The sequence below is a fragment of the Funiculus sociatus GB2-C1 genome, assembly GCF_039962115.1.
GTDB lineage: Bacteria > Cyanobacteriota > Cyanobacteriia > Cyanobacteriales > FACHB-T130 > Funiculus > Funiculus sociatus.
This window is the reverse complement of the sequence record NZ_JAMPKJ010000009.1, coordinates 1-57,671: the sequence shown is the minus strand read 5'-3', so window position 1 is coordinate 57,671 and position 57,671 is coordinate 1. Positions and strand designations below refer to the sequence as shown.

Sequence of the window (57,671 nt, the reverse complement as noted above, 5' to 3'; positions counted from 1 at the left end):
TAATGCTTGGCTGATTGGTCATTCGTTGGGCGGTAGCATTGCCCTTTGGACAGCAGATCAGCACCCCGATCGTGTCAAGGGCGTTGTCTGCATCAATGCTGGCGGTGGGATTTATCTTAAGGAAGCATTTGATCGGTTTCGGGCTGCTGGTCAGCAGTTGTTGAAAGTGCGCCCGCGTTGGCTGTGCTATGTGCCGGGGATTGATTTGCCCTTTACGCGGGCGCAGGTGGCGCGTCCGATTGCTAGGGTTTGGGGACGGCAGCGGCTGATTGATTTCCTCACGGCTGACCAGGAAGCGGCGCTCTTGACTTTGCTGGATTCGACGACGGAAGCAGAAGTGAACCGCTTACCGCAAGTGGTTTCGCGCCTATTGCAGCCTGTTTATTTCATTGCTGGTGCTAAGGATACGGTGATGGAACCCCAGTATGTGCGCCATCTGGCAAGCTTTCATCCGCTGTTTCAGGCTTGCGGTTATAACGTTATGGAAATTCCTGATTGCGGACATTTGTCGATGGTGGAGCAACCAGAGACAGTTGCTACCCAAATTCGCAATATTCTGGCGGCTCATTCTTCGTAGAAAGAATAAACCATCCCAAAGATAGGGTAGGTGTAGCGATCGCTAATCCTATCCTTGGAACAAGACTGCCTCTTATGCTTTTATCAAGAATTCTGGGCTTTTTGCTTTGTTTAGCTTTCAGACTTAAGATAGATAACCCATAAATTAAGTCAGCTTTATATTTTATCAAGCTAAAATTGTTAAACAAGAAAAGTTTACAAAGATTTAAGCATTATGAGCGATCGCAGCCAGACAATCCAAATCTCACCAGAGTTTCCTGACGAACAGCTACTGGCTATTTGTGAGGCAGCGGATGTGATCGCCTGTGAGTGTCCTAGCTATTTGGTACAAATTTTGAACCAGGTGAGAGAATTTCGCCGCTACACCAAGGAATGTATCGACCACTTTCCGGACAATGCTGCTACTCATCACTGGCTTAGCGAACAGGTTAGTCAGGTGGAAATGCTACTGTGTTTAACTATTTATGAGCTTTTACAGAAAGAAAACCTCATAGATGAGGATAATCAGCTAAATCTGCAACAGCTGTCCGAAAGAAATCGGGAGATCGCGTTGAGCAAAGTTGCCTGCTAGTCTCCGTTTTCGGAAACTATACAAAACATTATTAGATGAAGGGACTAGGGGCTGGGGGCTGGGGACTGGGAAAAGTGGGGGAATGAGAGAGTTACTAATCCCCAATTCCCAATTCCCAATTCCCAATCCCCAATCCCCAATTCCCAATCTCTAGTAAAGCTGCATGACATCAGTAATAGCAAGGCGGGACTGAACACCCAAAGTCAGCCGGGAGGTATGACCTCGATTAAGGTGTTCAGCGGCGGCACAGCCAATCATTGCCGCATTGTCGGTGCAAAACTTGAGATCCGGGAATAGTACCCGCAAGTTGCGAGTGCCAGCAGCGGCAGCTAGATGGCTTCTCAGTCCGCTGTTAGCAGCGACACCACCACCGATAACAATAGTGTCAAGACCGTAGTCAACAGCGCAAGCGATCGCTCTTTTAGTTAAACTTCGCGATACACTCTCTTGGAAACTTGCAGCAATATCTTTCACTGGCAACGATCCGCCCTGCTGCTGCAACTTTTGCACCAGCCGCAACACTGCCGTCTTTAAGCCACTAAAACTAGAATCGTAGGGATGATAACCGCCACCAGGCAACCCCACATTTCCCTCTGGTAAAGGATAAGCTTGGGGATTTCCCTCTCGTGCCAGTCGGTCAATTACTGGCCCCCCAGGATAACCAAGATTTAACAATCGCGCCACCTTATCAAAAGCTTCACCCGCAGCATCATCGCGGGTTTCCCCCAGCGTTTCGTACACACCACAATCTTTGACATAAATCAAGCTAGTGTGTCCGCCAGAAACCAACAGACACAAAAAAGGCGGTTGTAAAGCTGGGTCGCTTAGATACGAAGCATAAATATGACCCTCCAAATGATGGATGCCGACAAAAGGTTTCTGGTGGACGATAGCAAGAGTTTTAGCAGTAGTCAAACCTACTAACAACGCTCCCACCAAACCCGGTGCTGCGGTTGCTGCAATTCCATCAATTGCCCCCCATTCAACTTGAGCATCTTGGAGCGCTTGTTCTACACAAAAGTTAATAGTTTCGACGTGCTGACGCGAAGCTACTTCCGGCACAACGCCGCCATACTGCTGATGGACAGAGATTTGGGAGGAAACGACGCTACTGCAAACTTCACGATTTTTAACAATCGCTACTGCTGTTTCGTCACAACTTGTTTCAATCGCTAATACTGTTGTCATTTACTGCTACTTAAATATGACGATTTTTAACAAACGCTACCGCTGTTTCGTCACAACTTGTTTCAATCGCTAATACGGTCACCATTCACTGGTACTTTAATATATCGATACATGATTGCTTTCGTACAAACGAGCGCCCTGTTTTGTACACAAACATTGTCAAGTTGTAACAAAAGGAAACAATCCTATGAGACGATTGTTAGCTTTGATTTTTGCCATTTGTATTTGGGCTAACTTTGCCCCAAGTGCATCTGCTGATGAAGTGGCTGGACTGGTGCCTTGTAGTGAGTCCCCAGCGTTCCAGCAACGTGCTGAAAACGCCCGTAACACTAACTTCGACCCAGATTCCGGACGTAAGCGCTTTGAGCGTTATGCTCAGGCATACTGCGGTCCAGAGGGTTTACCCCACTTGATTGTAGATGGTCGCCTAAATCGTGCTGGTGATTTTATCATTCCTGGCATTCTGTTTCTATATATCGCAGGTTGGATTGGTTGGGTTGGTCGCTCTTACATCCAATCGGTGAAAAAAGAAGCTTCACCAGAGATGAGAGAAATCATCATTGATGTTCCACGGGCAGTAAGCTTGATGCTCTCCGGCTTCACTTGGCCTTTGGCAGCAGTCAACGAATTACTCACAGGTAAATTGACTGCCAAAGAAGATGAGATTCCTGTCTCAATTCGCTAGGTTTCATTGAAATCTTTGACTTGTTTTGGAGAATAATTCATGCAGTTGCAATATTTCATCAAGTATCTTTCCCTAGCCCCGGTTCTAGGTATTGTTTGGATATCCGTTCAAGCGGCTCTTTTGGCTTTCTTTATCTACTATTTCCCAGACCTGCTTTTCCATCCAATGCCGTAAGCTTTTTAGTCATTAGTCATTAGTTATTAGCTGCTTTTAATGACTAATGACTAATAGAATGAAATTACCCTCACTAAAGGTGAAGAAAATTATGGTACAAGCAATTAGTGAATCAAAAAATCGTCCCAGCGATATCAGAAATCGGGAAGTTGTTCACATCGCTGGCGACCCGCAAAATGGCAATTTAGCAACACCGATTAATGCTTCCGGTTTCACGAAAGCTTTCATCAATAACTTGCCAGCCTATCGCAAAGGTCTGTCACCCTTCCGCCGGGGACTAGAAGTTGGCATGGCTCATGGTTATTGGCTGATTGGCCCGTTTGCTAAGCTGGGCCCACTGCGGGACACCGATGTGGCGAACTTGGCTGGTTTGATGTCAACGGTGGGCTTGATTGTCATTTTGACAATTTCCCTATCTCTGTATGCCTCTAGTAATCCTCCCGAACCCACGCAAACGATTACAACGCCTGCTCCCGACGCTGCCCTGAAAACACAGGAAGGTTGGAATGAGTATGGCAGTGGTTTTCTGATTGGTGGAATTGGCGGCGCGGCATTCGCCTACCTGTTGATTTCTAATGTAGAAATCCTCCAGAACCTCTTTAATGGGTAATTCTGTAAAAGAGCGAACAGTAGCCTGGAAACCTTTTGTTATAAAAGGCTTTCAGTATTAAAGACTACTAAATGAACCCTGCCCATGCCGTGAGGGCAGGGTTCGTCTTTTTGTGCAGAAGGAGAGCGATCGCATTTATCCTTAATGATGTTGGACAAAGGGAAAGTTTTACTGTCATGCCACGTTTAGCGCTGCTGAGTGTATCTGATAAAACCGGGCTAATCGATTTCGCCCGTCAGCTAGTGGAATTTGAGTTTGATATCATCAGCAGTGGTGGAACAGCCAAAGCCCTAAAAGATGCTGGGCTAAAAGTAACGAAAGTTTCTGATTACACGGGGTTTCCGGAGATTTTGGGGGGACGAGTCAAAACGCTGCATCCCCGGATTCATGGCGGTATCTTAGCGCGTCGGGATTTGCCGCAAGATGTGGCAGATTTGGAAAATCACCAAATTCGTCCGATTGATTTAGTGGTGGTGAATTTATATCCATTTGAGCAGACTATTGCTAAACCGGGTGTAACTTTGCCGGAGGCGATTGAGCAGATTGACATCGGTGGCCCTGCTATGTTAAGGGCATCTGCAAAAAACTTCCAGCATCTAACGGTGCTGTGTAATCCAGCTCAGTACGATGCTTACTTGCAAGAATTAAAAGAGTATGGTGTAGAGGCATCTTTAGAGTTTCGGCAAGCTTGTGCTTGCGAGGCATTTTCCCATACTGCGGACTACGATCGCGCGATCGCATCCTACCTCCACCTCTTTACCAGCAAACAGGGGGAAGAAAGCGAAAGAACAAGCTTTACCCTTTCTGGAAACCAGCTGCAATCTCTACGTTATGGCGAAAATCCCCATCAAGCGGCAGCGTGGTATCAAAGTGGAACAGTTGCCTCTGGATGGGCGGCGGCGACAAAACTCCAGGGAAAGGAACTGAGTTACAACAATTTAGTTGATTTAGAAGCAGCGCGACGAATTATTGCTGAATTTACGGATAAGCCAGCGGCGGCGATTCTCAAGCACACCAATCCCTGCGGTGTGGCTGTGGGAGATAGCCTGTCTGAGGCTTATGAAAAGGCTTTCAATGCGGATGCAGTTTCGGCTTTTGGTGGAATTGTAGCCCTAAACAAGCCGATTGATGAACCGACAGCAACAGCGCTGACGAAAACATTTTTAGAATGTGTGGTAGCACCGGGTTGTACCCCAGAGGCGCAGGAAATTCTGGCAGCTAAGTCTAAGGTGCGGGTTTTGACTTTACCAGATATGGGTGCTGGGCCAGAAAATACAGTGAAAGCGATCGCTGGTGGTTTTCTGGTGCAAGCTGCCGATGATGTTGTGGAAACCCCCACCGAGTGGCAAGTTGTCACCCAAAAGCAACCGACTCCAGATCAACTAGAAGAATTGCTCTTTGCCTGGAAGATTTGCAAGCACGTCAAGTCTAATGCAATTGTAGTAACACGCGATCGCGCCACCTTAGGAGTTGGTGCAGGACAAATGAATCGTGTCGGCTCGGTTAAAATTGCCCTAGAACAAGCTGGGGAAAAGTCCCAAGGTGCCACCCTTGCCAGCGATGGTTTCTTTCCGTTTGATGATTCGGTGCGAACAGCAGCAGCGGCGGGAATTGTGGCTATTGTTCAGCCGGGGGGCAGTATGCGCGATCAAGATTCGATTCAAGCAGCGGATGAATTAGGTTTGGTGATGGTATTCACTGGTGTGCGTCATTTCTTGCATTAAGAGTGTCAGTTATCAAAGTGTCACTTGCCATATCCCTTGGTTGGATTCAACAGGGATATGCTTCTCTTGTGTGAGGAGCGAGCTTAAAGGAAAAAGCGCCTGGGGTCGAAACACGGCAAGACTCCCAGGCGCTTTTTCATTGGACAGAAATGTTAACAGCGTCCACTTTCTAAAGTGTCACTCTCCAGACTTATTCTTGAACTGAACAGGGATATGCTCTTCTTGTGTGAGGAGCAAGTTTAAAAGAAAAAGCGCCTGGGGTCGAAACACGGCAAGACTCCCAGGCGCTTTTTCATTGGAAAGCCTAAAAGGGTGATAAAAGTATAAATCCTTATCTACTATACATTTCTAAAATCAATCATCGTCTGCCGATAGGGATCTGGTAATCCAGTGTCATAACATTTACCTTTGACAACATATCCTGTCATTCCCTCCTCTTTACACAATTTGTCGAGACAGGATGTTAGTTGAAATTCACCTTTTTCGTCGCGGGTGTTGTTGTTGATGTTTTCTTCCAGAAAGTCAAAAATTTTCGGTGTTAGTACATACAAACCAAATATACATAAGAACTGATCTTCTGCCATTCCCTCTACACGAAGATGCTGGAGTGCATACTCAATTGTCGGTTTTTCGGAGAGTTGAGTCACGGAAAGAATTGAGTTTAACTCCTGCCAATTTCCTGTAACACAGCCAGATTTATAAAGGCTTTCTGCTGGAAGCGTAGTCAAACTAACAACGCTTTGATTGACTTGTTCGTAAATATCTAATATTTGACCCGCACACGATGTTTCCGTGTCAGATGAGTAAACATGATCGCCCAGCATCAGCAGAAATGGCTCATCTTTTACCCATTCTTTGGCACAGAATACAGCATAACCGTAGCCTTCCGGTTTGTCTTGATTTAAAATCGTAATTCGGCTCCCTAAATCTTGGAGATACTGGCTGTATTCCTGATTTTGGGGTGATAGCTTCTTGTAAAGTTCTGGTGCGAGTGGCGCTTTAAAAAAATCTTCAAAAAGTGCGCGATCGCTTGGTTGCACAACTATCCCAACTTCTTCTATACCGCCACTAATGGCTTCTTCAACAATCGCCATAATTACAGGCTTAGCACGACCATCGTTATCAATAATTGGAAAAAGTTCTTTTTTCACCGCTTTGGTAGCTGGAAACAAACGAGTGCCGAAACCACCAGCCGGAATCACGGCTTTGCGAATTTTTTTATCCGAATTAACTGTTAAACTTAAAGCTTGCATTTGAGGAAAATCCCGTTTAATTATTTCTATGACTTGTTGCTGGCTTTCTTCGTCTTTAACAATAAATTGTACTGTGCCATCCCCTTGCGAACCAACACCTTTTCCCCCTAAAATATAGGGTTTAAGTGGCTCATAATTGAGAATTTGATGTAAGATAGGAGCGGTTAACTGGGAAGGACAGGCGGGAATTAAATGTTTGTCAAATTGGGTTTGGGCAATTTGCATCAAAGTACCAATTTCTTCAGCATCTCCTTTTTGTAGCGCGTCTACTGCTTGTAGAGTAATTTGAGAACTGATTGAACCAAGATATTTCTGTACATTTTGTTGCACTGCATTGGTGGCTAAGGGATAACACTGATTTAGCTGACGTAGTATTTCCTGCGTATTTTTGCCAGCACCAAGATCCACAATTACAAAAAACAGATTCTTTCGTATTTTAAGCTCAATGACATCAGCGCGATCGCCATCAAAGATCATCAGGATTGGTTGATTTCCGTAAGCACAAGCCTGATCCATCCGTCCGCATCCGGAAGGCGTGGTAATTTCACCTAGATAGGCAAACTCCATCTCTTCCCGAACCGTCATCTTTAAGTCATACACGCGATTGAAGGCCCGCGCCACCAGGACACAAATTGCCGCACTCGACGATAGCCCTTTTTGAATCGGCAAATCTGTCAGATAATTGTCGATTTCCAGCCCTTTAACTTGGTAGTGGTTGAGAAGTTGGTAAGCAACACCAGCAGCATAACTCCAAAAACCGCCCTTTTGAGCTTCCGCAAGTAAAACCTCTGTTTCCATCGGTAGATTCAACGTTTTACGAGTGCCGTTACTCAGAGAAGCGTGTAAAATCAGCTGGGTTGGATTCGCCTTAACTTCGGCATAAAGTCCTTGATTTGTACCAACCAGCAGCGTGTAGCCTTTCTCTACATTAGGATTGACCCGGCGATAGCCACCCGCCCAATCGCTGTGTTCGCCAAACAAACACAAGCGACCTGGAACAAAAATTTTCAATAATTTTCCCTCCAATCTTTGCCCCTAGCATTTAGCTGTTGTTCGCCGTTGGAATTTAACCCTAATTTCCTCACATCATAAATCCGATAGTTTTGATTCTGAATGGCAACGGGATAATTTTGTGCGTAGTAAGATTCATTCGCCTGAAGATTTTTTAACTCGCTAGGGCCAATAGCTACATAACTTATTTTATATTGCTTTAACAATTTCTCTGCCTCTGCACCTCCTTTAAACATGACTGCTATATCCTTTTCTCTTTGCTGATACAAAAAACCATAGGTAAACACCCATCCAGGGTAGCCCATTAGGATTGATCTTGCACCCCACATCATTACTGGATGATTATGGTCTGTTGAAGTCAGAAATATAGCTAAAGGATCAGTTTTTTCTCGAATTTCTACTCCTAGCTTAATATCTTCAGCGTTAGCCAGCTGAACTTGATTGCGGTCAATTCTCTGAAGGCGTATGAGTTCCAGCGAACCTGTAAAGGTGAGTACAATTGCCATCAACACGACATCAAATCGGCTAAAAGTTCTACCACCTCTTCTCCAGCCCCAGGAAAGAGTAACAGCGGCTAAGCCGGAAAACCCTAAATATGCCCACATAAATATTTTAGTATTATCAAATCTCATGGGCTGGAATAAGAAGAAGTTGGCAAGTATAAATAATAAGAAAAAGCTAAAAAAGAAGGTTTTAATAATTAGAGGCTTTTTTCTCAGCAAGAAAAATCCGAAAACGGCTATAGGTAACATGATTCCCCATAACTGTATCCACATTTTTAACCAACCAATTAATCCACCTGTAGATGTCCATCCTGGCAACCACTGAAAAAATTGTGGATTCTCAATTCCTCCAGAGATAAACATCAAATAGAGGGAGATTGAGATAATTGCAGCGGGAACAGCATAAAATAACAATTCTCTCCATCTTTCATAGGAGATCAGGCATAGAGAGCCTGTAACAACAATAATGACTATAAAGCTATGGATATGAATAATTGGCAATAATCCTGCTAATGTTCCTAATACAAGCAAAATTCTTCTATTACCTATAGCTTGCTTTCTATTTAAAAGAATATAAACTAAACCAGTCATTATCCAAAGCGATAGTGCCATTCCCAGCAAAAATGCTCGTTGTGGTATCAGCATCCCGACAACAAAATTTCCGGAATATACTTCATAAGGAATGGCATTACTGTATTCCTGTTCTGGATACAGAAGCAGCTTTAGGCTGGGATTCTTGGAAAAATCTCTTAAGAAGTTGATAAAACCCAATCCGGCTGAAAGAAAGAAGATAGATATGGCAACAAGAGTTTGCTTTTTAGATTTCAACACTATATAAAATAGTGCATACATACCAGTTAGCAAAAAGAAAACATAAATCAACGATGGAATAATAAATGCCATATCCATCGAAAATCCAACTCTTACTAGCATTCCAGAAATAAAATTAACCAGGAATGGATAAGTTAATTTCCCTCCAGCATATACGGGGTGATAAGCAAACCAATATTGCGGGTCTTTGTAAGCAAAAATTGAAACCATGCCAATGTGTAGCGCCCAGTCTCCCCACACATTTTTGTGACCTACATATAAACCGGATGGTTTATATGCAATCATCCGAATAAATACAAGAAAGAAGTAAAGTCCCCAGGTTGCAAAGAGAACTAAAAGGGCTTTTTTATGAGATTGGTAAATTTTCAGTAATGACTTCATAATCCAGATAAATAGATAAGTAGGGTGGATAATGCCCACCCTAGCTATTAAATCCAAGAACGGAACCACATACGACTTCCAAAGCTTTCCGGAGACAAGGGGAGTCCCAAATATAGTGGCATCCAGTATACAAAAGCTAGCAAAATCGCAAAGATAATAGTGACTCCTACAGCCCGAAGCCAGAGATTATAACTTTGCAGGTAGCTATCGACTATCCACGCGATCGCCAAAAAGGCAAAAATAGCAGCACCCATGTAATGATACAGAAAAGCGCAGCGAGTCACTTTTACCCAAGGCAGCAGGTTAGCAACATAATTTAATATCAAAAATAGGGCAACACCAAACTCAGTTGATTGAACTAAAGAAAGGTTATGATTTGTAGTTGCCCTGATGATTCGCTGGGATAATATCAATAGTAATATCGCGATCGCTACCGTTGAAAGCCACCATAAAGCCGGATTCCCCATCGCGTGTACATCAAAGTAAACCACCTTTGGGGGGCTAGGGGGGAAAGGAGAAATTAAAGATGAAGCTGGTTCTGGAGTCTTACCAACTTTTTCAAAAAAATACCCAACCGGGCGAATCATCCAGGGCCAAGTGTACCAGGCAGAACAGTAAGGATGTATACTTAAATCTCCGCCAACCCGTTGATGATAGCCCAGGATTTGCTTTTGCATTTCCCAGAATCCGCGTTCTGGATTTAGTTGTATGTGGGGAATCCAAGCTAGGCGGTAAATGACCGCGGGAATAGCACCCAACTCAAAAAGCATATGCCTAAAATCAATCTGCGTTAGCTTTTGGATGAAAGTTAAATTTTCTAACTCTTGTAGGGGTATTTCCTCGCCTGTATTGAGTACAGAATTTTCCTCTTTAATATTTAATTTTTTATCTTTATTCTTTTCTACCCATCGAATTACCCAAGCAGATATCCAAACCAGATAGATACCAAGTAGAAATCCCAGACCATTCCACTTGACAGAAACGCAAGCACCGAAGCAGATACCAGATAAAGCCAACCAAATCCTGCGTCGTCCAGCACCGCTATTCAACGCCAGCAAGAACAATAATTGCCCCAGTAGCCCAAAGGTAATTAGGTAGACATTTATCAAAGCATAGCGGGACTCTACCAAGAACAGACCATCGGCTGCCATAAATAGGGCTGCAATCAAAGCATAACTGCGGCGGTGACTCAACTGATAAGCGCTCGCTCCCACTACCAACGGAACTAAAGAACCTGTAAAGGCGTTTAGCCAACGGTAACTCCAAGGAGAAAGCAGAGAACCCGTTAACTCGTTACGTGCATCGTTCCCCAAGGGAAGCAGGCGACTTAGCCAAATACCAATGGCGATTAAGTATTTACCCAAGGGCGGGTGAACGTCAAAGAAGGGCGTATTGGTTAAGTAGTTATTCCCATACTTGGCAAAGTAAACCTCATCAAATACCAGGGTGTTAAATCGGCTTAATCCCCAGAACCTCAAAAACGCTGACAGCAAAAAGACCCCAGCCATCCCAATCCAGAACCAGGGGACAGACGACTGGGAACGATCTTTAGATAAATTCATAAAACCGCCTTGGAAAAAAAATAGTGAATCAGACAACCGGAAGAAAGCCTGGATAACGCCCAAGGCTTAGCTGATTGCCAATTTTATAGGTTACTTTCATTAAATCTTAGCTTGCCAATTATTTTCTACCGGTATCTATAGCATTCTTAAATGATTCGTGAAGGCGAGATACCTGACTTCTCTTACGAAGTCGGGTATCTGAAAGGCTGTATCACAACTCTGCCCAGGATTGCTATAGCTTGTGCATTAGCGGTTCGATACCATCCGCGAGGCTCAAAGGTTAGCTTAGCTTGCTTCTGGCTCACTGTCCTTTGTTGTAGCTGCTAACAGTTTATGTAAATACACTTAGCCTAAAAGGTCTTTGCCGGAACTTTCCTAGTTTTTGACTATATTTTTTAAGTAAAAACTACATTAGCTCTTCATGGCTTAATGAAATCATGCGTAAATCTACGTAAAAAAGTTGTTTTTACGAGGGCTTTCCATGTTTTCTCATAAACAAATCATCAAAATACGTATTGATTTTACGAAAATTTCATAAATACAGACATTCACATGAACTTACAGTAAACCTTATAAAAACTTACAGCCATTAGTTTATAGGAAATTTTTAATCCGAAAGAATTACGTAAAGATACGATGAAATAACCGATTAAGTATAGACAGACTAATTTGAGTGGGATAAAGTTTCATAAGTAAGAGATTGCACGGAAACAAAGGAAAAGAGATGACCATATTTAACTTACACAAAAAACATTTGATATCTGCACTGTCTGTAGTTGGAGTTTATTCTTTAGCAGTAGCTCTCCCGGCTTCAGCGTTTACCTTCAGCGGGGATAGCGTTACAATTAATAGTAATGATATTAATCAATCTTTTAACGTTTTCTTCGGTGGCAACGTAAACGGAAATAATGTTTCTGGTCTCTCATCGGAAGCGGTATTTACCTTTCTAGGATTCACAACGGTTGGAGACACTACCGAGGCGGCTTTTGATATATTGCTACGCAATACATCAAGTGGTGGCATCACTTCTAGAACTTCTGCCTTGGGTTTTGATGTTGACCTACCACTGCTGGGAGTCGGAAATCCTAGTGGTTCTGGAAACACCCGCGTATCTGGGATTTTTGATAACGACAGAAGCGGCCAATTTCCTAATGGCTTCGGTGATATTGATGTATGTTTCACCGATGGTAATACCTGCCAAGGCGGATCAAATGGTGGTGTTACTACTGGTAGTTCTGGTATTTTTTCTCCTATTCTGGCGTTCAGCGGCAGCGTTAATAGCTTTACCTTAAGTAACTTCGGGGTTCGCTTCCAAAGTATTGAGGGTAATGGTTTTAACGATGCCAGCGGAACGGGTCAGGGAACTCCATCACCAACCCCAACTCCAACACCGACTCCAACTCCAACCCCAACACCGACTCCAACTCCAACCCCAACACCAACTCCAACTCCAACTCCAACCCCAACTCCAACCCCAACTCCAACTCCAACTCCAACTCCAACTCCAACTCCAACACCGACTCCAACCCCAACTCCGACTCCAACACCGGAACCAGTACCTGAGCCAAGTACAATGGGTGCAATCGTGCTGAGTGGTTTGGCATTACTGCGCTATGGTAAGAAGCGCAAGTAAGACGATAATCAGTAGCTTTCAGCACTGATTAAGCGATCGCAAATTTTTAGAGTTCAGTTAGAGTGTTAGGCAATACCTAGCACTCTATTTTTGTTTCAATCCACAGCGCCTGCTGCCTTAAGCGATCGCACTATATCCCGAAATCGATTCATTTGTGCCATCATCAAAGCTGTGTAGCCGCCTTGATTTTTTAAATTTACATCTGCACCAGCATCAAGTAAGACTTTGACAGCTTCCACATGATGACGCTGTACTGCCCACATCAAAGCAGTCGCACCGACATCATCCTGAAGATTGATATCTGCACCCAAGGAAAGCAGCTGTTGCATTACGCCCGTATGTCCTGCCATAGCTGCCTTCATTAGCACCGTTTTCCCGTCACTGGCGCGTGTATTCGGCTTCGCACCAGCATCCAGCAGCACTTTGACAGTTTCGCTGTGTCCGTGAAATGCTGCCAGCGTTAAAGGTGTTTCGCCAAAATTTCGGACATTGAAATCAGCCTTTTTTTGCAATAATGAGGATGCGATCGCGTTTCTCCCATGCAACGCCGCCACTAATAAAGCCGTATCCCCTAACTTATTTCGCGTTTGGACATCAGCCCCCCGATTGAGTAAAATCTCCACAACTTCGTCATAACCTTCGACAACCGCAAAGTTTAAAGCTGTTTCACCATCTATATCTTGAGCGTTGATTTCAGCGCCTTTTTCGAGTAAAGCTGATACGATGTCCGTATCGCCAACCGCCGCCGCAGCCATCAACGCTGTTGAACCATCCGGATTTTTAGCATTCACATCCGCACCAGCACAAAGCATTACTTGCACTACTTCAACGTCACCTTCATCTATTGCCAAGATTAAAGCTGTCTCACCGTCTTGGTTTTGTGCATTAACATCAGCACCATTCGCTAACAACAACTGGGCGATATCTTTATGACCAAATTCCGCAGCTTGCATTAAGGCAGTTCTGCCGTCATTTCTGCTACAATTCGCATCCGCCCCTCGTTCTAATAAAATTCTTACGGTGTCAGCGTGACCGAAGCCAGCAGCGAGGAACAAGGGAGAGACACCATCATTTCTACTTGCATTCACCTCAGCACCAGCATCCAGCAAAGCTTGCACAATTGCTGCATAACCTTCTTGGACAGCCAAGATTAAAGCGGTATCCTCAACTTTATCTTTTACATTTACTTCCGCACCCGCATCCAGCAAAATTTGCACCACGGAAGCATGACCTTTAAACGCCGCTACCATTAGCGCCGTACTCCCATCTTCGTTTTTGGCGTTCGTGTCAGCGCCTCTAGCCACCAAAGTTTGCACCACGTCAAGCTGATTTGCTGCCGCTGCTAACATCAAGGTTGTCAGACCATACTGTTTTCTGGCAAGGTTGATATTAGCGCCTTTGTCTAGCAACACACGCACGATTTCGGTGTTGCCGTTTTGGGCGGCAAACATTAAAGCAGTGGTGCCTTCTCTATCAGTGGTATTGACATCAGCGCCTTGGTGGAGTAATGCTTGTATCCGTTTGATGTCGCCCTTTTTAGCTGCTCTGATTAAATCTTGATTTGCATTCATGCCAAAGTCTCATCCCATCCCCCGCAATGTCAACTTACCGTCAATTTGGGAATTTGAGAAGATGTTGGCACTGATTCCTAAAATTTCCGATTGCTAATTTTACACGCTACCGGATGAGCATCCCTATCGTTTCCATCGCGAGGTCGGAGAATAGAGGTTTCAATCCCTGATAGGGATTTAGAGGTTTTCCGGCTTATAAAGGTTTTCTACTATACTCTAAGATTTTTAGGTTTCAATCCCTGATAGGGATTTAGAGGTTTTCCGGCCGTAGATTTCGGCGGCCGCTTCCGAGATGAGGCGGTTTCAATCCCTGATAGGGATTTAGAGGTTTTCCGGCCAGAACGTTTCGTCTAGCACCCAATCCGGGTATGTTTCAATCCCTGATAGGGATTTAGAGGTTTTCCGGCGTAACTTTAGCAGGAAAAATAGATATCCTAACCTCGTTTCAATCCCTGATAGGGATTTAGAGGTTTTCCGGCATGAGTCGCTCCATCATCGGAGCAACTTAGGTTTGTTTCAATCCCTGATAGGGATTTAGAGGTTTTCCGGCTTAGGTTGCGGTGGGTATTTCTCGCCGGAGCGCTGTGTTTCAATCCCTGATAGGGATTTAGAGGTTTTCCGACCAGATTTGGCTGCCCAATATGGTGTTACTAAAGCGTTTCAATCCCTGATAGGGATTTAGAGGTTTTCCGACTGGTCAGGTTCCTTTGAATAATGTTGAAGCTAATAGTTTCAATCCCTGATAGGGATTTAGAGGTTTTCCGAAGGCATTATCTATTGTTGTTTTTTCTCATTATAGGTTTCAATCCCTGATAGGGATTTAGAGGTTTTCCGACGCGGCGCGGCTATGGGCTTATGTGCGCTCAATCGTTTCAATCCCTGATAGGGATTTAGAGGTTTTCCGGCCGAAATAGCTAACAATGCTGCCAACCTTGGCGCGGTTTCAATCCCTGATAGGGATTTAGAGGTTTTCCGGCTTCCGGTGTTAGCGGCGTGTTTGTCTGGGAGTTTCAATCCCTGATAGGGATTTAGAGGTTTTCCGGCGCCGATGCGGTTTGAATCAGTACCTCCCGAAATTCAACGTTTCAATCCCTGATAGGGATTTAGAGGTTTTCCGGCTCAAGGTGCTGTCTCTATAAAGTCATTTAGGTGTTTCAATCCCTGATAGGGATTTAGAGGTTTTCCGGCTTTTTTGAAATGGAGGATTTAGATGATTGAAGAGAGTTTCAATCCCTGATAGGGATTTAGAGGTTTTCCGGCACCTAATTTCTCCAACCGTTTTTTTACTGGGTTGGGTTTCAATCCCTGATAGGGATTTAGAGGTTTTCCGGCTCTGGGGAATCGAGCGTCAAATGTGCGCTCCCATGTTTCAATCCCTGATAGGGATTTAGAGGTTTTCCGGCAAGAGTTGTCTATTACTTTCCTCTAACTTTGCCCTGATAGGGATTTAGAGGTTTTCCGAACTGAAGTCGTTGGCGTTGACGATCTTAATGTCTGCTAACTTTGCCCTGATAGGGATTTAGAGGTTTTCCGATCAGTTTGCATTATTTCAGCGTAACTTAGATAACTAACTTTGCCCTGATAGGGATTTAGAGGTTTTCCGACTCAAGTGCGGCGATGCGGCAAACGGGGTGATTTTGCCGGGGCAGACTAACTTTGCCCTGATAGGGATTTAGAGGTTTTCCGAATATTTTATCGATAGAAGATTCTGTAATTTTATTTCTAACTTTGCCCTGATAGGGATTTAGAGGTTTTCCGACGAGCTGACCTTGCTCAAATTCGCAAAGGTGGAGCTAACTTTGCCCTGATAGGGATTTAGAGGTTTTCCGACTATGATTGGCTTTTTGAAAATCTTAATAAAAACTAACTTTGCCCTGATAGGGATTTAGAGGTTTTCCGACCTTCTCCTAATCCATCGCCTTCCCCTAGTCCCGCTAACTTTGCCCTGATAGGGATTTAGAGGTTTTCCGACGCCGGGTTCTGGAAACATTGATATATGGAGTTTTCGAGGTTCGTTTACGTCAACCTAAAGTGAATGTACTGTTTCAAGCACCAGGATGTCAAGATTGCATTTTCATAAACCGCCTCAAAGCAAGGCACAGTATGAATTACAGCGTTTGGGCCAATCCCTGGAATGGTGTCATCTTGCTCAAATCCAAGCGGGATAAGTGTTTCAGCCGCAAAAATTGACCCCTTCAAAAAACACCTATAGGTTGACGCAAGCAGCGAACAAAAAACCAACAGTTTATTCCTGTCCGGAACTGATTGTGTTTTGGACTGATTTATCTTGGGCTGCTGCCACCTTGGGGCGACCTTTTAAACTGTTCAAATAAATGCCGCCGATGCTGACTAAAAAAAGAACGTAAGCGATCGCTTGCACCCGATAAAGCCTATCTGTATAACCAAATAAAGCATTAAGAAGCAGCCCAGGAAACTTTTCTTGGGGCAAAACTTTGGTAGTATTCCAAACCATCGGCCCCAAAATACACGATGCTTCTTTGGCAAATCTTTCGTAATAGAAACACAAACTTGCTGATTTGCGATCCATCTTAGAAAGGGTGGCAACCGTTGCGTCAAAATGTCCCATAGCTGAGACAACTAAACCAGCTACAATGAAAAGTAATAATATGCCCATCACCTGAAAAAACAGGCGAATATTAATTTTAACTCCCCACTTAAATAACCCTACGCCAATCAGAACAGCAACAACTATACCGCTAATTGCTCCCAAGGCTGGAATCAAACCTTGTTCAAATTTGGCAACAATAAACAGAACAGTTTCAAATCCTTCTCGCAACACTGCAATAAAAATTAAACTGAAGACACCCCAACCAGCATTAGCATTTTGATTCAAGGCATCAGTTAGAGATCCTTCAACTTGAGCTTTCAGAAATCGTGCTTGCTTCGTCATCCAAATCAGCATCCAGCTGAGCATAGCGATCGCTATCACGCTGAATATACCCTCCAGCAACGTCTCCATAACTGGCGCATAGGGACTGTTTGATTTCGAGAGGGCTTGACTTACCCCCCCAAGCAGCACTCCCACCAAAGCACTCGCCACCAGTCCCGCCACCACCCCAGCATAAACCCAAGAATTAAGCTGGCTCTGTTTAGCTTTTCTCAGACAAGCCAGCACAATTCCCACCACCAAAGCGGCTTCGACACCTTCTCGCAAGGTAATTACAAACGTCGGTAAGGCAGAAGTAAAATCCATAATTTGCTAATTGCTAATTGTTCATTGCTAATTGTTTATTGCTAATGGCTAGTTACAATTAGCGATTAGCCATTAGCAATTAGCTTTTAACTAAAATCACGCAACATCTTTTTAATTTCAATGTTGTGCATTTCTTCTGTGCCGATCATAGTGCGGGCAAATTCTTCCAGATAAATGCTGCAATCTTGCACCGTTTCGAGTAAAGCTTTATACAAATCCAAAGCTTTTTTCTCGTGGTTCAGACTTTCCCGCAAAATATCCTGCACTGAGTGTTGGTAGCTTTCTTCCATCGGAGCAATTCTTAGGCTAGGATGACCTTCTAAGCCTGTGAGAATTTCTCCAGCTTGCTGAGCGTGGGTTAAAGATTCTGTTGCTTGCAACTTAAAAAAGTCTACAATTGGAATCCGGTTTGGGCCAGTCACCATTAGGGAATAGTGAGTATAGCGCACGACACCAGCTAGCTCAAATTCCATGATTGAGTTCAGCAGGTCGGTGGTCTTTTTTTGGTCAAGCTCTTTCATCAGTTTTTAGTAAAGACGTGATATATCGCGTCTGAGTTTTGAATAGAGACGCAATATAGCGTTTCTCAGTTGGGTGGAGTATATCGCAATTCTGTCCTTCGGGCAGTTTTGCTAGGGACATGGCAATGTTATGTCCTTACAGATGTATCGCACCCAACCCTTGAATGGCTATTTGTTGCGTCTCTACAACTTATTTAATTACTTTTTGCGCGTTTTGCTCAATTGTTTTAACCAATTGGGAAACTTGCTCTGGAGTTTTCACGGGTGCAGCGGGAGGAACAGCCGAGGGCCACGCGGTTTTGAGTTCAGTCATGCTAGATGCGATCGCTTTTTGAGCTTCCGGATTCTCTTTTGCCATTTGGTCAGAGACATTGTTTAACAATTGGTCAGCATAGTTAACAAATCCCCGCGAGTCCTGATACTCAATTGCGGCGGACACTTTACCGTTAGCGATCGCTGCTCCATATTCTGAGTTTGCCGCATCTAGCAACCCATTAACTACCTGTAGCACGAATTCCGGTGACTGGCGCTGTTGTTCTGGCAAACCTTGAATTGCTCCATCAACCGCCTGCATGGAAACTTTAAAATTATTCTTTACTTGGGGATCTTTAGGTTTAGACTTCACCAAATCTTGCAAACCGATCAAAGTTGTCTTAAATTCTTTGACGTTTCGCTCTTGGAGTTGGTCTTCCACATCAACATAAATCTCTTCTACTGGGTGTCCGATGTGAGGTTCTGCCTGTTCTGGTTTTTGCTGATCTAGTAGTTCTTTGGCAACCACAAGATGACCTTTCATCAAACCTAATTTTGTCATATAATCAACATCTTTCGCTTCTCCAGTCAGCACTACATCCTCAATTGTGACCATATCTTTAACTTGGTCAAATTGCTCTTGGCTAATCACTTTTTTAGATACTAATTCTTCAGTGCTACCGTAGGGACGGCTCGCCTGAATTTTATTCGACAGTGCTGGAACGCCTAACTTTGCTTCTAACTTATCCAACTCGGATAGGATGGCGCTGTTGATGTTAATTTTCCGTCCACCATGATTGCTGTGGGTTGTTGTGGCGACCGGACTGGAACTAGCAACAGGTGCCGTGTTTGTGTTTGAGGTGTCACTTGTGGAAGGTGTCTGACTACAGTTGCTCAGAATTAGCAGACTAGCGACAGCAAAGGCAAGAGCGAAAAAACGAAAGATAGATTTCATATTAATTCTTCACAATTTCTGATCAAACCGGGAGGGTGCTAGCGCTGACTTTTAAAAAAGCTTATCAACAGCTAAGCATGAATCATTCTCAAGCTGTTGATAATTTTTGTCAACAGTTTGAGATAAATATCTGACTAACATAGAGGCACTAAGCGTTACGTTCGATGACATCAAAGACACCCATGCAGCCTGCTTCGGCAATGTAATCTTGATGGGGATGAAACATATACTTCCCTGGATACCGGAAGCTAAATTCCAGAATGTGTCGTTCAGCAGTTCCCATCGTAATTACATCGGTTTCCTCCGTAGGTTTGAGAGTCCTTCCTGTGGGATAAACCTGAAACATATTCGCATGAAGATGAAACGTTGCCGCCACATCAAATTCAATCATGTTCAGGAGATATAGCCGAATCAGTTGATTTTGGTAAATCGGGATCGGGTGCATCATGTAGTAGTCTGGCAGACCATTGAAAGCGTAGAGTTCATTGTGCCGATCGTCGTCAATGTCATAGCCAGCCATCATCAGCACCATTTCATCCGCCGGGGGACGACTTTTAGGCGGGTCGATGATAAACATCCCGTAGAGTCCTTTACCAATATGTCGCGTAACTGGTTCAGTGTGACAGTGGTACAAATGTACCCCAAAAGGTTCCGCGTCAAACTCATAAACTGTTGCTGCACCGTGACGCACAGGTTTCACCCCATCCATTTCCGAGCGATGGAAACCGTGAAAGTGCATTGAATGGGAATGTCCACCTTGGTTGAGGAAAAGAACTCGAATGCGATCGCCTTCTTTGGCTCTTAACGTTGGCCCCGGTACGCGATTGTTGAAGTTCCAGGTGTTGAAAGTAACAGCACTATTGAGCTGAAGCGTGGAATTATCAGCAATAATGCGAAATTCCCGGATTTGCCGTCCGTTTTCCTGCTTTATCGTGCCATAATCAAAATCCCGCAGCACCGCCATTGGATTAATACCACTAGCCATCGCCGCATCGCTCGGCAAAGGTGGTATTATTACCCGTGCTTTGGAGTTCAGCTCGGATAACTGTTTAAGAGCGATCGCTGCTCCGGTTAAACCGATTCCTGCCATTCCCACCTTGAGAAATGTGCGACGGTTCCAGTCAGTATTGTTGTGCGGACGGTCTGTCATGAACCGATTGTTATTGAAAATAATTCCTTACTATTGAAGTATATATGTCAGAGTAGTTATTATCAATTATTGTCAATAGCTCATGCCTTGTAGACCTTCTGTATGGTCTCGTTAGCCACAAGAGCAATTAACTCTATTTACCTGCGCGATCCAAACGACAGGTTGATTGAAATATCGAATTAGGCCAAGTAAACCAAAACGCGATCGCACCTAAAGCGACTTGTTTGCAGTTCAAAATTTAAGTCCAGGCGCGAAAGAAAGTGTTATCTTGCCAAGCAGCCGCAGTGCGTTGCTCAATTTGGGCGATCGCATTCTCAGACAGTGGTTCAAATGCCTGCGCCACCTTGACATTCGACTCTAACTGTGCAATATCTTCAGCAGCAATCACAGCACAATGAACACCGGGGACTGAAAGCGTATACCCCAATGCTTGGTGCATCCCGTCCAGCACCCCAGGCTTAAACAATCGCCCGTAGGCTGGAACCTTCATGGCAATTACTCCCACCTGCTTGCTTCGCGCCACAGGCAGCACCGCAGGTATAAACGGACGCGGGTGGTGTTTATCGGCGGCATTCACCGGGATGAGTGTTGTATCAAAGGCATAGCGACGCAAACCTTCAGCAATAATTGTCCCTTCGTGGTGTCCGGTGATGCCCACAAAACGCACCAGTTTTTGCTGCTTTGCCTCTTCCAAAGCTTGAACCGCACCGTTACGCCCAAAGATTGTATCTAGTTCTTCTTCAAAAGAGACGTGGTGGAGTTGCCACAAGTCAAGGTAATCTGTGTTTAGACGTTTTAGACTTCGCTCTAATGCACGCCAAGCACCGTCTCTATCTCTTTGAGCCGTCTTGCTAGCAAGGAAGAGCCGCGCCCGATGTGCTGGCAGCACTTTGCCTAGATAGTCTTCACTAGGGCCATAGCTATCAGCCGTATCAAAGTAGCGAATACCCAAGTCTAAAGCACGTTGAATCAGAGCGATCGCTTCCTTTTCCTTTCCTTCCCAAGATAGCGGTGTCTGACCCGCACCACCCAAACCCAGAATAGGAACGCGCACCCCTGTACTACCCAGTACCCGTTCTGGCATTGTCGCCGTCGCTGGCACCCCATCTAATGATGCTGTAGATTGTTGTTTCAGCGCCGCACCCCCGACGATTCCCCCCGCCACAGCCATACTTGTCGCCAAGAAAACACGGCGCGTAGTTTTTGGTGTCATAGTTGTTTTATGGTGGTGGTTATTTCTTTGTTTTAGCAGCGATCGCGCTTATATTTCCCACCTCCCAAGGATAATCTCCAAGGATGTTTTTTATTGTTATCAAAAGATGTATTGGCTGGGACACCGCCGATTTGCCTTTTTTACGTGTATCTCTGCGCTTAAGAAAATTCGTTAATTTCTCCACAACGCCACAAACAGCCTGAAAATCGACAATGTACGAGAAAGTTGAATAGTGTGAGAAGTGGTGTTAAAAATGTCTCAAATCTTACCTAATCCTCTCAACAAAGTAAAAGTAACAACTAATTTATTTTGGCTTTTGCCTTTTTACCTTTCCCCTACCTTGATCTTCCATCCAGTATTAGCAGCAACACCCCCTGATGGGGAAGTGACGTTTTCTGCCTCCTCTCCCCTTGTGGGTGAGGCGGTAGGGCAGAGGGGCGATATAACAAAATTCGGATACTCCCCTCCAGAGGAAACCCCACCAGAGGCAGAAACATCAGTGACTCTGATGGCTTCAGATAAGCCAATCGACGAAACACCAATTTTGGAACAAATTGACCAACAAAGCTTGGAAGAAATTGACCAAGACACTGACCCCATGAGTCAAGTCACCAACATTTCCCAGCTTAGGGATGTCCAACCCGGTGACTGGGCTTATGAAGCGCTGCGCTCGTTAGTAGAGAGATATGGTATAATCAGCGGCTATCCAGATGGCACATTTCGGGGCAACAGATCCTTAAGCCGTTATGAATTTGCCGCCGCCGTAAAAGCCACCTTAGATCGGATTACTCAAGTGCTGGCTGTACCAGGCCCGAATGCCATCCGCAAAGAAGACTTAGCGATTTTAAAACGCTTAGAAGCAGAATATACCCTAGAACTAGCCATCCTACGCGGGAAAGTCGATGCAGCAACAGCGCGAACTGCGGAACTAGAACTGACTGCATTTTCCAAAACCACCAAACTCGCCGGAGAAGTCATCTTTGGAGTTGCCACTATTCCCACAGGAGAAGATGCGACTGGTAAAGATATCGACGACGCGACGATTTTCGGTCATCGGACGCGCCTAAACTTAAAAACCAGCTTGACAGGTAGAGACTTACTCTTGACGCGACTTCAGGCAGAAGGACTTGGTTCTCTTTCTAACCGCACCCTCACACCCGAAGGCGACTTGGCTTTTGCTGGCGATACTAGCAGTGATGTGGTTATCGATGAGTTGCTGTACCAGTTCCCAATTAACAACAACACGCAAGTCGTTGTAGCTGCTAATGCTGATGCCGCAGATTTTACCAATACCGTTAATCCTTACCTAGACGGCGATGGTGCCAGAGGTGCTTTGTCTCGCTTTGGGACGCGCCCTTCCATTTATTATCAAGTTGAAGGGGCTGGTGTGGGTGTCAGGCACAACTTCAGCGACAAATTGGAACTAAGTTTAGGCTATTTAGGTGGTGACGCTGATAATCCTGCTGCTGGCGGTGGTTTGTTTAATAGCTCTTATGGTGCCTTAGCACAAGTATTATTTAAGCCAAGCGATCGCGCCAGCATTGGCTTAACCTATGTTCACGCTTATAACAACGACCTGCAAACGGGCAGCAATGATGCTAACCTAGCTAATTTGTTAAATCCACTAGGTTTCTCAGTTGTTACCAATTCTTATGGCGTAGAAGCTTCCTTTCAAATTAGTCCCCAGTTTGTAGTGGGGGGATGGGCTGGTTACACAGCGGCGCGAGTAATCGAGCGAGGGGATGCTAGTATTTGGAACTGGGCTGTGACGCTGGCGTTTCCTGACTTGGGGAAAAAAGGCAATCTGGCGGGTTTAATTATTGGCATGGAGCCGAAAGTCACAAATCAGGCTGAAAGCCTCAGCCAGTTAGGTATCAAAGACCCCGACACCTCATTGCATCTAGAAGCTTTCTATCAATACCAGCTGACCGATAATATCGCCCTTACACCAGGAATAATTTGGCTGACGGCTCCCGACCACAACGCTGCCAATGATGATATTTTTATTGGCACCGTCCGCACCACGTTTAGTTTTTAGCTAGTGGCTAATGGCTAATTGTTTATCAGCCATTAGCCATTAGCCAAAAACTAATGATGAATTTCCAGGTTCAAAATATAGCTACCCAACTCAACCTTCTCTGACCACAACTCGTACTCTAGCCGCAGATGCTCCGGTAAAACGCGCCCCTCTAGCGTCAAACTCCGGGTAAAATTCCTCAAACGCAGCTGTCCAGAACCGCTTAATGACTCGCTGTGCAGCCAATAGCGGCTTAGCCCATAAATGCCGCGCTCCCACAGGTGACGATAACTCAACTTGCCGTTTCCCTGCATGGTCATAATTACCCTGTAAGGCGAGATTTCTAGCCACAAGAGTCGTGGAGTTACCGCCGTTTGGTCGCCACCAGGGGCAGGCTTTTTGGCGCTAGGTTCCCATTCTCCGATTGACGGTTCCGTGAGCAGTAGGTGAAACCGCTCTTTGTCTTTTTGATAGAGTGTGGCAGAGGTTTCAACTGTAGACCAAACCGGAAGATTGGTAGATACAAGTGATAAACAGACTGGTTTGCGGTGATGGGTCAGCATTGACTGTGAGGAGATAGAATACTATTTCTGTTCTAACAGCTCTACGGAGGGCAATTCTAGGGATCGTCTTATTAAATCACGTCTTGCTTTAAATCACGTCTTGCTGAGTAGCGATCGCTTCCTTCCCTCGCCCACCAGAAAAAAAATTCTACAAAAGTGTTGACATAACCATTTTTATTGGCTATCTTAATAAAAGTGCAAAGGACAGGCCCCCATCGTCTAGAGGCCTAGGACACCTCCCTTTCACGGAGGCGACGGGGATTCGAATTCCCCTGGGGGTACTAAAACTAAATAATCTAAATTACGTCCCTGTAAGAATTTAAAGCCTTACAGGGACGTAATTTATATAAAGGTGAATAGGGAATATGCCAGACAAACTAGATAGATATAGGGTGGGCGTCCACCCTAGGCTATTTCTCAGTGAGTTTGTCAAGTTTTTCTTTAACGCCTAGAAGAAGTAGCGATCGCAACAGCACCAAGAACCAGATTCCAGATAAGGTCAGAATAGCTACACCCAAGCCACTATACCCAGGCAGTGACAGCAGCATCACGCCACCTATCAAACTAAAACCAGTGCAACAGGCATAAATTAGGCTTTTAATAGCTAGATTAATACGTTTGAGGACGCGATCGCTTTCAACTGTTCGCACCCGCAACTGCAATTCACCCCGTTCAATTCGTTCTTCTAAACGTCGGATTACAATTTGGGTTGGGTTAGGTTGTCGCAATTTATATTTAACGAAATCCCTAGCTTGTCTGGCTAATTCTCCGATTAGCGTTCCTTTTCCTTGAGAGATAGTGATACTTTTAATGAAAGGTTGAGCAGCTGCTACTGGGTTATATTCAGGATCTAACGCCCTAGCAATGCCATCCAGAGTAGTCAACGATTTTAATATAAATGTCATCTGAGCAGGCAAACGAAAGGGTTGCTGCTCAAACATGGCATAAGCTTCTGTACTCATTTGACTAAAAGCTTTTATATCTATAGGCTTTTCCGTAAATTTATCTAAAATAAAAGTTAATAGTCTACGTACCGGGGTCATATCTGCCACTGGCACAATTAACCCCATGTCAATTAAGGTATCAAGTACCTCGTCCGTGTCCTTTTTTAATACTGCAAAAAACGTCCTAATCATCTGATCTTTAGCAAGTGACTTCAACTCTGCCATCATGCCAAAATCATAAAAAATCAGACTACCATCTTGACTTACAGCCATATTTCCCGGATGGGGATCTGCCTGAAAAAAGCCATCTAGTAATAATTGTTTTAAGTAACAACAAATACCAAGCTGGTTAATTTTCTTAGGATCTAAACCACAGGCTTCAATTGTTTTGCGATCGTTTATCTTTATTCCCGGTAAATAGTCCGCCGTTAAAATTTTGGTTGTGGTGTAACGCCAATAAACTTTTGGGACAAGAATCCGAGGATAATCGCTAAAGTTGGTAGCAAAGCGTTCGGCATTTTTCCCTTCTTGGATATAGTCAATTTCTTGATAAAGAAGGTTAAAAAACTCACTATAAATTGCTTCTAATTCATACTTTCTTGTCCAAGCCAAATAGCGCCGACAAAACCGGACAAGTTTACCCAAAGCTTGAAAATCTAATTTGAATAACTTTTCTAATCCCGGACGCTGTACTTTAACTACTACATCTTCCCCGGTGTGCAGTCGTGCTTTGTGTACTTGTCCTAGACTCGCAGCAGCAATGGGAAGACGATCGAAATCCCGATACAAAGCATGAATAGAGTTGCCGAGTTCGGATTCAATTAAAGCGATCGCTTGTATGTCGCTAAACTCAGGAACCCGATCCTGTAGCTGTCCCAACGCCTCCACATATTCTAGGGGTAGCAAATCAGCACGAGTGGACAATGCCTGTCCAATCTTAATAAATGTCGGCCCTAAATCTAGCAGAGTATTAACTAACCACTGAGCGCGGCGTTTCCTATGTAAAGTGGAATCGTTTTTAAATACACTATCCCACCACAAATAAAACATCAACGCTGCTGCTGAGCCAAAAATGTCTAGTTGTCGTGCTAGTGGAGAATATTTATTTCGTTGCCAACGTAGTGGTTTAGGCTCCGCCTTTTTAAGCATAATATTGGTGATTAAAGCCAGAAGTCAGAAAAGAATTAAAAATTAAAAGTTTGTAATTTGGCATCTTTAATTCTTAATTTTGTGGCTTCTAGACTTTAGATTTTGGTAAGGTCAAAAACTAGAGGTAGGGTGAGAGTAAAGCAGGTTTCACAAGATTGGGTATCCTCAATAGGACAGCTAGTGAGTGCGATCGCGCCATTTATGTGCTGTACTAAAGACTTTACCAGAGCCAAGCCCAACCCAGTACCTTGAACGGCATTTTGGATCGCAACTTGACCGCGACGGAATTTTTCAAAGATATGCTCCACTTCTGTCGGTGAAATGCAAGCACCAGTGTTGGTCAAGCAAAGCACAATTTGATTAACTTGTTGACTGACCTGGTGAGTGGCTCGCAAACTAACTATAGAATCAGGCTCGGAAAATTTTCCAGCATTGGTCAATAGTTCTTCTAGAATGCGGTTCAGGCTGTCGGAATCGGTTTGCAGCATCAGCGATCGCGTAGGGGAGTCTATCTCCAAGGTTAATCCCTTATCCGCCCATTTTTTGGCAAACGGCTCAGCCAAATTCTGAATTACTTGCTTAAGGTCTATCTTTTGCAGCTCAATCGGAGATTTCTTAGACTCTACTTTTTGCAGCGTCAGTAAGTCGGTGATCAGATTAATTTCCTGAGTACACTGCTGATCTAAGATTTCCAGGTACTTAGCACGGCGTTCGGTCGGCAGCTCCGCTTGACGCAACATCCGAATCGCTACACTCATAGTAGTGAGCGGTGTTTTCAACTCGTGATTGATAGCGTTGATGAACTCATCCTTAATTTGATTGAGTTGCCGCAGCTGCTCAACCTGTTGGCGCATTTTGTCATACAACTTCGCTTGGACTTCTAAACTCCTTTGTAGTTGAGCGGTGCGTTCCTCGACGAGATCCTGCCTCACCCGTATTGATTGATGTTGAATAATTGCCGTACTCGCTTGGGCGCTCACCCATTTTACTAGCTCTAACTCTTCTGACTGCCAGGAACGAGGCTGACGATGTTGTAGCACCAGAAATCCCAGCACAGTACCTTGACTTTCTAGGGGAACCATCAGCAAAGCTGGCATGGTTTCCAGGTCAAAAAGGTCAAAACCATTAGAAGTGGTAATATCTTGTTTATCGGTAATAATAACTGGCTCAGGTGCCTTTTGGAAGGCTTGTTGGCACAGGTAACAGTCTGACAGCAAAAAGGAACTTGGGAGCGTTGAAGAGAGCGGGTTTATCGAAGATGTTTGTTCGCTGCTAATATTGTCAGCAAAGCTCTCCTCTAGAGCGCTCCCCGGCTCCGAAATAGCGGCTTGTTCCCCTGTGTTGTATTCACAAGCAACCGTAACCTTAGCTTTGGGAAGAGCTTTTGTTAAAGAACGAGTTTTGAATAACGGATCGACGTATTTCAACAGCAGAATAAAGCCACGTTCAACCTCAAGAGCTTGGGCGGTACCAGCGATCGCCATCTGAAGAATCTGATTTACTTCAATGGCACTACGGATTGCCATCGTTAGCTGGTTAATCAGAGTTTGGTATTGAGTGGCGATGCGTAGCTGCCGCTGGAGTTGCACTTGAGAAATAGCGATCGCTACTGAATCTGCTACGGCTTTGAGCAATCCTTTTTCAACGTCTGTCCACTCAAAGGGTTGCCATCGCCCTATGACAATCAACCCATTTGCTTGTGATTGAAACTGGGTTTGAATTACCAGCACTGCTCGTACCGGATCTTCTACATCAAACCTAGTTTCAATTGCATGAATATCAGAAATGGCTAGCGGCTCGCTATTGCTCAAGTTATCTTCTAGCAATGGGTTCAACAGCATCCACAGCTTAGAGCGAATCTCACTCAAATTTCCCGCTAAACTTGTGTGGTCATCGGCACACCACACGACCGTCTGCGGCGTTGCCTGATGGCTAGCAACAGATGAAATTAAGCACGTGTCTGCCTGAAAACTCTTGCCCAAAACATCCGCTATCTTTAGCAACACCGTTTCCGGATCGGGGCTATTGAGGAGGATTTGAGTAATCTGTTGCCCGATTTGAATCGGATCGCCCTTATAGTTCATGACTGCGCCCTTATGTTCCTGCGTGAAAACTGGACTGGAAGGGCTAGACAGCTTTGAGGTAAAAGAATCTACCCTCCGAGGTGCTAGTAGCGATCGCCCTTCCGAAGCCGCTAGATTCTCCGGAACCGCTTCGCATCCGCTAACGCTAACGTGCGTATGCTTCGCTATGCCACTGGCTACATCCATATCCGCTTGTGCATCATTCATCTTCGCCGAGCTTAAATAGGGGATCGTTAAGTGAGTGTCTAAGAGACACTGTTACTGTATAGAGGGCAGGCTTTGGACACAGCGGTAATAGAAGCAGCGGTTTACCACAGAGCTTTCCGCAGCAAATTTCTTACAACTATGACTGGGTAAACCAGATCCTAAGCTCCCCCCTCTCTAGATTAGGATTCCCAGAATTTGCAGTTTTCTACCAGCTTGATTAGCGAAATTCTCAAAGTTCTCAACCCATATTCCCCGCCCTCAACTGGCATATTCAAATTTTTCGTGATTTTACTTAGTAAAAGGTGATTTAAAATACTTTGATTGCCTACATCTAACTTCCCAATCGCTAGCCCCCCAAAATAGATGTGATTCAAAATGCAAAGTGTAAGGGGTGAAAATTACTGTTTTTATCAACCGTTCTACACAAAGAGCTGATTATTCTAGAATTTTCTCCGCCTCCAAGCACGGGATATTTTTAGGCTTGCTGACCAGACATCGCGGCTTGCGTTGACCTGGTAGAAAGCTAGAAATACTTTAAGTCATAGCTATGGTTATTGCAGTGACACGTTAAGAGGATAAATGCGATCGCGATCGCATTTATCCTCTACCTAAAGACTGAAATTAACGGGAACTGGGGATTGGGGAATGAGAATTCGGAAAAAGTCTTACCTAGTCCCCAGCCCCCATTACCCAACTAAGAACGCCTTTTCTGCGCTTCCCGTTGTGCAATCTCGCTCTTTTGGCGATAGGCTGTGACCCGATTTTGAGCTGTCGGATAGCGGGGATCGCTCTGGGGGACAGCAGCCATCAGATCGGACGCTCGTTGCCACCTAGCTGCTAAATCCAACCACTGAGCCGAAGTTTGAGCATCTTTCCCAGCCCCAGCAGTTTGTTCAGCTAGTCGTACAGCTTCAGCAAAAGGATCTGACGAGGCAGATACAGGGGTAGTGGTAGCCCCTGACAATGGGGTGGGGGATGTTGCTGGCGGTGTAGTCGGCTGCGCCGGAGAGTTTGGTGATCCGGTTGGTACCCTAGCAATCGTAAAAGGCCCTAGCCAATCATAAATAGCCCAGCCAACTAGCACTAAAAATAACGATAAACTTGCACCCCCAACAATGCCGCGCCAGAATTGGCGTTTTTCTCGCCCTGAACGGGAAGAAGGTTGCGGAAGGGGTGCCTTATTTTTGGCAGGTTTGCGATCCTTTAAATCCTCCCCTAGACGGCGGAGAATGTTTGGCTTGGCAAGGATAATTTCTTCTGCCCAGAGCAGTTGAGCGTCCGGATCGCGGCTAATTTCTTCTAACCAGAGTAATTGTTGCTCTCGGACAATCCGACTGTTGATGTTGACGCGCCGAATATTGTGCGGAGCAATTGACTCCAGAATCTGCCGGATTCGCTGCACCAGGGTAGATTGTTCGAGTTGCTGGGGAGTAGCCGCCTCACACAAAAGTTGCAAGACACCATCGACAAACATCGCTCTGGTTCTGATACCAAACTCTGCCAGCTTTTCATTGAGTATTTGAATAATCGCCGCGACGCTGCCCTGGCGAGCCTGTTTGGCGATGTCATCCATCGGATCAACCATTTTTATTTGAGCAAATGATGCGGTAGTTCAACCTGAGTTTTTTTTATTTATTAGAGTATCAGTGTTTTTGTTGAAGATCCGAAGATAAATTTTGTTTGATTGCCCATGCCCACTTTACTGCTAGTCAGACAAAACCGTACTTGCTCTCTGGCAAAGCGAATTTTTGCCGTTGGTGGTGCGCGATCGCGTTCTTGACAACCTGCGCTCTCTTTAAGAGGGCGGATGTCGCTCTTGGATGATAAAGTGAAATAGCTAAACTCCAAGATGGGAAAACCGGGATACTGCTCATGGGCGCATTAATTCGCGGCGCAATTTTTGTTCTGGATGACAACATCGATACCGATCAAATTATCCCAGCTGAATACCTGACTCTGGTTCCCTCAAAGCCTGACGAGTACGAAAAACTGGGTAGTTACGCTCTCGTTGGGTTGCCAGATCGTTACGGCGAGTTCGTGAAGCCGGGCGAAATAAAAACACAGTATCCCATCATTATCGCTGGAGAAAACTTTGGCTGTGGTTCTTCACGGGAACACGCACCGATAGCTCTTGGTGCTAGCGGAGTAAAAGCGGTAGTGGCTCTAAGTTACGCTCGGATATTTTTCCGTAACTGTGCAGCAACCGGAGAACTCTACCCTTGGGAATCTGTAGAACGGCTGTGTGATGAATTTGAGACGGGACAAGAAGTTTCAATTGATTTTGAACAAAATCAGCTGATTAACCATACGCTAGGCAAAACCTACTCGCTGAAACCGTTAGGCGAAGTAGGCCCGGTGATTGATGCTGGCGGAATTTTTGCCTATGCTCGTCAGACAGGGATGATTTCCCGGTAGCGGTCAAAAAATTATGAGCTATGAGTTTTGAGTTAATTTTTTTAATTCAAAACTCAAAATACCACACTCAAAATTTTTCAAGTTGACAGCTATTGTTTTTACAATAATTTACAATACTTAGAGTGTCCTTCTTCTAAGAAGAATTTACAACTATGCTGCTGAAGTGTACCACCCGCCACATCCGTATTTACACTGCTGAGGTTAAGAACAACGAACTGGTCGAAAGTGATAAAGTATTAACTCTGGATATCGACCCAGATAATGAATTTAATTGGAATGACGACGCTCTGCAAAGAATTTATCGCAAGTTTGATGAATTGGTTGAATCCTACAATGGTGCAGACTTGACAGAATATAATTTGCGGCGCATCGGTTCTGATTTAGAGCATTTCATGAGATTCATGCTGCAACAAGGTCAAATTAGTTATAACTTGAACAGCAGGGTTCTCAATTACAGTATGGGGCTACCCCAAGTAAGTGCTCAAACTGCTGAGTAATAAGAATAATTAGTTGTTAGATAAAATTGTATTTAAAACAACTTCTAACAACTAATTACTTGAAGTAACTTACCACCAAACTCGTTCGCCATTTTCGTCCACGCGAGCTTGGCGAATCACGTCAGAGATTTCTTCGGCATCTTTAACATGGTGTAAAGCCTTGTGTTCGCCATCAGGTTCATCTACTTCAAAGTAAGTGGGAACAACGATATGATCGCCAGTGATATCTGGTGCATCTACAGCGATTTGCTCTCTTTTTTCTTCAATGCTTTGAGGTTCTTCGGAGATAGTATCGCCTGGATTGGTAGTTCTATTTTTTGTATCTTTGGATGGGGTTTCCATAAAACTCCTGAAGATTTAAAAATTTATGGTTTTCTTGTTTTAGATTAGAAGAATGAAGGCGCGATCGCATCTTTCTGCGGGCGTAAGTCAAGTATTGATTAATTCCGTCATTTAGGAGGGGCATCCTGCGGGTTTTGGGGAATATCGATACCGTCCGAAGGCGGGTTAGTTGTAGCAGCAGTTTGCGATCGCTCAGTTCGCTTCCGCTCCAAAAACTGCTTCATAGCCGTGCGACGATTGTCCAAAAAGCGGCTCCAAAACCCAGGAAGAAAATGATCCATCGTTTCAGCAAGCGCCCAAGCTTCGAGATTCATCATCTTGGAACGCAGGTGGTGAGACTGCTGTAAATTAGAAATTAATTGCTTAATCTCTGCACTAGCAGGAGAGTTAAGGTCTGTGAAGTTCGGTTCACCAGAGGTGTTGGTTTCAGGCTTCGGCATAGCGATCGCAAAGAAGATAGTATGACAAGAGTTAAGCAGCACAAAAATCAACGGAAAGCTGCAATTGAGGATATACGCATCAAGCAAGATGGCTCCGCGAGCATTTCCCAAAATGCTAGTGCTGGGAACACAGCCTAATTTCAATCTAACGCTACCGTGCAAATTTCCTCACACCCGGTCTACCCATGAACCGATAAACTTATAAATAGCAACTTGATTATTTCGTAACTATAGTGTATAAAGAATCGTCGGAAAGCCCTTGGAAATATAAACCTTGGTGGTGTCAGCCTTGGTCGATCCTGCTGACTGGTATAGCGATAATCGGTGCATCTTGGGTGCTGGCGAAAAGTATTTGGATAACGGTTGGCGTGTCAATTCCTATCCTCATCTGGATGTCATACTTTTTGTTATTCTGGCCCCGATTGATGAAGCTTTATTACCAACAAACGCAAAATTCTATTAGGGAAGAATGATTTTAATTAGAAAATTACTAATCTATAGGGTGCCAGACGCTACAATCCAGAGTAACGCTTCAGATTTGGCAATTTAAGAAAAAGCTGCTTTGTGTAGGTAGCCAATCTTGAGGGCAAGCTAAATCGCAACTGGCTGATAGGAGCGCATAACCTTGATGAAAAATCCTGCGGCAACGCTATACTGCTCAAATCCCAACTGTCAAGCTCCAAACCTTGAGAGCCATAACTTTTGCCAGCAATGCCGCACGCCGCTTGCAAAACGCTACCTGTGGGCGATGGGTGAAGGGATAGAAGCTTATAAAACTGGAAGCCTGATTGCTGAGAGATACTTGCACAAGAGCGATTCCCTTCGGGATAGCTTCGCTTACCGCATTGTTCTAGATACTAGACCAGGGCTATTGCCACAGATGCCGCCGGAGATACCAAATAGCCTCATACCGTATCTCAAGCTTTCTTCCTATCAACTGCACGTTCCCCAAGTATACGGGCAAATAACATCGGGCGAGGGAAGACGTAACAGCGAAATTTGGCTGCTAGAAAACTCACCCATCTACACCACTGGTAACGTTGAAGGGCAGCTAATGCCAGAATTGGTCAGCGTCTGGAAAAATGCGTCTGCCATGAGCCAACTTTCCTTTCTCTGGCAAATGGCTTCTTTGTGGTCGCCTTTGCAAAGTAACCGCGTAGCTTCTACTTTGCTGACACCAAAACTGCTGCGAATAGAAGGTTCAATCTTCAGATTGTTGGAATTACGCGACGACCAAAATCAACCAGCCACGCTGCAAAAATTAGGTCAACTATGGTCGCAATGGGTGAGTTCCGCACACCCAACAGTTGCCAACTTTTTAGCACAAGTTTGTCAGGAGCTGGTACAAGGAACAATACCGTCATCAGATCAACTGGTGGTACATTTGGAGTCGGGACTCGCTAAAATTGGGCGATCGCTTTCATACAGCTATCAAATTGTCACCCGTACCGACACCGGGCCTATCCGCAAGCAAAACGAAGATTCCTGCTACCCACCTTCTCCAGGTAGTCAGGAGACACAAGAGCATCCCTTAGCGATTGTTTGCGACGGCATCGGCGGCCACGAAGGCGGCGAAGTAGCCTCGAATCTAGCAATTGAAACCATCCGGGAGCGGGTAGAGCATCTGCTGGAAAACCCGAACAATATAAACCCGACAACTATTAATCTGGAATTAGAAAGCTTTGCCTGTGCTGCCAATGATGTCATCAGCCAGCGCAACGACTTAGAACAGCGCCAAGACCGACAACGCATGGGAACTACGTTAGTGATGGCACTAGCCCACGCTCATGAAATGTATATTTCCCATGTAGGAGATAGTCGAGCTTACTGGATTACTCGCACTGGTTGCCGTCAGGTAACACTGGATGATGACATTGCTTCGCGAGAGGTGCGCCTGGGATATTCTCTTTATCGAGCTGCTGTGGAACAAGCAGGCGCTGGTTCTCTAGTGCAAGCCTTGGGTATGGGTTCATCATTAATGTTGCATCCCACTGTACAGCGCTTTGTTCTGGATGAAGACTCTATATTTTTACTCTGCTCGGATGGTCTGAGTGACAACGACCGAGTAGAACAATATTGGGAAACAGAGATTCTGCCAGTTCTGGAAGGTCAGATTGATTTAGCAACAGCTGGATCGCGACTAATGGAGATTGCCAATACCCAAAATGGACACGATAATACGACCATTGGCCTAGTTTACTGCCAGGTAAGAGAGGCACAGGCTGGACAAAGTGCCACCGCGCTACAGATGGCAGCCATTCCAGAACCTGAAGCTGGAGGAACGCGAAATTTGGCTTCTCCCCAAGCTGCTTCTTCCAGAATTAAAACGAAGATTATTCCGCAGCGATCTTCCTCTGGGAGTCCCTGGTTGCCCCTACTGATGCTAATTATTTTGGCAGGTATAGGGGGAGCGATCGCTTACTGGTTTCTTCCAGAAGTCCAAGCTTGGGTGAATCCCCTAATTGGTCTGGATTCCACTCCCACCCCCACCGCCGCAACGCCGACTACCATACCACAGTCAACAGAACCACCAGTCACTACCCCCACCCCGGCTGCTGATATAGAAGCGGGAACTATAGTGCAAATCAACAGTTTCACAACCAGGAACTCTCAAGATAACGAAGTTCCCGTTTTACTGAGGCGCGGTACTCAGCAACCTCAAAACGAATCAGTAAACGGTATAATCCTGCCCGGTAGTGTTTTGCAAGTCAGCTCAATTCAAAGAAATGGAAACCTAGACACCTGGCTACAGGTACAGGTTTGCTCAACACCTGCTACCCCTGAACCTCCAGTTCCGTCTCCCAAAGTAAATGCTGACACCCAAAAACCACCAGCCGCCCCAGAGCCAAAAAAACAACCGCCAGGAGTCGTTTGGCAACCCTCACAGACAACTGGTTCTAAGTCACCTGTTATCACCTATCGTCCAGTGAAACAAGGCGATCTCGGCTGGATACGAGAGTCGGAATTTACACCTGTACTGGTGCAAAATTTCACAGCTACGTCTAGTAATTTGGGTGAATGTGCCATTAAGACTGCCTCACCAACGCCAGCCACCACAGCATCACCTTCACCTTAGAACATCGACAGATTATCATAGTCAGCAACTTCTACCGAACTGCACTAGATAAAAATCTTTGCTCTCAAGCTGAGCGATAACAGCTGGAGAGATATATCCTATAAGTATTTCCTAGCTGTTCAGGTAGACTGAATAAAAAGCCCCATAAATTGCCAATTTTAAGGTTGATGGCTTTGAATGCACCAATCTGAGAATCCCTGCCTTAGTTTAGCGATCGATCCTCTCTCCAGAACCACTACTGGGGCAGAACGTTTTGCCATATGGGTTCTGAAGGCTCCCTTTCCAAATGGGCAAGTCCTCAACGAGTGTGTTTGGCCCGAGACTTTAACGCAGTCCTGGCGAGCATGGCAAGAAATGTTTTCCACACGCGAACTGCCTGATGTTCCCCAGATACATCAAGCTTCCTTGCCACCTCTAGCCCCTAAATCCGTAAACACAAGCCCCTCTGCGAACGGTCAGGTGCTTCCGTATACGGCAATGTTGATGCAAGATTTAGGAATTAGCCTGTGGAAGTGGCTATTTGATGGAGCGATTAAAAGAAGTCTGGATCAAAGCGAAGGATTTGCCAGAGGGCAGAAAAAACAGCTGCGGCTGCGGCTAGAAATTCGCGATCCGGATTTAATCGCTGTGCCTTGGGAAATTATGCAACCAGAGACAGGGAAACCAGCGATATCGCGATCGCAACAAATTCTTTTTAGTCGCACCACCAGCAATGTTGACCCCCTGCCACCCCAGCGCTTAGAACAGTCTTTAAATATTCTGCTGATACTGGGAGATCCTGACCCAAACCAGAATAATGGCGGACATAAAACAGGTTCCGCTTTGCAGCTTGAACAAGAGGCAAAAGCTCTTGCTAAAATTCTCGAATGTTGCAAAAATGACTCTCAAGAAGGTGAAAATTCCAGCCGCACAGTGCTGTGCCAAGTGGATACGCTTCTGCAACCCACAAAAGCAGAACTGATTTCCCGCCTGGAAAATGAAAAATATAACATCTTGTTTTATGCAGGTCATGGTGAACGAGCGCCAGATGGCGGCTTACTATTTTTGCGATCAGATGCCCGAATTAATGGCACAGAATTAGCGCAGGTTTTGGTTCGCTGTCATGTCAAGCTGGCAGTGTTTAATGCTTGTTGGGGCGCTCAACCAGAGCGGTACAACCAGCACAGTCTACCTCGCAGCAGTTTGGCAGAGGTGCTGATCCATCACGGTGTCCCAGCAGTGTTAGGAATGCGGGAGCCAATTGCCGACGAGGAAGCTCTCTCCTTTATTCAGGCTTTTGCCCAAGCTTTGGCAGCACAAAACTCAATTGATGAGGCGGTGGCGGTGGCAAGGCAGAAGCTGTTAACGCTGTACAAATTCAACCAACCAGCTTGGACTTTGCCAGTTCTATATATGCACCCACAGTTTGATGGTGAGCTAATTAGACCTATTGAGGAGAACCCCACGCAATTCCCGGTAGATTCTCTACCAACGCCTGAATCAACCACTCAATCAGCTTATTTGCGTTTAATCGGAGGGCTTTCTAAAGTTGAGCAAATTGAAGGCGGGCATATGCGTGTAGGACGCCACCGGGAGAATGACTTGGTAATTGAAAAACAAGAGGTTTCTCGCAAACATGCTGAAATCTTCTGCCGCGATTCTCTTGGGGGAGGTAAACCTACTTATTTCTTAAGTGATGATTCTACATTTGGGACGTTTATTTTAGGCCCCAATGGTTGGCAAAAAGTATTCCATCAGGAAGTACCATTACAATCTGGAACCCAGTTAAAGTTTGGAAGTATCCAGGGACAAACCTGGGAATTTGTTATTCAAGACAATATTGAGTAATGATTAATGTTTACGGAACGGGTTAAGGTGCCAGTGTAGCTATCCCTGCCGACGTTGGTAAAACAATACACACAGGAGCATCAAAATGGCGGTAAAATCAATGGAATTTGAATGTTTTGAAGATTCTCGCTCACAAGTGGAAGCCGACCTACTAGAAGCTCTCCTACAGCCAGATGAGTCTACTTATCCTTGGAATCCTACTGATCCAAACACGGAAGCGTATTGGGCAGAGTTGGAACAAGGGTTTGAGCTTGATTGGTTGGATGAGGAAATTACAGCTAGATCGCGATCGCTGTATGCTAAATTCGACGAATGCTGGGTTAGAAATACAGCCGTAGCAGTTGCTACCGAATCAGCCGCAGTCTCGGTTAGAGCTAAAATTGCCGAACGGTTTGCAGCTTGTGTTCCCCAAGAGTGGCTGGATACGATATTTTCAAAAGCCCAAGATGTGGTGTCAAGTCAATTGTCACTTACAGATAAGATGGTGCAGTGCGTTCAGGATCTTTTACCTGAATGGGGTGAAGATGTTTTGCAGGTATGGGCGCGTCCTTTAGCATTCTCTATGCGAGAAGCTGAGGTAAAAAACGTCCGCCAAGTAGATTGGAGTGAGTTATCTCAGACTGAGCAGGCGCGTTTGAGTTTAGCGATCGCTCACGATGCTATAAACGAATTCAACAAGCTAACTGCACAAAGCGAACAGTAAGTTGACTAATTGACATATAAGATTGGCTTTAAGCCGCAAGAGCGATCGTCAGGAACTTGCCTTTTGTTTTGAAATCAACAAAAACCATATAGAGCAATTTGCTTAGGATGGGTGATGTGGACTTTACACCTCTAGCTACTGTGTGGTGTGCGTCGCGTTCCATAAGACCGGTGAGTATATCAATACCACCGGTTATATATTTTTGAGAGAAATTTATATTTAGAATTTGAGTAACTTTTTTCCTGTCGCCTCAAGGAAATGAGAAATACTATTTTGAATTTTGATGGCTTTGATAAAGAGAAGGCATGATATAGCGTTTCTCAGTTGGGTGGAATATATTGCCGTTCTGACCTTCCGGCTACCTTGGTAGAGGCATGGCAATGCCATATCCCTACAGAGATGTATAGCACCCAATTCTTGAATTGCTATATTTCAGGTTGTAGTGGGGGAGCCATATGTTCGCCCTTTTAAGGAATGGCTTACGATTACCACGTAACCTTGTGGTTGTCTAGTAAGGGAGGAAAGTTTGCGCGATCGCGTTGATCCCTAGAGAGTAAGAGATATAATTCAATCGTTTTGATAACTCCAACTTAACCCCTATCTTAATTTTATTGATAAATTAGTCTCCCCAAGAAAAATTCTATACATACCATTGGATCTTTCATTCATAAGCTAGGGTTGTAGGTTAACCATTCCTCTATTAAAGGTGATAAAGTTACATTTAACGCAGAGATACAGCAGAGTTGACTGACATCTAGCAGTTAACGCAACTGAATTTAGCAAACTTTTTTGAAGCTAATTGCCGCACACCTATAAGTAGGTTAGCGGCTAGCTTATAGCGACCAATTATCAATTGCAGTAAACCTTTAACCTTTATAGGAAATAGGGCTTTGCTGTATCTAATTGGCATAGCCGTTTGCGTTTAAAAAGCATCTTTTTAAGAAGTATCTGCTGCCTACAAAATCACAGGGAATCCATTCCGAGGAGATGTTATGAGCCAGTTTTCCAATCAAGTTTCCCGCCGCAAATTTCTCTTAACTGTTGGAGCATCTGCTGTAGGTTCTGTATTGCTAAAAGGCTGTTTGGGAAATCCCCCCGAACCAGGCAACGGCACTCTAGCACAGACAACTACGGGTGCTGCTCCTGCTGCTAACATCAGCCCAGAACAAGCGCCAGAAACTTCTAAAGTAAAACTAGGATTTGTCCCCATTGTAGAATCTGCTCCCCTAATTATTGCTAAAGAAAAAGGTTTCTTCGCTAAATACGGCATGGCGGAAGTTGAACTTTCCAAGCAAGCTTCCTGGGGTTCCATGCGGGATAACACCGAGATTGGTTCAGCCGGTGGCGGTGTTGATGGCGGCCAATATCAGATGCCAATGCCGCATTTGATTTCTGAAGGTATTATCACCAAAGGTAATCAAAAAATTCCCATGTACTTACTAGCTCAGTTGAATACTCATGGGAATGGAATTGCCCTTGCTAGCAAGCATCTAGGGAAAGGAATGTCATTAAAAATGAACGGCGCAACTGCATTCTTCAACCAACTCAAATCAGCAAATACTCCGTTTACAGCCGCCCATACTTTTCCTCAAGTTAACCAAGATTTCTGGATTCGCTACTGGTTAGGAGCAAACGGCATTGACCCAGATGCTGATATGAAATTAATTCCCGTACCATCTGCTCAAACTGTTGCCAACATGAAGACGGGGACGATGGATGCTTTCAGTACAGGTGACCCCTGGCCCTATCGAATTGTTAAAGATAAGATTGGCTTCATGGCGGCATTAACCGCAGAAATTTGGAAAAATCATCCTGAAGAATACTTGGCTTTAAGAGCAGATTGGGTTGATAAAAATCCCAAGGCAACTAAAGCGATTTTGAAAGGTATCATGGAAGCGCAACAGTGGTTAGATAATTTTGATAACCGGAAAGAAGCAGTACAAATTCTCGGTTCACGGAATTATTTCAACCTTGCACCAGAAATTCTTGAAAACCCAATGATGGGCAAATACGATATGGGCGATGGTCGTGTCATTGACGATAAATCAATGGCACCTTATTACTGGAAAGATGAAAAAGGTAGTGTTTCTTATCCCTATAAGAGCCACGATCTTTGGTTTATCACAGAAAGCGTCCGCTGGGGCTTTTTGCCTGAATCTACGTTGGCAAATGCTAAAACCATTATTGATAAAGTCAACAAGGAGGATATTTGGAGAGAAGCGGCTAAGGAAGCAGGAATCGCTGCTGCTGATATCCCCACCAGTACATCTCGTGGCGTTGAAGAGTTTTTTGATGGTGTCAAGTTTGACCCAGAAAATCCCACAGCTTACCTGCAACAACTGAAAATCAAGAAAGTGAAAGCTTAGTCTGTTATCAGCAGTTAGTTGGTAACAAATAGCAGACAACGGACAAAAAATAGTAGACCAATCACCCATTACCATTACCCAACTTTAGGAGAAGACTGTCCATGACAACGCTACAAAGACGCCCTTCAACTACTTCCCAGAACGCCTGGTTCTCCCGCCTAAACAAGCAATTCCCCGACCTGATACCGCCATTTATCGCGATCGCTATCTTCCTCCTCGTGTGGCAGCTGTTTTCTTGGACTCCGGGTGCAACGCTACCAGGACCTATTCAGGTAGTTAAAGACACTTGGATACTAATTTTCTGGCCTTTTTATGACAAAGGTGGTACGGACAAAGGTTTGTTTTGGCAAATTCTCGCTAGTTTACAGCGGGTGGCTATTAGTTACTCCTTAGCAGCGATTATTGGTATTGCCTTGGGCATCTTGATTGGTACGAATAAATTGATGTCCAAAGCTTTAGACCCCCTCTTCCAGTTATTGCGAACTGTACCGCCTCTAGCTTGGGTGCCAATTTCTTTGGCAGCATTGCGCCAAAACGAACCAGCCGCCCTTTTCGTAATTTTTATCACCGCTATCTGGCCTATCTTGATTAATACAGCGGTGGGAGTGAAGCAAATCCCTCAAGATTACAACAACGTCGCCAAAGTTTTGCAGCTTTCACGGAAAGAATACTTCTTCAATATTCTCATTCCTGCTGCTTTACCCTACATTTTCACAGGTTTGAGAATTGCAATCGGTTTGGCTTGGTTGGCAATTATCGCAGCAGAAATTGTGATGTCCGGGATTGTCGGGATTGGCTTCTTTATCTGGGAAGCTTATCAGAATAACGCAGTTAGTGAAGTTATCTTGGCTTTAATCTACATCGGTGTTGTTGGTCTAGTGCTAGATAAAGCGATGGCTTGGATCGAAAGGCGGATTGTACCTGAAGCACAAAAGTAACTAATGGCTAATAGTTAATGGCTAATTGCAATTAGCCATTAGAAACTGACAACTGACACCTGACAAAGGATATAGGACAAGTAGATGAGCGTTTTTGTTGCTGTTGACCAAATTGATAAGGTGTTTTCGTTAACCGGAGGTGGCACCTATGTCGCCCTCAAAGGAATTGACCTTCAGATAAAAAAGGGAGAATTTGTTTCTCTAATTGGTCACTCCGGTTGTGGTAAATCCACCCTATTAAATATGGTGGCGGGTTTAGATTTGCCAACTGAAGGTGTAGTGACGTTGGAAGGACAACGCATTACTAAACCTGGCCCTGACCGGATGGTAGTATTCCAAAATTATTCACTATTGCCTTGGCGCACGGTACGGGAAAATATTGCGTTAGCTGTGAACTCGGTGATGAAAGATTTGCCAGCCGGGGAACGCAAAGCAATCGTCGAGCAGCATATTGATATGGTAGGGTTGCGCCATGCTGCCGATAAACCACCAGCTCAATTATCGGGTGGAATGAAACAGCGGGTAGCGATCGCACGCGCCCTCGCGATTCGTCCCAAGTTACTGCTATTAGATGAACCGTTTGGTGCATTAGATGCACTGACACGGGGTAACTTGCAAGAACAGCTGATGAGAATCTGCGAAGAAAACCAAGTCACAGCCGTCATGGTGACTCACGATGTCGATGAAGCGGTGCTGTTGTCTGACCGAATTGTAATGCTGACCAACGGGCCAGAATCCAAGATTGGTCAAATTCTGGAAGTTGATATTCCCCGACCCCGCAAGCGGATGGAAGTAGTAGAACATCCCAGCTACTACAGTTTGCGGAGTGAGATGATTTACTTCCTCAATCAGCAGAAACGGATTAAGAAAATTCGCGCCAGGAAGACGACCGCGATCGCGCGTCACGGACTAGAAAAAGTTAATCTCGATATTGGCTTCTTACCTCTCACCGCTTGTGCGCCTCTAGCGATCGCTAAAGAAAAAGGTTTCTTTACCAAGCATGGACTTGATGAAGTCAACCTGATGCGCGAAACTAGCTGGCGGGGAATCACCGACGGCATGACTGGCGGATATTTAGATGCTGCCCAGATGCCCTCCGGAATGCCCATCTGGTTAACCCTGGGAGGTCATGAGAACCGCCCCGTTCCGGTCGTCACCTCCCTGACTATGACCCGTAACGGCAACGCCATCACCCTCGCCAAGCACTTCTACGAGGAAGGCGTGTACACCTTATCTGATTTTAAAGATTACCTGCGTCGCACTCCCGATCGTCAGCACCGGATGGGAATGGTGCATCCCAGTTCCATGCACAACCTGCTGCTGCGTTATTGGCTAGCAGCAGGTGGCATTGACCCCGACCGCGACGTATCCCTCAAAACCATCCCTCCCGCCCAAATGGTGGTAGATTTGCAAGCCGGAACGATTGACGGTTACTGCGTCGGCGAACCTTGGAACCTCCGCGCCGCCGAGGAAGAAATTGGCTTTACGATTGCGACAGACTTAGAAATTTGGCTGGGACACCCAGGCAAAGTTCTAGGGGTGCGGGAAGATTGGGCAGCAGCTTATCCTAACACCCACATTGCCTTAGTTAAAGCTCTCTTAGAAGCTTGCAAATACTGTGCAGATACAGCGAATGCCCAAGAAATTCGGGAGATATTGGCGCGGCGAGAGTATGTAAGTACCGATTTGGCTTACATCCAGATGGGAGAACCAAACTACTCTGCCTGTAGCTTAGAGCATCCGATGCGCGAGTATGCCCATCACCAGTTTTACGGCGAAGGTGGTGTCAACCGTCCCAGTCGCACTGAACAACTTTGGATTATGACGCAGCTAGCGCGTTGGGGCGATACTCCTTTCCCCAGAAATTGGGTAGAAATTCTGGAACGAGTCTGTCGAGTTGGTGCGTTCAGCACAGCAGCGCGAGAACTGGGTCTTGATATTAGTTACACTCGCGGCCCAATTCAATTGTTCGATGGCACTCCCTTTAATGCCGATGACCCAATTGCCTACCTCAACAGTCTGGCGATTAAACAGGATTTTTCAGTTGCGGAAGTTGTCATCGATTCAAGGACGAAGACAGCAGCTTAAAGAAAGGCAAAAGGCAAGAAGAAAGAATTTCCTGTTTTTACTCTTGCCTTTTACTGATTCTCTCAAATGCTTCTCTTAAAGCTATCTCTCCTCTGCGTTTTCTAGACCTCTGGCAAAAGTCAGCCCTGAAATAAATTTCGGGCTGAACGCCAAAGTTAGCTTTAGCTAACTGGCAGACATTTTCAGCCCGTTTTAACGGATTTTAGCTTTAAGCCTGTAGCTTGCTTCTCGCTTTGCAAGTAGTTTTAGTTCAAGGCATTTAGGCAAGAGGTCTTCTGTATCTGAAGCGGTTCCTTATCTGGCAATTTAAGCCTACAAGCTGAGTAAGTAAGCGAAACAATCCCACCCTACTCCTAACTCTTCAACAGCCATGCAAGCCTTCAACTTTCAAACCTCAACTTCTTTAACTCAAAGCTCAAAACTCAAAACTCAAAAGTCCCCTAGTTCACCGTTTTTGGTGATTGAGAACGTCTCCAAAGTTTATCCAACACCAAAAGGCCCTTACACGGTGTTGGAAGACGTTAACCTCACCGTACAGCAAGGCGAGTTTATCTGCCTCATCGGTCACTCTGGCTGTGGCAAATCAACACTGTTGAATATGGTGTCGGGCTTTAATACGCCTAGCAGCGGCGAGGTGCGGGTTGGCTCTAAGCGCATCACTCAGCCAGGGCCAGACCGCATGGTAGTATTCCAGAATTACGCTTTGTTGCCTTGGCGGACTGCGTTTGAAAACATTTACCTGGCGGTTAACGCAGTTTATCCTAATAAGCCGGAAGCTGAAAAAAGGGCGATTGTAAGAGATCATCTAGCGATGGTGGGACTCACAGAAGCTGCTGACAAAAAGCCGCCCCAACTATCTGGCGGGATGAAACAGCGAGTAAGTATTGCCCGTGCTTTGGCGATTCGTCCCCAAGTCTTAATTCTAGATGAGCCTTTTGGAGCGTTGGATGCGATTACCAAGGAAGAATTACAGGAAGAACTGCTGAAAATTTGGAACGACAACCGGGCGACGGTGTTGATGATCACTCACGATATTGATGAGGCTCTATTTCTAGCAGATCGATTGGTGATGATGACGAATGGGCCTCATGCTAAAATTGGCGAAGTGCTGGAAATTCCTTTTCCGCGTCCGCGCGATCGCGCTCGCATTATGGAAGATCCGCAATACTACAAACTGCGGAATCACGCTCTGGATTTTCTCTACAATCGCTTCGCCCACGACGACGAATAAAGCAAAAGGCAAAAGGAAAAATAACCTACCTTTTTTTCCTTTTGCCTTTTATCGTGTTAATTATCAAAAATACTAGCAATTTTAAAATAATATGAATAGTGTGTCTATAAAAAGAGACTGGCAAAATGTGGATAGGTAAGAAGCTAAACAAACAAATTAGATCAGCTTTCAAAGATGAAAATTTTCTGCACGCACTGGAAAATATAGAGGGCATAGTTTCCAAGGTTCTTTCGGTTGCGATGATTTTGGTTATCCTGTTAGCAATTTGGAATCTAGGCCTTTCTTTGGTACAAATGCTGATTGGTCAACCGGAAGAGCCTTTTACCAAAACATTATTCAAAATATTCGGATTATTTTTGAATGTTTTAATTGCTCTTGAAATTTTAGAGAATATCACTGCATATCTAAAAAAACACGTTATTCAAGTTGAGTTAGTTATTGTTACTTCTTTAATCGCTGTTGCCCGGAAAATCATCATTCTAGATTTAGAAAAAACATCAGGCGTTGACATAATTGGGTTGGGAATTGCCCTTTTATCTCTTTCAATTAGTTATTGGATTATTCGCCACATGAATGCCAAATAGCATAGCGAATAAAGCAGATTGGGGAATGGGGACTGGGAACTGGGAAGAGGAAAGAGTTGCATTCTTCTTTTACTCAGTCCCCAGTTGTAGGTTGGGTCTTTGGAACCTCACACAACAGACATAAACATTTGTTGGGCGAGGTTCCTTAAACGCCATGCCCCTCAACCTATACAGGTTGTAGACTTTTAGCTTTAAGTGAACCGTATTTCCCAGTACCTAATCTCCAGTCCCCAGTCCCCTGTACCCAGTCCCCTGTACCCAGTCCCCAGCCCCTAGCCCCAGCCCCCACCATAAATCCCTACTTAGTGGGATCTGTTACCTTGACTACTATGTTAAAACTGAAAATAATGTACCTGGCACTGCTGCGAGATTTCTTGGATACCGACTACAGACAAGGCTAACCGCCGTATCTAAAATTTGAAATTGCTACTGGCATATCCTTGAGTGCTTTGATGTTTGTTTGGACTGAATGGGATAAAACTATTTATCGGCTGGTACAAGACAACCGCAGTAGGCACCCAACACCCAATACCTAACACCCAATGCGCCTGAGATTTTCTCAAGATATTAAGTCTCTGCTTGAGAGGTTAGCCAATCAGCCGCTAACCCTAGCAGACATTCTGGCAGAAACCTCTGAACGAGGGTTTAGCCTGGTTATCGGCTTACTCACTCTGCCGTTTCTGTTTCCAATGCCGCCTGGATTTACCGTAGTTTTAGGTAGCGGTAGCTTACTTTTAGCGCTACAGATGGCTTTTGGATGGCGTTCTCCTTGGCTACCGAAACGAATTCGTCAGTTCAAATTTCCTCGCTGGTTTATTCTGCAACTGTTGAAAAACCTGCAACGAGTCACAGGTGTGCTAGAAAAATTGACTCGTCCCCGTTTTCGTAGGGTGGCAGAGAATCCCCATGCGTGGCGATTGAATGGAGTGTGTATTGCTTGGCTGACGGTATTGTTGATGTCACCCATCCCGTTGACTAATCCGATTCCCGCAGTTGGCATTTTGTTGTTTGTCGTTGCCACTTTGGAAGCTGATGGTTTTTTGATGTGCGTCAGCTATGGGTTAACTGGGGCGATTACTTTGTTCTTTGTATTCATTGCAGGCACGTTTTGGCAAGCGTTTAGTCTGTTTATGCAACAATTTTTTCAGCAGTAGAAAATCAAAATAAATAAATATTGCTTTGTTAAAATGTATTAAGCAATGCTGGCAACAATCGGCTTTAAATGCGCTTATTCATGCAGAATCCTCCCTACACTCCGCCTTGGCTGCTAAGAAATGGTCTATCAATGACTCTCTACACTGCTTTGCAGGCAGGTAAGGAATGGGAAAAGACTACTGTAGACCCGGAACCACCTTATCGAGAAACAGTTTTTACAGGTGCGGGTAACGTGCCAATTTTTGGCTGGGTGGCGATTCCAGAAAAGGCGCACAGTACAATTGTTGGCACTTATGGCATTACGGGCAGTTTGGATAACCAGTGGTTTCTAAGACTGCTGGGACGCAAAGCGTTTGCCCAAGGTTATGCAGTGGTACTTTTTGACTGGAGGGCGCACGGCAAAACAGCAGAGTTGTCTCCTACCTTAACTTCTGATGGTTTGTACGAGGGGGAAGATTTTGTCCGTATTGCGGCGACGGCGAAGGGAATGGGTTGTCCGGCACCGTTTTGGTTTACGGGGTATTCTTTAGGGGGACAACTGGCACTGTGGGCGGTAAAAGCTGCACAGGAGTTAACGAAGGAAGGTCAGGATTTAGGGTTGCAGGAAGAGGAAATTGGGGGCGCGGCAGTTATTTGTCCGAGTTTGGATTCTAACCGTTCGCTGTCTTATTTAGTGAAAGATCCCTTGGGCAGATATTTAGAACAAGCGATCGCACGAGAATTGAAAAAACTGGCGATTCGGATGTATGATGCTCATCCTGGGGCAATAGAGCCCGCAGCAATAGAACGGGCTAATAGTATTTGGGGTTTTGATAACGAACTGGTAATCGGACGCTTGGGCTTTCCCTCAGTGGAGGCCTATTATGACGCTAGCAGTGCATTACACATATTGCCTCACCTGCAAAAACCAACTTTGATTTTATATGCTGCCGATGATCCAATGTTCGATCCGTCAATTGTGGCAGATTTGAAGAAGGAAAGCGATCGCAATCCTAACATCCACTTAGTGCTAACTCAATACGGTGGTCATGTCGGCTACATCAGCAGTCGAGAATGTCAGCATCAAGCAAAAGATCCTGATCCTTGGTGGGCGTGGAATCGAATTTTAGAGTTTTTTAAGCTACGGTAAGTTACCAAACCGGGTAGCAAAGTTGGAATTTCGCGTTGGAGACAAAGCACGCGCCTTGAGAATTGCTGCTGTCAAAAAGGCATAGGATAGCACTCCCACGACTGCTAACAGCAAACCGCTGACAGATCCTGTGGCGTTCCAGAGGGCATGGAGTCCAGATGCGGTGAAATACCCTACTACTAGAATTGTCCAACGCTTACTAGGTTTGAGCGCACTTAATCCAATGAAATACCCAAAATAGCCACTATAAGCCATGTGTCCTGCCACTGAGCCTAAAATACGGGGAATTAGAAGTTGCAATCCTACCAATTCTCCCGCCCCTTCCCCAGCTTGCAGCGTGATGTTTTGAATAATATTGGGAACGTATTGTCCCAGGGTTTCCAACAGGGTGAAGCCGACTGCGGAAGCCGTTCCTAGCAGAATACCATCCAGGGGTTCCCAAACTCCGATGCGATCGCGCCACTTCTTAGAAGGAAGCCTGCGTCCAATTAAATACAATGCCAGCACTGGCAACGCCTTCAGCAATTCTTCCATCAACCCTGCGCCGAAAAACATTCGCACAAGTAGACTGGGAAATTCCCTAAAGCTTACCTGTTCGGCACCTCTAAGTATTGTATCCACGTCCCCAGGCAGGATAACGCGAAAAACATAGATAAATCCTAGTAACAGCGGACTGACGAGAATTAAGGCGGTAGTTGAAGCTGAAAACAGTAGCACCCACCACGGCTTATGTTTGCCGCAAAGTTGGTAGACAAAATAATAAGCCGCCCCAGCCAGATAAGATGCCAGCACCAGATTAAATACTATTGGTGTCCCTACGGCGGCGAACAGCAAGATTACAAATGCGACTGTGAGAATGCCTGGTACCAAGTAAGCTTTTTTAGTTAAATCTCTTCCTGTGGAAAGGATGGGAAATAACTGGGTAAAAGTTACCCCCTCTGGCTGAGGTGGCGGTGGCGTTACTGACGCAATTACTGCCTTCGTCTGAAGCTGCGGCGGCGGCGTTACTGGTGGCGAGGACAGTTGAGTTTTGACGGAGGCAACTTGGTACTCAAACATGAATTCGGCACCGTTTTGCCCTAACATAATGCGATCGCCTGACAGCAATTTTTGCCATCCCTGCAAGCGTGTCCCATTTACATAGGTGCCATTGGCACTATTCATGTCGCATATTTCCCAGCCTACTGATGCGCCTCCCGACTGCGAGAGAGGACGAATAGTGGCATGCCGACGGGATACAATACCGTGCTGGGTAGAATCTAAGACAATTTGACAACTTGGTTCGCGCCCTATCGTTACTTCCCGATTTCCAGGTAGCGCGTAAGGCGGCAAAGGCGTAGTAGTGGCACCGCTGGACAGTAGCCGGAGAAACCCATTTGCGTAACTCTGACCAGTCATTTTTTAGAGATTGGGAGAAAGCGTTAGCGATTAGCTTAGCAATTACCGCTGATTATCGAGTAGGGTTCTGGCAAAAATTACAGGGCGACTAAAGTTGCGGCTAACCATAAAAAGGTGTGGAGACGCTGGATACAACATCTCCACACCTTTTCATGAATTTTGGTTTGCATCTCGAACGGCGGCATAAAATAGAAATCCCACTAAGGGAATGCTGGCAGCCAGAATAATTCCCGTAGTCAGACTACCCAGCCGGGGGTCTCCAGAAGCAAGTTCAAAGACGGAACCAACAGCTGCTATCCCTGCTACGCACGAACCAAGCAAAAATACACCACTTTTCGGAGTCATCATGACGGAATACTACCATCCCTTGGGTGCGGGATTGACAGCTTGAGCCGAGAAGCCGTGCTTTTTCAACTCTTCATTTAACACCAAAGCATTGTCTACGCGGTCAACAAACAGCACCCCATTCAGGTGATCCATCTCGTGCTGAATGGCGCGGGAAAGCAGCCCAGTTGCCTTCATACTACGCGGACGGCCCTGTTCGTCTTTGTAAGTGACTTCAACCATTTCCGGGCGCTTCACGTCGATATAAACACCAGGAATAGAAAGACAGCCTTCTTGAAACATACACAAGTCGCGCCCGAATTTCTTGATAGCCGGGTTAATCAGCACTAAAGGCTGATTAGCGGCGTTATCCGGTTCGGTGTCAATGACAATCAGCTGTTTGTGCACTGCCACTTGGGGGGCTGCCAAACCGATACCATCTGCGCTGTACATGGTTTGCAGCATTTCCCGCACGAGTTGCCGAATTTCGTTATCTACCTTGGCAATACGCTTGGCAGGGTGACGCAGGACGCGATCGCCCATATAGTGAATCTCTAAAGGCGGTTTTTCTAACTTTTTCTTTTCGACGGCAACTTCACTCGTCATGGTCATGGTATTGCGACTCGCAAGACAGCTAAATTTTAAACATTGCGATTTTCTTATATCTTAACAGTTCTCAGTTGTTAGCTCCCTTGCTACTTAACTCCCTTACTCTCGTCCCCCAACACGTACTTTCATCAACAACGCGCCGAACGCGGTAGCATAAATTTTTCCCCCTCTGCGGCAAATTTACCCCTCACCATCAGCACCGTCTCATCAAATACGTGGGGAAATGCCCTGATATCTCCCGCATCCAAAAGTTCAGGACTAAAGTATATCGTTACCTCTTCAATGGTTTGGGGTATTCTGTCGATAATTTCTTTCAACGGGCATATCTGCGTTGCCACTATATCAAAAAGGTGGAGTTGGGTATCTTTTATCTCCATGCAAGCGATTAAATCCAAATCTTCTGCATAGTATAAAGGGCGAGTTCCTTCGTTGAAGCAAAATACGGCTTTTTCTTTCACAACTCCAACAATATTAGAAACAGGTGTCCGCGTTTCCAACAGTCGGTGTAGCAATTTTAAATCTTTGGCATCATCAAAATTCAGTATTCTAAAACCATCCCTGCTGCTCTGGGAATCCCATCTGATTTTAAACACGAATTCTTCTAGTTTGCGAAAGCCAAAAGGCTTATAAAAATCCGGGTTCGGCGTTGTCAATACCAGCGTTTGATAGCATTTATCGCAGTATTCCAGCACCTCCTCCATCACTTCGCGGTAGTAGCCGCGCCTGCGAAATTCCGTCCGCGTACATACTCCATGTACTCCCCCTACAGTCACCGCTTGTCCCATAATTTGCATAGGAATTTCTAACACTCCTACATGGGTAACAGCTATGTCGTCCTGAAAGCGAATAAACGGAGTTGAAGCATCTTCCCACGATGCGCCTAATTTTCTGCCGCATTCTGTTAATTCCCCTAATCCAGGAAACACGACTTCAACCAAGTCAAACAACTTATTACTTAAATTGGAGTCAGCAGAGAATGACTGTTTAAAGCGATACTGATTCATAACTTCACCATAATTATTGTCAGCGGTTCAGATACCGAACTCCTTAAAGAAGTCCGGTATTTCGCCTTCACGAATCATTTAGGAATGCTATAGATACTACAAATACTACAACATATTAGAGGCAATGGGGAGCGATTCGGGAGAGTAGAATCTAATGCAGCTCTAAAATCTACTCTTCAAAGAATCGAACGCCCGTGCTATAAACTCTCTGATGATGGCTGTGGTTGAGGAGGAAATTCGTGTTTAAATTCCTAAGTAAATTAGATTACCTACTGCGCGAAACATTGCGGGGCTTGCGACGCGGCGGTTGGATGAACTGGGCGGCGGTTAGTACAGTCACCGTGTTACTGTTTCTATTTGGCATGAGTCTGCAAGCATCTTGGCAAATGGAACGCCTGCTGACTCAATTTGGCAGCCAACTGGAAGTATCTGTATATTTAGATCCTGGGGCGCGAGTGGAAATGGTCGCCCCGGCTGTGGAAAAAATGCCAGAAGTGGTTGAGATAAAAACGATTTCCAAAGAGCAAGCTTGGAAATCTCTAGTTAAAGAACTCTTAATTTCCGATATCGACGGTGCTACCCAGCAGCTAGAGGGAAATCCTCTCGTGGATGAGCTAAAAGTCAAGGTACGTAACTCTGAGATAGTGCCAATTTTAGCCCAAAAGCTGGTAAAAATCCCAGGTGTGGATGGCGTACAGTATATGGATGAAGCTTTGCAACGATTAGCTCAGCTGAATAAAGGTCTGAGCTACGTTAGCCTTACTATCACCACCTTACTTACTTTGACGGCAGTTGCAGTAATTACAACAACAATTCGTCTGATTGTGATGGCACGACGGCGGGAAATTGAGATAATGCAGCTGGTGGGAGCAACTACGGTATGGATTTACCTGCCGTTTATTTTACAGGGAATTACCTTTGGTTTGGTTGGGGCTGCGATCGCTTGGCTTCTCATCAGCACCGTTGGACGTACTTTGAATAACTTGCTTACTTCTCAACCGAATTTTATCCAATTTCTGGTCAACGGTTTGCAACTTAGTCCAATACAAATTTTTATGTTACCTGTGATTCTCCTGTGTCTCGGCGGTTCGGTAGGCTTAATCGGGAGTTTGTTTGCTGTCCGTCGCTTTGCTGTACGATAATCAATCCAAAATCTAAAATTAAATTATGCGATCGCAATGGGAATCTTTACTACAAAATCTTGGGGAATGGCAAGGCTCATTTACCCGACTTTCGCCCCAAGTAGAGTTACTGGAAGACACGCCTACAGTTGTCTCCCTGGAAGGTTTAAACAATAACCAAACCATTCGCCAAATTATCCGCCGCTTACCACCCGGTCAACAGGCAGAAGAGAAAGTTTTAGAATATAGTTCTCTTGGAAAAAGCGTTTTATTTTTTGAGAATGGGGCATTTTCTCAAGGCTCAATTCAACAAGCTCCTTTCTCAGAATTTGGGGCGGAATTAGGTTTGATTGATGGCACCAGAAGGATGCGCTTGGTGCAGCTATTTAACCGTGAAGGGAAGTTAGATAGAATTACCTTAATACGGGAAAAATTAGCCGAGACAGACTCCCCAGAACGCCCAGCCTTAACTGTTAATGATTTGGTGGGAGAATGGCAGGGAGAAGCGGTGACAATTTATCCAGACAATCAAAACACTGATACTTATTCTAGCACGCTGAAGGTAGAGCAAAAAGAAAGCGATCGCTTATTTCAGAAATTGACTTTTGGCGACAGAACCATCACTTCAACCGCTAAAATTAACGGTTCCATTCTTCACTTTGACCAAAATAACCTGCCAATTCAAGTATTATTATTACCAGATGGTGCCTCTTCCAACTGTCCCCTACAAGTGAAAGGTGGTCAAGCCTTTTTTCTAGAAGCAGGATGGTTATTGCAACCAAATTTGCGCCAACGGATGATTCGCAGCTATAACAATAAAGGGGAATGGGTTAGCCTCACCTTAGTTACAGAACGTAAAAGGTGACATGAAAAGTTTATAAACTCACCTTTCCATCACGTGAAACCGTCTCTTCAAACACTAAACCGCCAGCTTCTACCCGCAGTTTACCTTGTTTCCAACCTAGAGAGATAGGGCTATTTCCTTCAGTTGGCTTGTATAAAGCATAATTTTTAAACCAGTCATACTTGACACCATTGCGAACAATAGTTGGCAGCTCATTTTGAGAATTATGAGTTACTTTCAGATTATCGCCATTAACTCCTTTTAGCTGTACTGTACCAGCTGCTATCTGGCTCAAGTCCAACTTACTTTTTTTCTTCACAGATTCTTTAAAACTAGCATAACTGCTTGTAATTTTATCTCCCACCTCCAGCGTAAATCCAGCATATTGATTCCCTTGAGGTGTGGCTTTCAGCATTACTTCATCGCGGTATAACTCCTCTAGTTTTTTTCCTTTAATAGGAATTTTTGTGTAATTATTTAGGTTTATGGGATGAACAGCCAGCCAAGTCTTTTCAAACTTAAAGAACCAAATTCCATCTTCAATTTCTGATACGGCAGTTTTAGGAATCTGAAAATAAAAGGGTTGGTTTGAGGCTGGCCGTAGCCAAATCAAAAGATTGCGGTATTGTCCTATTTGATCGCCTTTATTTTTTCCAGGCTTTAGCCTGTCGCTACCAGTATTGGCTACAAAATAATCCACCCCACGCTGAGAATTTTCAGCCATCAATTTGAAAGTTCCAACATCACCATCGCTAAACTCTGCAACAACACTACCCAGTTGATAAGTATTACCGAAAAATGTGGTTTCCCAATAACCAGGTTTATCTTCACCTCCAGGTTTCCAATTTTCATAAACTGGCTTGGTACTAAGTAATTCAATCGGCTTTTTAAACTGTTTTCTGGCTAATGCTACAACTGCCAATGGAGGACGGTAACTGCTAGTAACTACGTGAATTGAATCGCGTTCAGGTTTAGGATTAGGTAGCGAATTATCCCCAAAATATAGCCATAGCAAACGTGCGGCAGATGAACCATAAACTACATTACTATTACCATAATCTCGTTTAGATGGCCCCCCGAAACCACCGTGATAATACTTCAATGCCCCCGCAGCACAAAGCCAATCTAAAGCTGCTTTACCTAACATTTTCGCTTCTGTATCTTTAGCGAAATCGTAAAGATTAAGATACGCAGCTAGGGTATGACCGTGATAATTTTCCGAATCCCACTCGCCCATACCAATATGATAAAGCGCCCAAACATACCGCTGAATTCTCTTTTTATAAAGCTGTCGCACATCTTCATTTCCAGTTTCCTCCGCCATTAGATAAACGGATATCTCTCGCATCGCCCTGAGATTATCTGTATTGCGTCCATCCACCCAGCTACCGCGCACCTCTGGCCCCCAACCGTCACCGCCACGACCTTGCCCATAAATTGGGTGAGGACGACCATTGGGATCTTGCTGCGTCCACTTTTTTGCACCTAAAAACATTCGTTGTTTGTAGGCAGGATCTAGGAATTTACCGAAGAAGAAGTATTTGCGAATTTGTCCTTTGAGAGTGAAAGAATAGTAATAGTCAATCCCTTCGGTGTGGGCGTTATCTTTGGCTTGATTATCTTCATTTTCAAGAAATGCGATCGCTTTCTCCCGATTTCCATCCAAAAAGTCAAACATGGCATTAGGATAAGACGCTTTTTCATTCTCTCCATAGGTGTTGCCATATTTTTTGCCTGCGTAATACTTAATAACTTCTTTAGCTCGTTGCTGAAATTCTTTTTCAAGTTCAGGTGTCCACTGGTTTTTAAATGCCTTTGCAGGGGGCGGCTCCGCCTGAAGTAAGTTTAAAGTATCTGGACTAGGTGTATTGGCGCTGGATACGAGAATAGTGCGATCGCGACAAGCCAATACCAGTAGAGCCAGTACGGATACTGTCGCTGCGTAGCGAAAAATTGTGAACCGTTTCATCAGCAACAAAGGCTATTTAGCTGTAATAATTTTGGCATAATTTATCTTTGTGTTGCTGAATATACTCTTATTTTTGATAAGATTTAGCAGTCATAAATGCCCACTGCATTACTGCTGGACGAAACTCGCTAACAGCAATTTGACGGTCTTCTTCATTGAGGAAGCCAATTGCTGCATATGCTTCTGGCTCGCGCTTTGTACTACTTATTAACGTGATATCATGAGTTTCTTTAAAGCGGGACAGAATAGTTTCTGAAATTGTTGGGTTTAAAAAGTCATGTAATTCAACTAACACGTCGCTGTATCTAAGATTAGGTGCCAGATCCGGTTGTAGTAAATCAACTTCACCGCCTTCACAATCCATAAATACTAGCGATTTTTTATCTATTGCCTCATTCAATGCTTTTATATCGCATTCTCCAGCAAAAAATATACGGTCAAAAACACCATTAGCTCGTGCCATTTCCTTAGACATTCGCCTAGCAATGGGGTTAATCTCGAAAGCATAAATCTTGGCGGTAGGTATCTTTAAAGCAAATCCAACTGCATAGTAACCTTCGCCACTACCAACATTGATGATGTTGTCGTAGTTTGTTTGAATTACAGAGCCTAAAATTTCATGCAATTCTTCCTCGTAACAACCTATAAGCGTTGGTACTAATGCTGCGCCTCCCTTGCGTCCTACATGAACCATGCCAGCAAAAGGGCCACTTTGAACAACTAAACCGTATTTTTGAATGATTAGATTGTTAATCCGTTGGATGTTTTCGGGAAGTTTAAGCTTTTGGTACCCGTGATAAGTGTTGTAGACTTCCGGTAAAGTTCGCCGCACCAACAAACTGATATAGTTGCGAATTTTCATAGAATTTAATTTTAAATTCAGCAATTTGGGTATTCGCTTAATATAGTTCCAATTCGGGAAATGCGATCGCATTCTGGGGAAAATGTGCGCGATCGCAAGCTTGGGAAAGGTACACCAAGGTAGTGCCATCGCTTAATTGAAGCTAAAACGAGCTAATCTTTAATGGCAATTACTCGAATTCGTCTGTAATCTGCAAACCAAGTGCCATTTTTATACAGTGTTGGACGCAACTGCTTTTCGATATCAGCAATAATGCTCATTTTTTGATCAGCAGGAAATGCAGTCAAAATATTATTTGCAAACATTTTTATCCAATTTTGCATCCCTTGTTCTCCATCATCTAATGGTGTTGGACGGTCAAATAGGGTTGCGAAAGTTAACTCTAAACTATGTTCTTCTAATAAAGCACCATATTCCCCAATACTGGGAAAATACCAAGGATTTAGAGCTTCCTCGACAGGATAACCGGCAGCTTGAATGGCATTATAGATAGCTGTAACGATTGCTTTAACATTTCCCTTCCCGCCAAATTCAGCCACAAAACGCCCTTTTGGTTTTAACGCTCCATAAATACCAGACACAACTTTTTCAGGCTCTTTTATCCAATGAAGTGCCGCGTTTGAAAAGACAGCATCAAACTGTTCTGTAAATTGTAAATTAGTTGCATCTATTACCTCAAACTGTAAAGCAGGATAATTTTTTCGTGCCTGCTCAATCATCGTGGCTGCACTATCAATGCCAACTACTTTAGCACCAAAATTTGTAATTTTTTCGGATAAATGACCTGTTCCGCAGCCGATATCGAGAATAAATTCCCCATGTTTTGGAGATAGCATTTCTACCACATCTGATCCTAGCTGCGAGACAAAAGAATGTTTACGATCGTAGAGTTCTGCATTCCACTGATTCTGAAATGTAGTTTGTGAATCTTGCCTACTCATATTGAGACTAGCTGCTGTGCTTATTTATATAGAAATAAATACTCTACCATGCTCTATTCGGGTTGCGATCGCACTCTCGGAAACATGGATGCGATCGCACTCTCGGAAACATGGATGCGATCGCTATTTTGGCAGGTGCGATCGCACTCTGTGTATATTGGAATCAGGACGCGAGAGTTACAGAAGAAAGTCTATGTCTACTTATAACGAGGTACGCCATCAGGTAGAAAACCTCAGTGCTGAAGAACAACTACGGCTGTTAGAAGAATTAGCAGCACTAATTCATCAGCGAGCAATATCAGAGCATCAGACTAGCAGCCAAAAATCACCAGGGAAAAATTTTGACCAATGGTTTGGATTTTTACCTGAGCGCATTGATTCTCTAGAATTCCAGTTGCAACTCAGATCAGAATGGGATGAGTAGTAAATATCTACTGGATACTAACATTATCATTGGCTTCTTTAAAGGAGAGTTAGCTGTAAAATTTATCTTTGACGAAATTGAAAGGAGCGATGCTACAGGATTTTACTGTCCCATTACTTGGGTAGAGTTACTCTGTTACCCTGCGTTGAGCGACACTGAAGCGTTAGAAATGCGAGAATTTTTGCGGAATCTCAGATGTGTATTACTAACTGAATCAGTTTTAGATGGTGCTGCTCAAATCCGTCGTGATTATCGTACTAAATTAGGAGATGCTTTAATAGCAGCTTGCGCCTTGATTGAGGGTTGTACGTTAGTAACTCGCAATGTTAATGATTTTCAGCGCATCAATGGGTTGATTGTGTTGAATCCATTTGATAGTTAGCGCTCGCCATATTAGTAGAAGCGATCGCATTCTGGGGAAGATGGACGCGATCTCTCTTCCTGGTTCCGTTATGCCAGAAGACGCGATTTATTACTTACAATTACCGGGTGTGTTAGAACCTGTGCCGAATTGGGAATACTAAATATGTCAGCCTTTTAATATCTGTGAGATTAGTCATGACTCAAGAAGCTCAACAAGCAATCGATTACTACCTAGAACGGTTGTCCGCCTGCCGCCAAACCCAAGATAGGCAAGAAGAGCTGGCTTGCCTGAGCCATCTGGCAGAGACCTATGCAGGACTGTTTCAGTTTTCACAAGCTATTGATTACCACAAGCAGGTTCTTACCCTGACTGCCTGACAGAAGTAGGTGAAAGCCAATAGCCGCGGGGAATTTGTGAAAAAGGGTAGAGGGACATGAGAGGCTAGAGTTACCACACAACAGCCATCTATTCATGACAA

General features: G+C 44.7%; 51 protein-coding genes, 1 tRNA gene, 1 pseudogene and 1 CRISPR repeat array (1 of these 54 running past the window's edge). Of the genes and pseudogenes, 29 read left to right on the top strand and 24 right to left on the bottom strand.

The features are described 5' to 3' along the window. Positions 1-577: the 3' portion of an alpha/beta fold hydrolase gene (locus NDI42_RS06665; RefSeq protein ID WP_190459548.1), read on the top strand. The gene continues 377 nt to the left of window position 1, outside the view; the window shows 577 of its 954 coding nt (coding positions 378-954); the start codon falls outside the window, past its left edge; the stop codon is at positions 575-577. A gap of 213 nt (positions 578-790) precedes the next feature. Then, a complete protein-coding gene (locus NDI42_RS06660; RefSeq protein ID WP_190459546.1) occupies positions 791-1,147 on the top strand; it encodes a hypothetical protein in 357 nt (118 codons plus the stop codon). Positions 1,148-1,297: 150 nt separating this feature from the next. On the opposite strand, the gene tsaD is transcribed toward NDI42_RS06660, so the two are convergent. Beyond that, positions 1,298-2,335: a tRNA (adenosine(37)-N6)-threonylcarbamoyltransferase complex transferase subunit TsaD gene (gene tsaD, locus NDI42_RS06655; protein ID WP_190459544.1), complete on the bottom strand. Its 1,038-nt coding sequence runs from the start codon at positions 2,333-2,335 to the stop codon at positions 1,298-1,300. A gap of 187 nt (positions 2,336-2,522) precedes the next feature. Between tsaD and NDI42_RS06650 the strand changes: the two genes are divergently transcribed. The 4 genes from NDI42_RS06650 (at position 2,523) to purH (ending at position 5,528) form a co-directional block, all read left to right on the top strand. Continuing rightward, complete coding sequence (locus NDI42_RS06650) at positions 2,523-3,020, top strand: Photosystem I reaction center subunit III (protein WP_190459542.1); 498 nt, start codon at positions 2,523-2,525, stop codon at positions 3,018-3,020. Between the two features lie 39 nt (positions 3,021-3,059). Beyond that, positions 3,060-3,194, top strand: coding sequence for a Photosystem I reaction center subunit IX (locus NDI42_RS06645; protein ID WP_199295013.1), 135 nt, complete (start codon positions 3,060-3,062; stop codon positions 3,192-3,194). A gap of 91 nt (positions 3,195-3,285) precedes the next feature. After that, positions 3,286-3,804 (top strand): photosystem I reaction center subunit XI, encoded by a 519-nt coding sequence (locus tag NDI42_RS06640; protein WP_190445112.1) that lies wholly within the window; start codon positions 3,286-3,288, stop codon positions 3,802-3,804. 176 nt (positions 3,805-3,980) lie between these two features. Further along, entirely contained in the window at positions 3,981-5,528 is a 1,548-nt protein-coding gene (purH, locus tag NDI42_RS06635; RefSeq protein WP_190459654.1) for a bifunctional phosphoribosylaminoimidazolecarboxamide formyltransferase/IMP cyclohydrolase, read from the top strand. 338 nt (positions 5,529-5,866) lie between these two features. Here the strand turns inward: purH and NDI42_RS06630 are convergent, their stop codons facing one another. The 4 genes and pseudogenes from NDI42_RS06630 to NDI42_RS06615 form a co-directional block, all read right to left on the bottom strand. Beyond that, positions 5,867-6,781: a sugar phosphate nucleotidyltransferase gene (locus tag NDI42_RS06630; protein ID WP_348231387.1), complete on the bottom strand. Its 915-nt coding sequence runs from the start codon at positions 6,779-6,781 to the stop codon at positions 5,867-5,869. Between the two features lie 504 nt (positions 6,782-7,285). Next, positions 7,286-7,579: pseudogene (locus NDI42_RS06625) on the bottom strand (GHMP family kinase ATP-binding protein); the annotation flags it as partial. Positions 7,580-7,788: 209 nt separating this feature from the next. Next, the gene (locus tag NDI42_RS06620) at positions 7,789-9,576 is read right to left on the bottom strand and encodes a hypothetical protein (RefSeq protein ID WP_190459538.1); all 1,788 of its coding nucleotides are present in this window, start codon (positions 9,574-9,576) and stop codon (positions 7,789-7,791) included. Then, entirely contained in the window at positions 9,555-11,069 is a 1,515-nt protein-coding gene (locus NDI42_RS06615; RefSeq protein ID WP_190459536.1) for a dolichyl-phosphate-mannose--protein mannosyltransferase, read from the bottom strand. The genes NDI42_RS06620 and NDI42_RS06615 overlap by 22 nt, the downstream gene beginning before the upstream one ends. A 724-nt stretch (positions 11,070-11,793) precedes the next feature. On the opposite strand from NDI42_RS06615, the gene NDI42_RS06610 reads away from it, so the two are divergent. Next, entirely contained in the window at positions 11,794-12,702 is a 909-nt protein-coding gene (locus tag NDI42_RS06610) for a cistern family PEP-CTERM protein (RefSeq protein ID WP_190459534.1), read from the top strand. A 95-nt stretch (positions 12,703-12,797) separates the two neighbouring features. Here NDI42_RS06610 and NDI42_RS06605 read toward each other — a convergent pair whose 3' ends face one another. From NDI42_RS06605 to NDI42_RS06580, 6 genes are all read right to left on the bottom strand, one after another. Beyond that, positions 12,798-14,273 carry an ankyrin repeat domain-containing protein gene (locus tag NDI42_RS06605; RefSeq protein WP_190459532.1) on the bottom strand — a complete coding sequence of 492 codons (1,476 nt, stop codon included), beginning with the start codon at positions 14,271-14,273 and terminating at the stop codon, positions 12,798-12,800. Between the two features lie 156 nt (positions 14,274-14,429). After that, positions 14,430-15,676: a CRISPR direct-repeat array (repeat unit 37 nt; unit sequence GTTTCAATCCCTGATAGGGATTTAGAGGTTTTCCGGC). Positions 15,677-16,518: 842 nt separating this feature from the next. Further along, positions 16,519-17,487 (bottom strand): FTR1 family iron permease, encoded by a 969-nt coding sequence (locus NDI42_RS06600; protein ID WP_190459530.1) that lies wholly within the window; start codon positions 17,485-17,487, stop codon positions 16,519-16,521. Between the two features lie 86 nt (positions 17,488-17,573). After that, positions 17,574-18,008 (bottom strand): ferritin-like domain-containing protein, encoded by a 435-nt coding sequence (locus NDI42_RS06595; RefSeq protein ID WP_190417600.1) that lies wholly within the window; start codon positions 18,006-18,008, stop codon positions 17,574-17,576. Between the two features lie 190 nt (positions 18,009-18,198). After that, positions 18,199-19,215 (bottom strand): ComEA family DNA-binding protein, encoded by a 1,017-nt coding sequence (locus tag NDI42_RS06590; RefSeq protein ID WP_190459528.1) that lies wholly within the window; start codon positions 19,213-19,215, stop codon positions 18,199-18,201. Between the two features lie 148 nt (positions 19,216-19,363). Continuing rightward, positions 19,364-20,365, bottom strand: a complete 1,002-nt coding sequence (locus NDI42_RS06585) for a multicopper oxidase domain-containing protein (RefSeq protein ID WP_190459526.1) — start codon at positions 20,363-20,365, stop codon at positions 19,364-19,366. A 238-nt stretch (positions 20,366-20,603) separates the two neighbouring features. Continuing rightward, the gene (locus NDI42_RS06580) at positions 20,604-21,578 is read right to left on the bottom strand and encodes an aldo/keto reductase (protein WP_190459524.1); all 975 of its coding nucleotides are present in this window, start codon (positions 21,576-21,578) and stop codon (positions 20,604-20,606) included. A gap of 253 nt (positions 21,579-21,831) precedes the next feature. On the opposite strand from NDI42_RS06580, the gene NDI42_RS06575 reads away from it, so the two are divergent. Next, on the top strand, positions 21,832-23,616 hold the full coding sequence (locus NDI42_RS06575) for an iron uptake porin (protein WP_199311419.1): 1,785 nt from the start codon (positions 21,832-21,834) through the stop codon (positions 23,614-23,616). Positions 23,617-23,666: 50 nt separating this feature from the next. Here NDI42_RS06575 and NDI42_RS06570 read toward each other — a convergent pair whose 3' ends face one another. After that, a complete protein-coding gene (locus tag NDI42_RS06570) occupies positions 23,667-24,158 on the bottom strand; it encodes a hypothetical protein (protein ID WP_190459522.1) in 492 nt (163 codons plus the stop codon). Positions 24,159-24,366: 208 nt separating this feature from the next. On the opposite strand from NDI42_RS06570, the gene NDI42_RS06565 reads away from it, so the two are divergent. Then, positions 24,367-24,439 (top strand) — tRNA-Glu (locus NDI42_RS06565). Between the two features lie 129 nt (positions 24,440-24,568). Here the strand turns inward: NDI42_RS06565 and NDI42_RS06560 are convergent. The 3 genes from NDI42_RS06560 to NDI42_RS06550 form a co-directional block, all read right to left on the bottom strand. After that, a complete protein-coding gene (locus NDI42_RS06560; RefSeq protein ID WP_190459521.1) occupies positions 24,569-26,251 on the bottom strand; it encodes an ABC1 kinase family protein in 1,683 nt (560 codons plus the stop codon). Positions 26,252-26,346: 95 nt separating this feature from the next. Next, the gene (locus NDI42_RS06555; protein WP_190459518.1) at positions 26,347-28,542 is read right to left on the bottom strand and encodes a sensor histidine kinase; all 2,196 of its coding nucleotides are present in this window, start codon (positions 28,540-28,542) and stop codon (positions 26,347-26,349) included. A gap of 694 nt (positions 28,543-29,236) precedes the next feature. Next, the gene (locus NDI42_RS06550) at positions 29,237-30,127 is read right to left on the bottom strand and encodes a hypothetical protein (protein ID WP_190459516.1); all 891 of its coding nucleotides are present in this window, start codon (positions 30,125-30,127) and stop codon (positions 29,237-29,239) included. A gap of 287 nt (positions 30,128-30,414) precedes the next feature. Between NDI42_RS06550 and NDI42_RS06545 the strand changes: the two genes are divergently transcribed. Further along, positions 30,415-30,957: a LeuD/DmdB family oxidoreductase small subunit gene (locus tag NDI42_RS06545; RefSeq protein WP_190417582.1), complete on the top strand. Its 543-nt coding sequence runs from the start codon at positions 30,415-30,417 to the stop codon at positions 30,955-30,957. A 152-nt stretch (positions 30,958-31,109) separates the two neighbouring features. Beyond that, entirely contained in the window at positions 31,110-31,454 is a 345-nt protein-coding gene (gene ndhM / locus NDI42_RS06540; RefSeq protein WP_190417581.1) for an NAD(P)H-quinone oxidoreductase subunit M, read from the top strand. A 69-nt stretch (positions 31,455-31,523) separates the two neighbouring features. Here the strand turns inward: ndhM and NDI42_RS06535 are convergent, their stop codons facing one another. Both NDI42_RS06535 and NDI42_RS06530 read right to left on the bottom strand, forming a co-directional pair. Beyond that, positions 31,524-31,796 carry a hypothetical protein gene (locus NDI42_RS06535; RefSeq protein WP_190417579.1) on the bottom strand — a complete coding sequence of 91 codons (273 nt, stop codon included), beginning with the start codon at positions 31,794-31,796 and terminating at the stop codon, positions 31,524-31,526. 107 nt (positions 31,797-31,903) lie between these two features. Next, on the bottom strand, positions 31,904-32,347 hold the full coding sequence (locus NDI42_RS06530; RefSeq protein ID WP_348231384.1) for a hypothetical protein: 444 nt from the start codon (positions 32,345-32,347) through the stop codon (positions 31,904-31,906). A 122-nt stretch (positions 32,348-32,469) separates the two neighbouring features. On the opposite strand from NDI42_RS06530, the gene NDI42_RS06525 reads away from it, so the two are divergent. From NDI42_RS06525 to NDI42_RS06475, 11 genes are all read left to right on the top strand, one after another. Then, positions 32,470-32,709 (top strand): DUF6737 family protein, encoded by a 240-nt coding sequence (locus tag NDI42_RS06525; RefSeq protein ID WP_313931485.1) that lies wholly within the window; start codon positions 32,470-32,472, stop codon positions 32,707-32,709. 155 nt (positions 32,710-32,864) lie between these two features. Beyond that, positions 32,865-35,312, top strand: a complete 2,448-nt coding sequence (locus tag NDI42_RS06520) for a protein phosphatase 2C domain-containing protein (RefSeq protein ID WP_190459513.1) — start codon at positions 32,865-32,867, stop codon at positions 35,310-35,312. Positions 35,313-35,489: 177 nt separating this feature from the next. Continuing rightward, positions 35,490-37,139 (top strand): CHAT domain-containing protein, encoded by a 1,650-nt coding sequence (locus NDI42_RS06515; protein WP_190459510.1) that lies wholly within the window; start codon positions 35,490-35,492, stop codon positions 37,137-37,139. Positions 37,140-37,224: 85 nt separating this feature from the next. Then, on the top strand, positions 37,225-37,842 hold the full coding sequence (locus tag NDI42_RS06510) for a hypothetical protein (protein ID WP_190459509.1): 618 nt from the start codon (positions 37,225-37,227) through the stop codon (positions 37,840-37,842). Between the two features lie 992 nt (positions 37,843-38,834). Beyond that, the gene (locus NDI42_RS06505) at positions 38,835-40,208 is read left to right on the top strand and encodes a CmpA/NrtA family ABC transporter substrate-binding protein (RefSeq protein WP_190459507.1); all 1,374 of its coding nucleotides are present in this window, start codon (positions 38,835-38,837) and stop codon (positions 40,206-40,208) included. A 101-nt stretch (positions 40,209-40,309) separates the two neighbouring features. Continuing rightward, positions 40,310-41,146, top strand: a complete 837-nt coding sequence (gene ntrB, locus NDI42_RS06500) for a nitrate ABC transporter permease (protein ID WP_190459506.1) — start codon at positions 40,310-40,312, stop codon at positions 41,144-41,146. Positions 41,147-41,230: 84 nt separating this feature from the next. Further along, entirely contained in the window at positions 41,231-43,234 is a 2,004-nt protein-coding gene (locus NDI42_RS06495) for a nitrate ABC transporter ATP-binding protein (RefSeq protein WP_190459503.1), read from the top strand. Between the two features lie 370 nt (positions 43,235-43,604). Next, entirely contained in the window at positions 43,605-44,465 is an 861-nt protein-coding gene (locus NDI42_RS06490) for a nitrate ABC transporter ATP-binding protein (RefSeq protein WP_190425842.1), read from the top strand. A 125-nt stretch (positions 44,466-44,590) separates the two neighbouring features. Then, entirely contained in the window at positions 44,591-45,049 is a 459-nt protein-coding gene (locus NDI42_RS06485; protein WP_190459501.1) for a phosphate-starvation-inducible PsiE family protein, read from the top strand. A 542-nt stretch (positions 45,050-45,591) separates the two neighbouring features. After that, the gene (locus tag NDI42_RS06480) at positions 45,592-46,203 is read left to right on the top strand and encodes an exopolysaccharide biosynthesis protein (RefSeq protein WP_190459499.1); all 612 of its coding nucleotides are present in this window, start codon (positions 45,592-45,594) and stop codon (positions 46,201-46,203) included. Positions 46,204-46,283: 80 nt separating this feature from the next. Continuing rightward, positions 46,284-47,333: a YheT family hydrolase gene (locus NDI42_RS06475; RefSeq protein WP_190459497.1), complete on the top strand. Its 1,050-nt coding sequence runs from the start codon at positions 46,284-46,286 to the stop codon at positions 47,331-47,333. Here NDI42_RS06475 and NDI42_RS06470 read toward each other — a convergent pair. From NDI42_RS06470 to NDI42_RS06455, 4 genes are all read right to left on the bottom strand, one after another. After that, positions 47,325-48,731: a PrsW family glutamic-type intramembrane protease gene (locus tag NDI42_RS06470; RefSeq protein WP_190459495.1), complete on the bottom strand. Its 1,407-nt coding sequence runs from the start codon at positions 48,729-48,731 to the stop codon at positions 47,325-47,327. The genes NDI42_RS06475 and NDI42_RS06470 overlap by 9 nt on opposite strands. 150 nt (positions 48,732-48,881) lie before the next feature. Then, positions 48,882-49,076: a hypothetical protein gene (locus NDI42_RS06465; RefSeq protein WP_190425861.1), complete on the bottom strand. Its 195-nt coding sequence runs from the start codon at positions 49,074-49,076 to the stop codon at positions 48,882-48,884. Positions 49,077-49,088: 12 nt separating this feature from the next. Beyond that, positions 49,089-49,661 carry a peptide deformylase gene (gene def, locus NDI42_RS06460; protein WP_190459650.1) on the bottom strand — a complete coding sequence of 191 codons (573 nt, stop codon included), beginning with the start codon at positions 49,659-49,661 and terminating at the stop codon, positions 49,089-49,091. 131 nt (positions 49,662-49,792) lie between these two features. Then, positions 49,793-50,668, bottom strand: a complete 876-nt coding sequence (locus NDI42_RS06455) for a GNAT family N-acetyltransferase (protein ID WP_190459493.1) — start codon at positions 50,666-50,668, stop codon at positions 49,793-49,795. Between the two features lie 239 nt (positions 50,669-50,907). On the opposite strand from NDI42_RS06455, the gene NDI42_RS06450 reads away from it, so the two are divergent. Continuing rightward, positions 50,908-51,810, top strand: a complete 903-nt coding sequence (locus NDI42_RS06450; RefSeq protein WP_190459491.1) for a permease-like cell division protein FtsX — start codon at positions 50,908-50,910, stop codon at positions 51,808-51,810. Between the two features lie 25 nt (positions 51,811-51,835). Further along, positions 51,836-52,654, top strand: coding sequence for a DUF3598 family protein (locus tag NDI42_RS06445; RefSeq protein ID WP_190459489.1), 819 nt, complete (start codon positions 51,836-51,838; stop codon positions 52,652-52,654). Positions 52,655-52,664: 10 nt separating this feature from the next. On the opposite strand, the gene NDI42_RS06440 is transcribed toward NDI42_RS06445, so the two are convergent. The 3 genes from NDI42_RS06440 to NDI42_RS06430 all read right to left on the bottom strand — a co-directional run bounded on the left by NDI42_RS06440 (position 52,665) and on the right by NDI42_RS06430 (position 56,405). Continuing rightward, a complete protein-coding gene (locus NDI42_RS06440) occupies positions 52,665-54,602 on the bottom strand; it encodes a hypothetical protein (RefSeq protein ID WP_190459487.1) in 1,938 nt (645 codons plus the stop codon). 67 nt (positions 54,603-54,669) lie between these two features. Beyond that, a complete protein-coding gene (locus NDI42_RS06435; protein WP_190459485.1) occupies positions 54,670-55,593 on the bottom strand; it encodes a class I SAM-dependent methyltransferase in 924 nt (307 codons plus the stop codon). 23 nt (positions 55,594-55,616) lie between these two features. After that, complete coding sequence (locus NDI42_RS06430; protein WP_190459483.1) at positions 55,617-56,405, bottom strand: class I SAM-dependent methyltransferase; 789 nt, start codon at positions 56,403-56,405, stop codon at positions 55,617-55,619. 48 nt (positions 56,406-56,453) lie between these two features. On the opposite strand from NDI42_RS06430, the gene NDI42_RS06425 reads away from it, so the two are divergent. From NDI42_RS06425 to NDI42_RS06405, 5 genes are read left to right on the top strand one after another with little or no spacing between them, the layout of a single operon-like run. Continuing rightward, positions 56,454-56,612 carry a hypothetical protein gene (locus tag NDI42_RS06425; protein ID WP_190459481.1) on the top strand — a complete coding sequence of 53 codons (159 nt, stop codon included), beginning with the start codon at positions 56,454-56,456 and terminating at the stop codon, positions 56,610-56,612. Continuing rightward, positions 56,599-56,829, top strand: coding sequence for a hypothetical protein (locus tag NDI42_RS06420; RefSeq protein WP_190459479.1), 231 nt, complete (start codon positions 56,599-56,601; stop codon positions 56,827-56,829). Before NDI42_RS06425 ends, NDI42_RS06420 begins: the two co-directional genes overlap by 14 nt. Next, a complete protein-coding gene (locus tag NDI42_RS06415; RefSeq protein WP_190459477.1) occupies positions 56,822-57,211 on the top strand; it encodes a type II toxin-antitoxin system VapC family toxin in 390 nt (129 codons plus the stop codon). The genes NDI42_RS06420 and NDI42_RS06415 overlap by 8 nt, the downstream gene beginning before the upstream one ends. Beyond that, on the top strand, positions 57,201-57,353 hold the full coding sequence (locus NDI42_RS06410; protein WP_190459474.1) for a hypothetical protein: 153 nt from the start codon (positions 57,201-57,203) through the stop codon (positions 57,351-57,353). The genes NDI42_RS06415 and NDI42_RS06410 overlap by 11 nt, the downstream gene beginning before the upstream one ends. A gap of 34 nt (positions 57,354-57,387) precedes the next feature. After that, complete coding sequence (locus tag NDI42_RS06405) at positions 57,388-57,570, top strand: hypothetical protein (protein WP_190459472.1); 183 nt, start codon at positions 57,388-57,390, stop codon at positions 57,568-57,570. Positions 57,571-57,671: the final 101 nt, after the last annotated feature.

What these genes read in the sequence shown, in the direction of transcription:
- NDI42_RS06660 (WP_190459546.1), top strand. Translation starts at nt 791, where the DNA reads ATGAGCGATCGCAGCCAGACAATCCAAATCTCACCAGAGTTTCCTGAC.
- tsaD (WP_190459544.1), bottom strand. Translation starts at nt 2,335, where the DNA reads ATGACAACAGTATTAGCGATTGAAACAAGTTGTGACGAAACAGCAGTA.
- NDI42_RS06650 (WP_190459542.1), top strand. Translation starts at nt 2,523, where the DNA reads ATGAGACGATTGTTAGCTTTGATTTTTGCCATTTGTATTTGGGCTAAC.
- NDI42_RS06645 (WP_199295013.1), top strand. Translation starts at nt 3,060, where the DNA reads ATGCAGTTGCAATATTTCATCAAGTATCTTTCCCTAGCCCCGGTTCTA.
- NDI42_RS06640 (WP_190445112.1), top strand. Translation starts at nt 3,286, where the DNA reads ATGGTACAAGCAATTAGTGAATCAAAAAATCGTCCCAGCGATATCAGA.
- purH (WP_190459654.1), top strand. Translation starts at nt 3,981, where the DNA reads ATGCCACGTTTAGCGCTGCTGAGTGTATCTGATAAAACCGGGCTAATC.
- NDI42_RS06630 (WP_348231387.1), bottom strand. Translation starts at nt 6,781, where the DNA reads ATGCAAGCTTTAAGTTTAACAGTTAATTCGGATAAAAAAATTCGCAAA.
- NDI42_RS06615 (WP_190459536.1), bottom strand. Translation starts at nt 11,069, where the DNA reads ATGAATTTATCTAAAGATCGTTCCCAGTCGTCTGTCCCCTGGTTCTGG.
- NDI42_RS06610 (WP_190459534.1), top strand. Translation starts at nt 11,794, where the DNA reads ATGACCATATTTAACTTACACAAAAAACATTTGATATCTGCACTGTCT.
- NDI42_RS06605 (WP_190459532.1), bottom strand. Translation starts at nt 14,273, where the DNA reads ATGAATGCAAATCAAGATTTAATCAGAGCAGCTAAAAAGGGCGACATC.
- NDI42_RS06600 (WP_190459530.1), bottom strand. Translation starts at nt 17,487, where the DNA reads ATGGATTTTACTTCTGCCTTACCGACGTTTGTAATTACCTTGCGAGAA.
- NDI42_RS06595 (WP_190417600.1), bottom strand. Translation starts at nt 18,008, where the DNA reads ATGAAAGAGCTTGACCAAAAAAAGACCACCGACCTGCTGAACTCAATC.
- NDI42_RS06590 (WP_190459528.1), bottom strand. Translation starts at nt 19,215, where the DNA reads ATGAAATCTATCTTTCGTTTTTTCGCTCTTGCCTTTGCTGTCGCTAGT.
- NDI42_RS06585 (WP_190459526.1), bottom strand. Translation starts at nt 20,365, where the DNA reads ATGACAGACCGTCCGCACAACAATACTGACTGGAACCGTCGCACATTT.
- NDI42_RS06580 (WP_190459524.1), bottom strand. Translation starts at nt 21,578, where the DNA reads ATGACACCAAAAACTACGCGCCGTGTTTTCTTGGCGACAAGTATGGCT.
- NDI42_RS06575 (WP_199311419.1), top strand. Translation starts at nt 21,832, where the DNA reads ATGTCTCAAATCTTACCTAATCCTCTCAACAAAGTAAAAGTAACAACT.
- NDI42_RS06570 (WP_190459522.1), bottom strand. Translation starts at nt 24,158, where the DNA reads ATGCTGACCCATCACCGCAAACCAGTCTGTTTATCACTTGTATCTACC.
- NDI42_RS06560 (WP_190459521.1), bottom strand. Translation starts at nt 26,251, where the DNA reads ATGCTTAAAAAGGCGGAGCCTAAACCACTACGTTGGCAACGAAATAAA.
- NDI42_RS06555 (WP_190459518.1), bottom strand. Translation starts at nt 28,542, where the DNA reads ATGAATGATGCACAAGCGGATATGGATGTAGCCAGTGGCATAGCGAAG.
- NDI42_RS06550 (WP_190459516.1), bottom strand. Translation starts at nt 30,127, where the DNA reads ATGGTTGATCCGATGGATGACATCGCCAAACAGGCTCGCCAGGGCAGC.
- NDI42_RS06545 (WP_190417582.1), top strand. Translation starts at nt 30,415, where the DNA reads ATGGGCGCATTAATTCGCGGCGCAATTTTTGTTCTGGATGACAACATC.
- ndhM (WP_190417581.1), top strand. Translation starts at nt 31,110, where the DNA reads ATGCTGCTGAAGTGTACCACCCGCCACATCCGTATTTACACTGCTGAG.
- NDI42_RS06535 (WP_190417579.1), bottom strand. Translation starts at nt 31,796, where the DNA reads ATGGAAACCCCATCCAAAGATACAAAAAATAGAACTACCAATCCAGGC.
- NDI42_RS06520 (WP_190459513.1), top strand. Translation starts at nt 32,865, where the DNA reads ATGAAAAATCCTGCGGCAACGCTATACTGCTCAAATCCCAACTGTCAA.
- NDI42_RS06515 (WP_190459510.1), top strand. Translation starts at nt 35,490, where the DNA reads ATGCACCAATCTGAGAATCCCTGCCTTAGTTTAGCGATCGATCCTCTC.
- NDI42_RS06510 (WP_190459509.1), top strand. Translation starts at nt 37,225, where the DNA reads ATGGCGGTAAAATCAATGGAATTTGAATGTTTTGAAGATTCTCGCTCA.
- NDI42_RS06505 (WP_190459507.1), top strand. Translation starts at nt 38,835, where the DNA reads ATGAGCCAGTTTTCCAATCAAGTTTCCCGCCGCAAATTTCTCTTAACT.
- ntrB (WP_190459506.1), top strand. Translation starts at nt 40,310, where the DNA reads ATGACAACGCTACAAAGACGCCCTTCAACTACTTCCCAGAACGCCTGG.
- NDI42_RS06495 (WP_190459503.1), top strand. Translation starts at nt 41,231, where the DNA reads ATGAGCGTTTTTGTTGCTGTTGACCAAATTGATAAGGTGTTTTCGTTA.
- NDI42_RS06490 (WP_190425842.1), top strand. Translation starts at nt 43,605, where the DNA reads ATGCAAGCCTTCAACTTTCAAACCTCAACTTCTTTAACTCAAAGCTCA.
- NDI42_RS06485 (WP_190459501.1), top strand. Translation starts at nt 44,591, where the DNA reads ATGTGGATAGGTAAGAAGCTAAACAAACAAATTAGATCAGCTTTCAAA.
- NDI42_RS06480 (WP_190459499.1), top strand. Translation starts at nt 45,592, where the DNA reads ATGCGCCTGAGATTTTCTCAAGATATTAAGTCTCTGCTTGAGAGGTTA.
- NDI42_RS06475 (WP_190459497.1), top strand. Translation starts at nt 46,284, where the DNA reads ATGCAGAATCCTCCCTACACTCCGCCTTGGCTGCTAAGAAATGGTCTA.
- NDI42_RS06470 (WP_190459495.1), bottom strand. Translation starts at nt 48,731, where the DNA reads ATGACTGGTCAGAGTTACGCAAATGGGTTTCTCCGGCTACTGTCCAGC.
- NDI42_RS06465 (WP_190425861.1), bottom strand. Translation starts at nt 49,076, where the DNA reads ATGACTCCGAAAAGTGGTGTATTTTTGCTTGGTTCGTGCGTAGCAGGG.
- def (WP_190459650.1), bottom strand. Translation starts at nt 49,661, where the DNA reads ATGACGAGTGAAGTTGCCGTCGAAAAGAAAAAGTTAGAAAAACCGCCT.
- NDI42_RS06455 (WP_190459493.1), bottom strand. Translation starts at nt 50,668, where the DNA reads ATGAATCAGTATCGCTTTAAACAGTCATTCTCTGCTGACTCCAATTTA.
- NDI42_RS06445 (WP_190459489.1), top strand. Translation starts at nt 51,836, where the DNA reads ATGCGATCGCAATGGGAATCTTTACTACAAAATCTTGGGGAATGGCAA.
- NDI42_RS06440 (WP_190459487.1), bottom strand. Translation starts at nt 54,602, where the DNA reads ATGAAACGGTTCACAATTTTTCGCTACGCAGCGACAGTATCCGTACTG.
- NDI42_RS06435 (WP_190459485.1), bottom strand. Translation starts at nt 55,593, where the DNA reads ATGGCACTACCTTGGTGTACCTTTCCCAAGCTTGCGATCGCGCACATT.
- NDI42_RS06430 (WP_190459483.1), bottom strand. Translation starts at nt 56,405, where the DNA reads ATGAGTAGGCAAGATTCACAAACTACATTTCAGAATCAGTGGAATGCA.
- NDI42_RS06425 (WP_190459481.1), top strand. Translation starts at nt 56,454, where the DNA reads ATGCTCTATTCGGGTTGCGATCGCACTCTCGGAAACATGGATGCGATC.
- NDI42_RS06420 (WP_190459479.1), top strand. Translation starts at nt 56,599, where the DNA reads ATGTCTACTTATAACGAGGTACGCCATCAGGTAGAAAACCTCAGTGCT.
- NDI42_RS06415 (WP_190459477.1), top strand. Translation starts at nt 56,822, where the DNA reads ATGAGTAGTAAATATCTACTGGATACTAACATTATCATTGGCTTCTTT.
- NDI42_RS06405 (WP_190459472.1), top strand. Translation starts at nt 57,388, where the DNA reads ATGACTCAAGAAGCTCAACAAGCAATCGATTACTACCTAGAACGGTTG.